The sequence below is a fragment of the Tistrella arctica genome, from assembly GCF_039630945.1.
GTDB lineage: Bacteria > Pseudomonadota > Alphaproteobacteria > Tistrellales > Tistrellaceae > Tistrella > Tistrella bauzanensis.
In genome coordinates this window covers 1-56,546 of record NZ_JBBKTV010000005.1, presented here as the reverse complement: position 1 = coordinate 56,546, position 56,546 = coordinate 1, and the positions used below count along the sequence as shown (strand labels likewise).

Genomic DNA, 56,546 nt, shown 5'->3' with positions numbered 1-56,546 from the left:
CGACACCCAGACGATTTCACAGGCCGCGAACATTCTGGTGATCGCCGCCCAGTCGGTGATCCTGATCGCGCTGGCGATGATCTATATCCTGATCACCGACCGCACGGCCTTCTGGTTGAGCACCGGCTTCATCGCCATCGCGGTGTTTCTGGTCGTCCGGCGGCTGATCGATCTGCGCAACAAATATCCGATGGCGATGGGCAAGGAGAACCTTGTCTTCCAGAGCATGCGCGATGTGCTTGACGGCTTCAAAGAGGTCAAGCTTTCCGCGGCGCGTCGTGATGCGCTTCTTGAAGATATGGTTGTGGTCTCGGAACTGGCCCGTGATGCCAAGGCCGATCTTCAGGTCAAATCAGGCAACGAGTTCGTCTTCGGCCAGACGATGATCTTCCTGTTGCTGGGCGTCGTGGTGTTTCTGGTGCCCAGCATCGGCGATACCAAACCCGAGGCGGTGGTGCAGACCGCCACGGCGATCCTGTTCATCGTGGGGCCGCTGGGCATGGTGATCCAGGCGGTGCCGGTTCTGGCCATGGCCAATGCCGCCGCCGACAATCTGTCGCGCATGGACCAGACGCTGCGGGAAATCGCGGCGGCATCCGCGACCGCCACCACGACCGCCGTGACACCCCTGACGCAGTTCGACGAGATCCGTTTCGACGGCATCACCTTCGCCTATGCCCCGGTGGGCGGCGTGGCATTCGGGGTGGGGCCGTTCGATCTGACGGTGCGCCAGGGCGAGACGATCTTCATCACCGGCGGCAATGGATCAGGCAAATCGACCCTGGTGCGGCTGCTGGTGGGCCTGTACTACCCCGACCGAGGCATGTTGCGGCTGAACGGGCAGGTGGTCGACCGCCATTTCTATGACAGCTATCGCTCGCTGTTTTCGGTCATCTACGCCGATTATCACCTGTTCCGGCGGCTCTATGGCATCACCCCCCCCTCGGCCGAGGAGTTCCAGGCGTTGGTGACGCTGATGGAAATGGGCGGCAAGGTGGCCCTGGACAAGGACGTGTTCGACACCATCGATCTGTCGAGCGGCCAGCGTAAACGCCTGGCATTGATGGTGTCGATGATCGAGGACAGGCCGATCCTGGTGCTGGATGAATGGGCGGCCGATCAGGATCCCCAGTTCCGGCGCAAGTTTTATCGGGAATTGCTGCCGCTGTTGAAGGCGCGCGGCAAGACGGTGATCGCCATCACCCATGACGACCGCTATTTCGACGTGGCCGACCGCCGCATCGCGATGGAAGAGGGCCGGGTCGTGGCGATCGTCGAACGTGAAGCCGCCACGGGCGGGGAGGATGTGGAATGACGGTCGCGGATATGGCGGGCAGCGACGAGCCGGGGTTCTTCGGCCGGATCGGCGCCTGGTTCTGGCGCCATATATGGTCGATCACGATCACCGTGCTGGTGCTGCTGGCGGCGATCATCCTGCTGTGGCCAATGGTCTTCATCACCGTGCCGGCGGGCCATGCCGGCGTGGTCTGGTACCGGTTCGGCGGCACGAATGTCGACGAGACCCGCGGCGAGGGCCTGCAGTTCATCTGGCCCTGGGACCGTCTGGAAATCTACGATGTCCGCTTCCAGACCGTGACCCAGACTTATGATGCCATCACCGCCGATGGTCTGACCGTCGGCACCACGATTTCGTTCCGCTTTCGGCTGGACGAGAAGTATGTCGGCATCCTGCACAAGAATGTCGGCCCGGATTACCTGTACAAGATCATCATCCCCGAGGTCGGGTCGGTGACCCGCGCGCGGATTTCGCAGTATACCGCCGAAGATTTCTATTCGAACCTGCGCACCATCGTACAGACCGAGATCTATGAGGGCGTGAAGACCAATTTCCTGCGGGGCAGTTCCTATAGCGCCGAGGGCGTTGACCTGATCGAGCTGGAGGATGTTCTGATCAAGGCCATTCACCTGCCCGATCGGGTGGCGCAGGCGATCGAGCGCAAGGTCGAACAGTATCAGCGGCAGTTGGAATATGATTTCCGTCTGGCCAGCGAGCAGAAGGAAGCCGAGCGCAAGCGGATCGAAGGCGAAGGCATCCGGATGCTGTTCGATCAGGTGGGCGATGCCCAGATCCCGGATTACCTGACCTGGCTCGGCATCAATGCCACCGTTCAACTGGCCCAGTCGCGCAACGGCAAGATGGTGATCATCGGTAACAAGGACAGTGGCGGCATGCCGCTGATTCTGGGCGGGATCGACAGTGGCGGATCGCAGGCGGTGTCGACGCTGGAGCGCGATCGCGCCGGCAATCCGCTGATTGCCGGCGACAACAACGTCGGCACGGTTGCGATCGACCCGCTGGGCACCGGCATCAACGGCCATGATGCCGCCGATGCGACCGGTGTGACCATCGACACGGCCGGTACCGCCGGCCCGCCATCGAGTGGTGACGGCACCGCTCCGCGTACCCATGGTGGGCGCATGGACACGGGCGAGAGCGAAGCGATCATCGAGGGGCGCGTGCCCGCGGCCGCGGCGGCCAATCCTCAGCGCGGCACGATACTGACGCCATCAGCCGCCGCGGCCCATGGCTTCGTGCCGGAGGCCGCCTATCCGCAGACCAGCAACAGCGGCATGATGGCCCAGCCGGGCATGGCGGCCGCGGCCATGGCCGGCCAGCCCGGCACCAGTGCTGCAGGCGGCGGCATGATGCCGCCGGGTTATGCCGAACATGGCCAGGCGCAGCCCGGCTATGGCCAGCCGGCCTATGGCGCGGCCGGCAGCCAGCAGCCGCCATCGGACCAGATGGGTCGCAGCATACTGCCCGGCCAGCCGATCACGGTCGATCAGGTGGCACGCTGGCTGGGCTGGGCCGAGGGTGGCGAGCTTGCCGGCGGCAATGGCCGGCAGGGCTTCGGCGCTTATGGCGTGGTTCCGGAAACCGCACCACGGACCGGCGCCGTCGGCGTCGCCGGCAGCGGCGGCTGATCACCTAAGGTCGTCGGGCAGGCCCGCCATCAGGCGGGCCACCACCGCAGCCGGATCACTGCCCAGATAGAAATGTCCGCCCGGGAATATGGCGCTGTCGAAGCGGGCGGTGGTGAAGCCCTGCCAGCCGGCAAGCGTTTCCGGCGCGGCATGTCTGTCGTCGATGCCGCCCATCGCCAGGATCGGGCAGGGCAGGGCCGACAGTTCGGCCGGCTTGGGTTCGTATTCGGCGACCATCCGGAAATCGGCCCGGAGTGTGGGCAGGAACACGGCCATCAGCGCCGGATCGGCCATCAGCGCCGCCGGAATGCCGTCATAGCGTTCCGACAGCGCCCGGGCGAAATCGTCGTCATCCATGCCCAGCAGGTCTTTCAGCGTGCTGCGGCTGCCGGGCGGTGTGCGTCCGGATACGGCAAGCAGGCGCGGGCCCTGTGACGGCGCGGTCTGGATCAGCCGGCGCGCCAGTTCATAGGCCAGCATCGCCCCCATGCTGTGGCCGAACAGCACCGTCGGCTTCGGGGTCAGAAGGCCGATCGCATCGGCGAGTGCGGCAACCACAGGCTGGACCCGATCGAGCGCCGGTTCACGAAACCGGCTTTCGCGCCCGGGCAGTTGTGCCACCAGCAATTCGACATCGCTGCCGGTCAGGGCATCCCAGGGACGGAAGCTCGACGCGCCGCCGCCGGCATGGGGAATGCAGATCAGCCGCCAGCGCGCCAGATCCCGGCCCGCGGGTCCGGTCAGCCAGCGCTGGCCGGCTGGCTGCACCCAACGATTGGCGGTTGCGTGCATGATCTGTCGCTCCCTCTATGCGCTGTGTCTGGCCACGCTATACCGCAGCACTGTCGGTCTGTCACCCGACGGTTGCGGTGTCGGTGTATCCTGTGGGCGAGGGGGCGGCCCTGTCGAACAGTCACAGCGACACGCGCCCCCGGCACATCGACCCTGTTGACCGGAGCACGCGCCGTATGCCCCATGATCTGCCGCTGATCACCACCATCGTTGCCGGCATCGGCCTTGCCTTCATCCTGGGCGCGATTGCGCATCGGCTGCGGGTGTCGCCGCTGGTCGGGTATCTGCTGGCGGGGGTTGTGATCGGGCCGGCGACGCCGGGCTATGTCGCCGACACCACCCTGGTGCCGCAACTGGCGGAGATCGGCGTGATCCTGCTGATGTTCGGCGTCGGGTTGCATTTTTCGGTCAAGGATCTGCTGGCGGTGCGGGCGATCGCCTTGCCCGGCGCCATCGCCCAGATGGGGCTGGCGACGACCATGGGCGTCGGGCTTGCCGTGGCACTCGGCTGGGGTGTCGGCGCCGGCCTGGTCTTCGGGCTGGCCCTGTCGGTGGCAAGCACGGTTGTGCTGCTGCGCGCGCTTCAGGATCGCCGGCTGGTCGAGACCGAGCGCGGCCGCATCGCCGTCGGCTGGCTGATCGTCGAGGATCTGGCGATGGTGCTGGTGCTGGTGCTGCTGCCGGCCTTTGCCGGCCTGCTCACCGAAGATCGTGGCGGGGCCGGCCTGCCTCTTGCGGATCTGGCCGCGACGGTGGCGGTAACGCTGGGCAAGGTCGCGGTGTTCGTCGCGGTGATGCTGCTGGCGGGACGGCGGATCGTACCGTGGATCCTGCACCAGATCGCCCATTCAGGATCGCGCGAACTGTTCCGGCTGTGCGTGCTGGCCCTGGCACTCGGCGTCGCCTATGCGGCATCGGAGCTGTTCGGCGCCTCATTCGCGCTGGGGGCGTTCTTTGCCGGGCTGGTGTTGAGCGAGTCGACGCTAAGCCACCGCGCGGCGGAAGAGACCCTGCCATTGCGCGATGCCTTCGCCGTGCTGTTCTTCGTCTCGGTCGGCATGCTGTTCGACCCCGCGATCATCGTCGACGACCCCGTGCCGGTGATCGGCGCGCTGGCAATCATCGTGTTCGGCAAGTCGATCGTGGCCTATCTGATCGTGCGGGCCTTCGGCCACAGCCGTGTGACCGCGTTGACGATTTCGGCCAGCCTGGCCCAGATCGGCGAGTTCTCGTTCATCCTGGTGGCATTGGGCGTGGCGGAAGGATTGATGCCGCCCGAGGGGCGCGATGTCGTGTTGGCGGGCGCGATCCTGTCGATTCTGATCAACCCGCTGCTGTTCCGGGCGATCGACGTCTGGACCGCGCGGACCGCGCCGGTGCTGCCGCCGCGCAGCATCGAGGATGCCCGCGACCTGCCGCCGGCCCCGACCCGGTTGTCGGGCCATGCCGTGGTTGTGGGCTATGGCCGGATCGGCCGGCGGATCTGTGCCGCCCTGGAAGCCGCCGGCGTGCCGTTCCTGGTGATCGAGGATCTGCCCGGGCGCACGGCCGATCTGGCGAGGCGGGGGATCGAGACTGTGCACGGCAATGCGGCAGCATCCGACATCCTGGCGGCAGCCAATATCGCCGGGGCCAGCCGGCTGTTCGTGATGATCTCGCGCAGTTTCGAGGCCGGGCAGGTGGTTGCCCAGGCGCTGGCCGCCAATCCGGGACTGTCGGTGGTGGCGCGGGCGGGCGATGACGACCATGCCGCCTATCTGCGCCGCCACGGCCCGGTCGAGGTGGTGAGCGATGCCGACGAGATCGCCCGCGGCATGCTCGACCGGTCGTTCAGGGTGTTGCCGGTGACTGAAGCCGGGCCGGTGTCATCGGCGTGATCCGCCAGTGCGGCGGCGGCAGGCCTGCCGGGCAGAGCAGTCCGGCTGCGAGATGCACGCCGTCATACTCCTGATGCATCAGGTGCCAGGCGAGGCCCTGGGCGAGCGGCGGGTCGCGGGCCTCGATATCCGGCAGCAGGTCCGGGCCGGGCCAGCCGGCAGGGAAACGGATGCTGAAGCCCGACAAGGCCTGTGACAGCCCGGCACCGGTGGTCTTGATCACGCTTTCCTTCAGCGTCCACAAGGTCAGGAAACGGCGGGCGCGGTCGGCGGCATCCGGCAGTGCCTCAAGGGCTGCCGCCTCATCCTCGGCGAAGAAACCACGGGCGATGCGGGCGTCGTAATCGCCCAGCCGGTCCGCCGCCTCGACATCCACGCCCAGATCGATCACGGCGGTTTCGGGGTCGGCGGTGACGGCGATCGCGACCATGCCCGCGGTGTGCGACAGATTGAAACGCAGCGCCGGGCGCCCGTCGACCGTCAGCGGCATCTGCGACGGCGCCAGATCGGGCTTGCCACGTGCGCCGGCGGTGAAGCGCAGGTCCATGGGCGCAAGCCCCAGCCGCCGGCCCAGCCATGCGCGGAGCAGGGCATGGGCGGCGATATAGATCCGGCGATGGCGGGCGAAGTGGAAGCGGGCGGCCCGCGCCCGCTCCTCGTCGTCCAGCCAGCCGGCCAAGACCGCCTCGCCATCGTCATCCAGCGCCGCCACACCCATCACGACCAGATCGATGACGGGTGCGGCGATGACGGGTGCGGCGATGACCGAGGCGGGCAGACCTCGGCCCTGATCAATGCTGGACATGACCCTGCGCACCTTCACGGGCCAGGTCGGCGTCGCTTGGGGCATCGATGATCGGCTTCATGTCGCGGCGGCTGATATAGGTATAGACGGTCGGGATCACGAACAGGGTGAAGAAGGTGCCGACCAGCAGACCACCCACGATCACCCAGCCGATATCCTGGCGGGATTCGGCACCGGCGCCGGTGGCGAGCGCCAGCGGCACCGTGCCCAGCACCATGGCGCCGGTGGTCATCAGGATCGGCCGCAGGCGCTGGACGGCGGCTTCGACGACGGCATCGCTGCGCGACAATCCCTCGCGCCGGATCTGGTTCGAGAACTCGACGATCAGGATGCCGTGTTTGGTGATCAGCCCGATCAGGGTGACCACACCGACCTGACTGTAGATGTTGAAGGTGCCGCCCGACAGATACAGCGCCAGCAGGCCGCCGGTGATCGACAGGGGCACGGTCAGCATGATGATGAACGGATCGCGCCAGCTTTCGAACTGCGCCGCCAGCACCAGAAAGATGAAGCCGAGCGCCAGCACGAAGGTGATGACAAGGCTGGAGGCGCTGTCGCGGAACTCGCGGCTCTGGCCCGACAGGTCGGTGGTGGCGCGGCCGCCCAGTTCGTCCCGCGCGATATCGTTCAGATAAGCCAGGGCCTCGCCCAGCGCATAGCCGGGCGCGAGATTGGCGTCGAGGGTGACCGCGCGCAACTGGTTGAAGTGGTTCAGCGCCTGCGGCGCCACGGTTTCGGTCACCGTCACCAGATTGGACAACTGCACCATCTCGCCGGCGGCCGAACGGACATAGATATTGGTCAGGTCCGACGGCGTCGCGCGATAGCGGTCGTCCAGGCGGACGATCACGTCGTACTGATCGCCATCCAGCTTGAAGCGGGTGATCTGGCGGCCGCCAAGGGCGGTCTCCAGCGTCCGGCCGATGACATCGACGCCGATGCCCAGATCGGCCGCCTTGGCGCGGTCGACCGAGACCGATAGCTGCGGGCGGTTCAGCTTCAGATTGGTCTCGATGTTCTGAAGGCCGGGGTTCTCGCGCGCCTTGGCGACGATCCGGTCGACCAGTTCCCCCAGTTCCTGATAGGGCATCGACGACTGAACCACGAATTGGACCGGCTTTTCGCCGATTTCCTGACCGAGCGGTGCGGGCGGGATCGGGAAGGCGAGCACGCCCGGCAGGCCACCGAACATGGCGGGCCCCACCGATTCGGCGATCGCGGCGGCGCTGCGGCTTCGCTCGTCCCAGGTCTGCAGCTTCACGAAGCTGATGCCCTGGGATTTCAGCGGGAAGCCCGCGACCACGAAATAGGTCTCGGCTTCCGGAATGCCGGCATAGATGCCTTCCAGCCCGCGGGCATAGCGCTCCGTATAGTCGAGCGTGGCGCCCTCGGGGCCGACCAGGAAGCCGATCAGGAAGCCCTGATCCTCGTAAGGCGCCAGTTCCTCGGGCAAGGCTTTCAGCAGAAAGAAACTGCCGCTGGCGACGCCCAGCCCGATCAGCAGGATCAGCGGCCGCACTTTTAGCGCGCCGCGCAATGTGGCGCGATAGCCGCGGGTCAGCGCGTTCAGCGCGCCTTCGATGACGCGATAGAACAGGCCGTGGCTGGTCTGATGCTTCAGCAGCAGGCCGCACATCATCGGCGTCAGGGTCAGCGCGATGAAGCCGGAAATCAGCACGGCGCCGGCCAGCGTCAGGGCGAATTCGGTGAACAGCCGGCCGGTGGTGCCGGTCTGGAAGGCGATCGGCAGATACACGGCCGCCAGTGTGATCGTCATCGCGATCACCGCGAAGGCGATTTCGCGACTGCCCTTGAAGGCCGCCCGCATCGGCGACATGCCGGCCTCGATGTGGCGGAAGATGTTCTCCAGCATCACGATCGCGTCGTCGACCACCAGGCCGATGGCCAGCACCAGCGACAGCAGGGTCAGCGTGTTGATGGTGAAGCCCAGCAGATACATGATGAAGAAGGCGCCGATCAGCGACACCGGAATGGTGACCAGCGGCACCAGCGTGGCGCGGAACGACCTGAGAAACAGGAAGATGATCGCGACCACCAGCACCACGGCTTCGATGATGGTGGAATAGACGTTGTCGATCGATGCCTGAATGAAGACCGAGCTGTCATAGGCAATGTCGACCTTCATGCCCTCGGGCAGGTTGTCGACGATCAGCGGGATGCGCTCGCGGACGGCGGCCGACACGTCGAGCGGGTTGGCGGTGGCCTGCTTGACCACACCCATCGCGACCGCCGGCTGGCCGTTGAACCGGGCGGCGGAATCCTCGCTTTCGGCACCGATGAAGGCCTGACCCACATCCGACAACAGCACCTGATGGCCCTGGCGTTCGGCCAGCACGATGTTGTTGAACTGTTCGGGGCGTGCCAGATCGGTTTCCGACAGCACGGTGAATTCGCGCTCGGCGCTCTCGATCGTGCCGGCCGGGATCTCGACATTCTGGGCGGCCAGTGCCGCCTCGATCTCCTGAAGGGTCAGGCCATAGCCGGCCACCCGGATCGGATCCAGGGCGATGCGCATGGAATAGCGGCGCTCGCCAAAGATCATCACCTGCGAGACGCCGGTCAGGATCTGGAGCTGGTCCTTCACATAGCGGTCGGCATAGTCCGACAGTTCCAGCGGCGAATGCCGGTCGGACGAGAATGCCAGATAGATGATCGGCTGGGCGTCGGCCTCGACCTTCTCGATGATCGGCTCGTCGATCTCGTCGGGCAACTGGCCACGCACCCGGGCCACGCGGTCGCGGACATCGGCCGCCGCGTCGCTGGGGTCGCGGTCGAGCTTGAAGCGCAGGGTGATCTGGCTCTGCTGCTGGCGGCTGACCGAGGTGATGTAGTCGATTCCCTCGATGCCCGACAGGCTGTCTTCCAGCACCTGGGTGATCTGGCTTTCCATGATCTGAGCGCTGGCGCCCGGATACACGGTTTCCACATTCACCACCGGCGGGTCGATATTGGGATATTCGCGCACCGACAAGCGGTCGTAGGCGACCAGACCCAGCAGCAGGACGACGAAACTCAGCACGGTCGCGAAGACCGGACGCTGGATGCAGATATCTGATAGCTTCACGGGTGCGTCCTCGTCTGCGCGTCAGCCGCCGGCCGCGGCATTGCCGCCGGCCGGGGTGGCACCATCATCCGCCGGTGCCGCCGGCGTGGCGCCGCCCGCGGGCGCGGCATCCTGGCGCGCGAACGGGTCGGAGCCGCCGGGCAGCGGCGTCACCGGCATACCGGGGCCGATCTTGATCTGGCCGGCGCTGATCACCAGGTCGCCATTCTCAAGACCCTCGGTGACGCCGACCTCGCCCACCCGGCGCGCGCCGATGGTGACCGGCTGCGGCACGGCCTTGCCGTCGACGATCTTGTAGACGAACGGCCCGTTGCGATCGGGCACGATCGCCTGTTCGGGAATGATCACCGCGTTACCGATCTCGTTCAGGACCGCGCTGATGCGGGCGAACATGCCGGGCTTCAGGCGGGTATCGGGATTGGGGATCTCGGCATGGATCGCAAGACTGCGACCGCCCGCATCGAGCCGCGGGTCGATGGCGGTGATGGTGGCGGTGAAGCGTTCCGCCGGGAAGGCATCGACTTCGACGATGACCGTCTCTCCCGGCTTGACCACGCCGGCGAAGCGCTCAGGCAGCCGGAAGCTGACCCGGATCGGGTCCAGCCGGTCGAGGGTGGTGAGGGTCTGGCCCGCCGAGATATAGGCGCCAAGGTCGACGGTGCGGAAGCCGGCGACGCCGCTGAACGGCGCGGTGATGGTGGTCTTGTCGAGCCGCACCTGGGCGGACGCAACCTGGGCCTGTGACAGTTGAAGGGCGGCCACCGCCTCGTCGAGTGCACGGCCGGTGCCGGCACCGCGCCTGGCCAGATCGCGCGCTCGCTCGGCATTGCGGCGGTTCGATTCGATCGAGGCCCGGGCTTCGGCCAGTTCGGCGCGCGCGATCGCGTCGTCGAGCTTGAACAACACGTCGCCTTCGCTGACCCGCGCGCCGTCCTTGACCGAAATGGCCGACAGCCTGCCGGCAACTTCCGACGCCACGTCGATCGACTGCACCGCTTCCAGTGTGCCGGCGACCATGATGGTTTCGGCAAAGGGCTCGGCCCGCGCCTTGACCGCTTCGACCGGCATGCCGCCGCCGGCACCCTGGGCCAGAGCATTGCCGCCGCATAGCGCGGTGCCGGCCAGCAGCACGACGGCCGACAAGGCATGACGGATCGCCAGACGCTGCGTGCGGATCGTGGAGCGGCGGTTTCTGTCGGCGGGGGACTGCTGAGCGATCATGCGGTTCTGGTCCTGGCTCGTTGAAATCCCGCCGCCGAACCGTCTGACGGAACGGCGGCCGGTTCGTGGTCACGGGCAGCGCGAAGCGGGCTGATGTATTGTTCATCCGGACAGCGAAATAGCGTCCGCGGCGGCACGGATCGCCTCTTTCATCCGGCTGGCGAGTGATTATGTTAGAAGACGAGCGCGACGTCGCCCGGAAATCAGGGGCCGACCGACCGGCCGGTTCCATGACGTATCCGATTTGTTCGCGAGCGTCGCATGCAAGCCACAGAGGGGAGACCCTGCCCATGCCCATGGCGGCGATGAGCATTACCGATGCGGCGGCCGACCGGCTGCGCAGCCTGATGGCCGACAAGGATGGTGTGGTCGGGATCCGCGTCGGCGTGAAGACCGCCGGCTGCTCCGGCCTTGCCTATACCATGGAGATGGCCGAGCAGGTGAATAAGCACGACGAGGTGGTCGAGGACAAGGGTGTGCGCATCCTGATCGAGCCCAAGGCCGTGTTGTTCCTGATCGGCTCCGAGATGGATTGGGAAGAGGACAAGCTTCAGGCCGGTTTCGTCTTCCGGAATCCGAACGAGAAGGGCCGCTGCGGCTGTGGCGAGTCGTTTCACGTCTGACCGCCACACCGCCGGCCATGCCTCGATGCTGGTCCGCCGCCTGCAAAGCGCGCTCCCTGGCCTGGGCGCGCTTTGTCGTATCGGATATCCGCTGCGGTTGCATCCTTACGCCGATATTGACTATAAGTTGATTGGCGATGGGCGTTGCCATCTCCCACGGGGAGTGGACGGTGCCGGTGGCGGGGGATTTGAGAGTTCGCGCTTGCCCCCGACCGCGGAATGCGGTTCAAGAAACGCGAGCGAGCGCGCCGCCGCGACCGGGAGACCGGGCGGCAGCCACGAGGGACGAGAGAAAAAACGCCATGCCCAAGATCACCTTCATCGAGCGTGACGGCAACCGCCGTGAGGTCGAGGCGCCCGTGGGCCTTTCGATCCTTGAGATCGCGCATCGCAACAGCATCGACATCGAAGGCGCGTGCGAGGGGTCGCTGGCCTGTTCCACCTGCCATGTGATCGTTGCGGCTGAGGATTTCGAACGCTTGCCCGAGGCCGCCGAGGAAGAGGAAGACATGCTCGACCTCGCCTGGGGCCTGACCAAGACCTCGCGTCTCGGCTGCCAGATCATCATCACCGAAGAGCTGGACGGCCTGACCGTCGCGCTGCCGACCGAAGTGCACAACGCGCTGATCGACTGATCGGCCGCCAATGGCGCTGCCGGCGGGGTTCCGCCAGCCGCCATTGGCTGTGGCACGGTTCGGGCCGGGACGGCTGATCGGGCCGGACCGACTGATGATGAAGCGCCGTCGGCCGGTATCGGCTGGCGGCGTTTTGTCGTGGTGATGGCCCCTCGTCTGGCCAAGCCGCGGCGGGTCGGGTAACGTGACGCCGGATTTTCACCTGCCCCTGGCTTCCGAGGAGACGCCCGCATGCTCGACGATCTGGCACCCGGACATGGCCTGTTTGCCGAAGACGGCCTGGTGGCGGCGCTGCGGTCTCGCAGCCGTGCCGGATGGGAGGCCTATATCGCCCATGACTTCGTGCGTGGCCTGGGGCGTGGCGATCTGCCGCGCGCGGCGTTCCGGCATTATCTGATCCAGGATTACCTGTTCCTGATCCAGTTCGCGCGCGCCTATGCGCTCGCGGCTTTCAAGGCCGAGACGCTCGACGACATGCGGGCTGCCGCCGAAACCCTGCGCGGCCTGACCGACACCGAGATGAAGCTGCATGTCCGTACCTGTGCGGCCTGGGGCCTGACCGAAGCTGACATGGCGGCCACGCCCGAAGACCTGCCGACGGTTGCCTATACCCGTTTCGTGATCGATACCGGCCTGAAGGGCGATCTGCTGGACCTGCTGGTGGCCTTGAGCCCCTGCGTGGTCGGCTATGGCGAGATCGGCCACCGGTTGAAGGCGGAAGCGGCCGGGCTGCCCGTGGGCGACCCCTATCGCGACTGGATCGATGCCTATGCCGGTGACGACTATGCCGGCATCGTGCGGGTGGCCTCAGACCAGATCGACCGGGTCTGGCGGCAGCGCGGCGGCGAGGCCCGCCTGCCGGCGCTGACTGGTCTGTTCGCGGCCGCGACCCGGCTGGAAGCCGCTTTCTGGCAGATGGGGCTGGATGCCGGCCGGTCCGCCACCGATATCTGATCTCTGGTTCCGGCCCTCCATCATCGAAGGACGCTCGTCTCATGAACAGCCTCGGTCTCGACAAGCCCGCCGCCGCGACGCGGGTGGTGGTCGCCATGTCGGGTGGCGTCGACAGCTCTGTGACGGCGGCGATGCTGAAGGCCGAAGGTTATGACGTCGTCGGCGTCACCTTGCAGCTTTATGATCATGGCATGGCGGTGGAGAAGGCCGGGGCATGCTGCGCCGGTCGTGACATCCGCGACGCCCGCGCGGTCGCCGACCGGCTGGGCATCCCGCATTACGTGCTGGATTACGAGGCGCGCTTCCGCGCGGCGGTGATTGATGATTTTGCCGCAAGCTACCTGGCCGGCGACACGCCGGTGCCCTGCATACGCTGCAATGAGCGGGTGAAGTTCCGGGATCTGCTCGATACCGCGCTCGATCTGGATGCCGATCTGCTGGTGACCGGCCATTATGCCCGCAACGGCATCGGCGCCGATGGCGGACCGGCCCTGCTGCGCGGCCGCGATCCGGCCCGCGACCAGAGCTATTTCCTGTTCGCGCTGACCAAGGAGCGGCTGGGCCGGTTGCGGTTTCCGCTGGGCGATATGGAAAAGCCCAAGGTGCGGGCGATGGCCGCGGAATTCGGGCTGGTCGTGGCGTCCAAGCCCGACAGCCAGGATATCTGCTTCGTGCCCTCCGGCCGCTATGCCGAAACCGTCCGCAAGCTGGCACCGATGGCCGATGCGCCCGGCGAGATCATCCATGCCAAGACCGGCGAGGTGCTGGGCGGGCATGAGGGCGTGTATCGCTACACCATCGGTCAGCGGCGCGGGCTGAAGCTGGACCGTGGCGGCCCCGAGCCGCTCTATGTGCTGAAGCTGGATGCCGTGCGCCGGCGGGTGATCGTGGGGCCGGGGCATCTGCTGGGGCGCCGGACAGTGTCGGTTGATCGGGTTCACTGGCTGGGCGAGGGGGCGGCACCGCCGGCTGGCGGCCTGCGTATCGATGCCCGCATCCGCTCCACCGGCGATCCGGTGCCGGCCACATTGCGGCTGATCGATCCGCCGGCCGCCGATGCGGAGGATGGCCGACTGCCGCGTGCGGAGGTGGTGTTCGATGATCCGCAGCGCGCGGTGGCCAGCGGACAGGCCTGCGTGTTCTATGACGGCGACCGGGTGCTGGGCGGCGGCTGGATCACAGACATGGCGGCGGCCTGACCCGAACCGCGCCAAAGCGACCTGGTGGTCGACAGCCGTTGCCCGAGGCGTGATCGGCGGGGCCGGTGGTGGGGCGGCGGCCTGCTATAAGGCGGTGAGCAATGCGCGCTCTGTCCGCCGCTTCCTTTGCCGCATCGGGATACCCGCCCCCATGAAGAAATTATTCGCCCTTCTGATCCTGCTGGCCGTGCCTCTGGTGCTGGCGGCCTGTACCAGCATGTCCCCCGACGAATGCAAGGTCGCCGACTGGAACCGTACCGGCTATACCGATGGTGCCGCCGGTGAGGACCAGCGGAGTTCGCTTGCGGCCTATGCCAGCGATTGCGCGGAGGCGGGGGTGCGGCCCGATACCATCGCCTATCGGGCCGGCTGGGATGCCGGCATCGCCACCTATTGCACGGCGGCCACGGGCTGGCGCGAGGGGGTCGAGGGGCGGACGTGGAAAGAGGATGCCTGCCGTGGGCAGCGCGGCGACAGCGCCTTCTCACAGGCGCTGAACGACGGTTTGAAGGTCAACAAGACCAACCGCGAGATCCAGAGCATGGACACGAAGATCCAGGATCTGGAACAGAAGCTGCAGAAGACCCAGAAAGACATCGAGCGCCGCAGCCTGCGCGACCAGATCCGCGCGCTCGACCGCCAGCAGGCGAGCCTGCGCGACGTGCTGCGCCGCCAGGAATCGCTGCGGCCGTAAGGCCAGCAGATGATCCTTATCAAAGGGGCGCATGACGTATCTGTCATGCGCCCCTCTCGTCGTTTGGTCATGCGGCCGGTGGCCGCCGCGGCTTCAGCCGCCGGAGCAGTGGCCACAGGATGAAGCCGAGTGTCGCCAGCGCGATCACCGCCGACAGCGGATGGCTGATCAGCGACATCGGGTCGCCACGCCCGATCAGCAGCGCGCGTCGCACCCCCTGTTCGGCCATCGGCCCCAGAATCAGGCCCAGCACGATCGGCGCCAGCGGCACGTCCAGCTTTTCAAGCAGATAACCGGCAAGCCCCGCCCCGAACATCAGCCACAGATCGACCAGCCGGCCATTGATGACATAGACGCCGACCGCCATCAGCACCAGGATCGTCGGCACCAGCATCACCCCCGGCAGGCGTTGAACCTGCGCGAAGACGCGTGTTGCCGCGGCGCCGCCGACCGCCAGGATCAGCAGCGAGGTCACCAGCATCTGCACCATGAAACCGCCGACCAGATCGGGTGCCTGGCTGAACAGCTGCGGGCCGGGCTGAAGGCCGTGGATCAGCAGCGCGCCCAGCACCAGCGCCGCCACCACATTGCCCGGAATGCCCAGGGTCAGGGCCGGGATCATCGATGCGGCATTGTCGGCATTGTTGCCGCATTCGGCCGCGGCGACGCCGGCGGGGTTGCCCTTGCCGAAGCTGTCGGGATCGGGCGCGCGGTTCTTCGCGGCGTTATACGACAGGAAGGCCGCGATATTGCCGCCGGCACCGGGCAGGATACCGACCCCGATGCCGATCAATGACGAGCGGATCCAGGTGGGCACCAGCGACACGACATCCGCCCGGGTCAGCCGGACGCGTCCCAGGCGCAGCGCGCTGGCGGGCAGCCCTTTCAGATCGGCGGCTTCCGCCAGTTGCAGTACCGGCGGCAGGGCATAGAGGCCGACCAGGATCACGATCAGATCCAGCCCACCCAGCAACCAGGGCTGATCGAAGGTGAAGCGTGGCGTGCCCGACAACTGGTCGAGCCCGACGGTGCCGAGCAGCAGCCCAAGCACTGAGGCGATCAGCCCTTTCAGCGGATCGCGGCCGACCATGACCCCGATCGACGCCATGCCGAACATCGCCACCCAGAAATATTCCGCCGGCCCGAAATAGAGCGTGCCGCGGGCGAGCAGCGGCCCCAGCGTCATCAGCGCCAGCGCCGAGGCGGTGCCGCCGATCGCCGACGACCAGCAGGCGATCTTGAGCGCCTTGGCGGCCTCGCCCCTCTGGGCCATCGGATAGCCGTCGAAGGTGGTGGCGATGGCCGCGGGCGTGCCGGGGATGCGCAGCAGGATCGCCGGAATGGCCCCGCCATACATCGAGCCGTTATAGATGCCGGCGACCATGCCGAGCGCCACCAGCGGGTCCATGGAATAGGTGAGCGGCAGCAGCAGGGCAATCGCCATCACCGGGTTCAGGCCGGGCAGGGCGCCGATGAAGACGCCGAGCAGCGAGGCGCCGAGCATGGCTGACATCGTGTCGGGCGCGAACACCCCCGACAGGATCTGAAGGATGATATCCATGGGGAACGGGTGTCCAGGGGCTGGCCGGCCTCAGCCGGGACGGAACCAGATTTCGGGCGGCAGCGGCTTGTTCAGCACCAGCGTGAACACCAGCCAGACGGTGCCGATGAAGATGATGGCGCCCAGGCCCAGCAGGGCCGGTCGGCGCAGGCCGAGTGCCGCCGGCATCGCCGCCACCGCCACCGCCGATGCGGTGTAGAAGCCGAGCGCCGGTATCAGCGCCAGATAGATCGCGGCCATCACCGCGGTGCCGGCCAGACGGACGGCGTGGACGGCGAGCGGCCGGGCGCGGTTGCCGGACTGTCTGAGCGCGCGCGCCACAAGGGCCAGCCCCAGCACTGCCAGCACCGCGCCCAGCACCAGCGGATAGCTGCCCGAGGCGCCACGATAGCCGGTGGCTTCATGGGCCGCGAACCCGCCGAGGGCGGCGAGGACGAGGCCGAGAACGACGTCCTGCCGCCGCTCCATCTCAGTTCCCCAGGCCCAGAGCCTTGGCCGCCCGGGCGAGGCCGTCATATTCCTCGGCAAGCCGCCGCGCCAGCGCGTCGCCGGTGATGACATTCGGCGTCTCGCCGCGCGTGGCCAGGAACTCCACATACTCAGGCGTATTCACGGCCGCACGGATCGCGGTGGTCAGCGTCTCCACCTGCGCCGGGTCCATGTCTTTGGGGCCCAGAATCGCCCGCCAGAGCAGGGTTTCCTCAGACCCGAGCCCAAGCTCGGCCAGGCCTGCCGCATCGGGCAGGGCCGCGACGGGGGCGGCCGAGGTGACGATCAGGCATTTGGCCTCGCCCGACTGCACATAGGGGATGACCGGCGAGATCGAGCCGCCATAGATGTCGATATGGCCGCCCAGGAAATTCTGCAGGGTTTCACCGGCACCACCGAAGGGGATGGCCACCGCCTTGACGCCCTTGGCCTGAAAGATTCGTTCGGCGGCAAGCTGCATGGTGCCGCCGATACCGTCATTGCCATAGGTGTATTTGTCGGGGTTGGCCTTGAGTTCATCAAGGAAGGCCTGGCCGGTGGCGGCGGGAAAATCGGCTTTCACGCACAGCGTATAGGCCGTTTCGGAGGTCGAGGCGATGGGTGTGAAGCTGTTGATGTCATAGGCGACCTTCTGGACCTGCGGCACGGTGGTCAGCGGGCTGTTCCAGGTGGAGAACAGCGTGTAGCCGTCGGATTTTGCCCGCATGAACTGGGTGGCGCCCACCGATCCGCCGCCGCCGGCGACGTTGAGGATCGCGATGCTGGTGCCGAGCCGGTCTTCAAGAATGGTGGCGAGCTTGCGGGCGGCGGTGTCGGTGCCGCCACCGGCGGGCGCCGGTACGATCATCTCGATCGGCCGCTCCGGATAGGCCGCCAGCGCCGCTGACGGGGCCAGAAGGCCGATGATGGCCGCATGGATCACGAGCGTCTTCATGATGTCCCTCCCTGGACGTGTTGTTATGGGGTGCGCCCGCATCTGCCCTGGGGATGGGCGGGTGCGGCGGCGCCGTGTCAGCCGATCCGGCTGCGATAGCGGAAGTTGCGGGCGTTGCCGCGGGCGATCCGCCATTCAATGGCGGTGCCGTCGATGGTGAAGGCGGTGCGTTCGATTTCGGCCACGGGGTCGCCTTCGGTGATACCGAGCAGGGCGGCGGTGCCGGCATCCGCCGTGGCGAAGCTCACATCGTCGATCGCGCGGGCCACGAAGATTCCGAACCGGTCGTAATAGACCGGATAGAGCAGGGGCCCGAGGTCGTGGGCGGCGATCGTCTCCAGCCCGGGAAAGCGGCTGGCCGGCACATAGATCTCTTCGGCCAGGATCGGCCGGCCCGACAGCGATCGCAGGCGGTCGATGCGGATGGTGTCTGCGGTACCAAGGATCGCTGCCACCGGCCCGGGTGCGGTGACCCGGATCCGGGCGATCAACTGGCTTTTCGGGATGCTCTGCCCGTCCTCGCCCGGTGTCTGCATCTGGAAGAAGCGGAACAGGGTGGCATCGAAGGCGGGTTTGCGCAGATAGGTGCCCGATCCCTGCCGCCGCTCCAGCAATCCCTCATCGACCAGATGCTGCACCGCCTTGCGCACCGTGCCCACCGACAGATGGTGGTCGCGGGCAAGCGCATTCTCGGATGGCAGCACGGCATCGGGGCCCCATTCCCCGGCAGCGATGCGGGCGGCCAGGGCATCGCGCAGACGCAGATAGGCGGGCAGCCGTTCATCGGACGGCGGGTGTGGTTGCAGCATCGGCTCGGTCTCCCTCTCTCTTCCTGCCTAAACCCTTTGACCGCTCGGGTCAACCAGTTCTATATAGAACCATATAAGGGAGGCGGCATGATAGCTTTCGACGCGCATGTTCATGTTTATGACCGGGTGGCGGCGGCCGGCCCGGTGCGGTATCTGCCCAGCCGCCCGGCGCCGCTCCCGGATTGGCTCGGTTTGCTGGCGGCACATGATCTGATCGGCGGGGTGATCGTCCAGGTCAGTTTTCTGGGCACCGACAATCACATTCTGCTCGACACGCTGGAACGGCTCGACCGGCGCCGTTTCGCCGGGGTGGCGGTGGTCGATCTCGACAGCCAGCCGGCAGATCTGCGGGCGCTGGCGGCGGGGGGCATCCGGGGCCTGCGGTGGAATCTGGTCTCCGGCGCACCGGTTCCGGACCCGGCCGACCGGGCGGTGAGGGCGTTTCTCGGCCGGATGCGCGATGCCGGCCTGCATCTTGAGATCCAGCTTGAAAGCCGTCGCATTGCGCCGGTGCTGGTGCCGCTGGCCGCGGCGGCCGGCACGCTGGTCATCGATCATCTGGGGCTGGTCGAAGCGCCCGACCCCGATGATGAACCCTGGTTCCGCGCCCTGGCGGCGCTGCCGGAGGGCCATGGCATTCACGTCAAGGCGAGTGCCCCCTATCGCAGCCGGGTGCCGGTCGCGGCCCATCTGGCATGGCTGGCGGCGCGGCTGGGCCCCGACCGCCTGATCTGGGGCAGCGACTGGCCCCATACCCGGCACGAGCACAGGGCGGCCTATCGCGGCCTGCTCGATCAGACGGCGGCACGCGCCGATGACCGCGCCGCCATGGCGGCCCTCTATGGCCTGGAACGGCCCCTGCAACCACGCCCGGCGGCACCCGCGGCCTCACCCGCAATCGATCCGGCGAACACCAACACTTGACAACCCGCCTGCCGATCCGCTATTTCACGCCCACCTGATCGGCGGCACTCCAGACGACGGAGCGACGCCACCGTGAGGCGGGGTAGCTCAGTGGTAGAGCAGGGGACTCATAAGCCCTTGGTCGGGGGTTCAAATCCCTCCCTCGCTACCATCGACACAGTGCTTCCGACACTGTGGGCAGAAGGCTCGACTGATTTTCCCATCAGTCGGGCCTTTTCCTTTTCGTCTTCCACGAATTGAGCCAGTCCGAGAGCTTCCGCCGCGGGGCCGAAAACTGCTAGGCGGTACTGACCGCGGGCCGGCTCTGGATGGATTTCGATCCTGGTGATCAGCGAGCGGATCACCGCCGCTGCCTCTGCCCGGGACTGCGGATCGCCTGCCAGTGCGTCCGCCAGATCCTGGACAGCCTGTGCATAAGCCTCGGGCGCGGCTGGGTGCAGTGTGATGGTGGCGCGCTGGGCTTGGAGCGCGTCGATTTCCGCTTCGATCGCATCGCGTTCCGCTTGCAGGCGATTGGTGTCCAGGATCAGAGCTTTCGATGCGGCGCCGGCTTTGATCGCCTCAATGATCTGCCGCATCTGGAAATCGATCGATCCGAGCCGCGTGGCCAGCTTGTCGGCGCGGCCGGACTGCGCTTTTTCGAGGCGCGCAAGCTCTTCGTGATATTCCTTGATCGCCGCGGCGCGGGCGGCCGGGTCGATCAGAAATGCCTTGAGGCTGCCGAGGGTGCGGCTCTCCAGTTCGGCAAGGCGGACAGTGCGCGCGTTGGTGCATGTGCCCCGATCGTGGCGGCCATTGCACTGCATCCGGTCCTTGTATTTCACCGCATAAGGGCTGTCGCATACCCCGCAGCGGATCAGGCCGGACAGCAAGTGCGCCGGCCGGCGGCGGTGGGCCAGGGGCTGGCGGGAGACGGCCTTGCGGCGGGCTTCGACGGCTCGCCACATGTCGTCGCTGATAATGCGCAGCTTGGGCACCTCCTTCACTTCCCATTTGGCGGCATCCTGGACCCGCGGACGGCGCTGTCCGCTGTCGGGGTCCTTAATAAAGGTCTGTCGGGCGTAGATCAGCCGCCCGCGGTAGATCGGATTGTGCAGGATGCCGGTCAGCCGGGCGGCATTGCCCATGACCGTTGATACGGTCCATGTCCGTCCGGAGGGGCCAGTGACGCCCTCGCGATTGAGTGCGGACACAATCGAGCGCGGCCCTTGGCCACGGGCATACTCTCTGTAGATGCGGCGGATGATGTCGGCTTCTTCGGGGACGATTTGTCGCCCCCCCCGAATGGGCCGTCCGCGATCGTCAAAGGTGGTGTCGATCCGGTAGCCATAGGCGAGGCCGGCGGCGATGCGGCCCTCGGCGGTGATGCCGCGATGACCGCGGCGCACCTTGTCGGCGAGGTCGCGCAGAAACAGCGCATTCATCGTGCCCTTCAGGCCGATGTGTAGCTCGCTGATCTCGCCTTCAGATACGGTGATCAACCGGACACCGGCAAACCGGAGGCGTTTGAACAGGCCTGCAATGTCTTCCTGGTCACGGCTCAGGCGATCGAGGCTTTCGGCGATGACGGTGTCCCAAGGGGCGCCGTCGCGCGCCTCTGTCATCATCTGCGTGAGCTGGTTGCGCCCCCGGGTGCTGGCGCCGGAGACGGCATAGTCCGCGTAGACCTGGACGATGGCGCCGCCGCCGGCCGTGACATGGTCGGTGCACAGCTTGACCTGATCGTCGATTGACCGCTCTTGTTGGCGGTCTGAGCTGTATCGGGCGTAGATGGCGGCACGCATGGCGGGGGTTGGCCTTCCTGTTCCTGTCGTTCCTTATGGTGCTTCCTGGCCATCGCCCGGGCAACTATGCGGGCCAGGTCAATCGCGCTGTCCCGAATGACCTGATCTGATGGGACGGGGGGTGGATTGGTGATCATGCTGCATCACTCCGCGGCTGCGATTGTGGGTGTGCTCGCGGCAAGGTGCATGAGGTTCGCCCGGGCGAGTGCGCAGGCGACCTGTGGGCAGACCGAATTGCCGATCAACCGGCCTTGGTCGGTCTTGCTGACCGGTGTGCCGTCTGCCTGGCGATCCAGGACGTAGTCCGGGGGGAAGCCTTGAGCGGCGGCGCGTTCTGCGACGGTGAGCATGCGCATGCCGATATCGATCACTGGCATGCCGCGCACGGTGACGAGGGCCTGCCGGGGTTTGGTGGTCACAGTCTGGACAGGCGCTCGTGGGTCTTGGCCGACAGCAGTTCCATAATATGTCGCGAGGAAAGCGCTGACCTGGTCCGACCTGTCGACCTGACCCGACATCTCGGCGCGGACGAGCGCTTGTTTGTTGCATCTCGTGACGGTGCGGGCCGGCGAGGTCACTTCACTGCCGATCGACATGCCGTTGTGCTGCGAGATGTAGGCGGCGGCAAGGTACTGCTGGGTGCCTCTCGTGGTGGTGACGCCCAGAGGCTTGGCGATCGACGCACCGACGGTGTTTTTGTTGTGCTGGGCGATCCATGCCGCAATGAGTGCCTGTTCCCCGCGGTTTGCGGTGGTCTCCGTCGGCATCGGTTCATCAGGCCGGCGGCTGCGGCGGCGGCCAGCGTGGGTGATCGGCATGACCAGCGGGGCCATGACTCTCCTTCCCTTCCGCTTGCGGGCGCCGAGAGCGGGGACGATGTATGGATCTTCCGCTTCGAGCACGTAACGGCGCAGCCCGGCGGCAATCCGGGCCAGGGTGGCGGGCTTCAGGGGGCGGCGGCAGCCCTGGCGGCGCGCCTCGTCGGGGTCCAGGAAGAGGCTTGGGGTCGGAAGCGACCAGTCAATGATGTCGGCTGCAACTGGCCATGGCTTCATCCGTCCGTCACGGACGCCTTCGCTCGCAGGATTTCCATGAGTTGGTTCGGGCCATCTGATCGGGAGCCCGTCCCGTCGGGCTATCAGGAACAGCCTGGTGCGAATGGTTGGTGCGCCATAGTCGCATGCCCGTAGTTGCCGCCATTCGACGGCATATCCCAGCGTTCGCAAGCTTTGGATGAACCGCCGCCATGTGCGGCCTTTCCGTCGACTGCATGGCACAAGCTGCTGTTCAGAGATCGGGGTTCGCGTCCCTGGCGCGGCGATCGTACCGTCTGCCCGGGTGACGCGGGCGGACGACTTGTCCCGCTTCGCGACCAGTGGGCACCAGTCCGCGATTTCGGCGACGTTTTCCAGCATGATGACATCAGGGGCCACTGCCGCCGCCCATCTGAGGACCACCCACGCCAGAGACCGCACGCGTGGTGATGTGGGTCTGCTGCCCTTCGCGCGACTGAAATGGCGGCAGTCTGGGCTTGCCCATAGCAGGGCGACCGGTTTTCCCTCGGTGATATCGCGGGGGTCGATCTCTCGAACGTCGGCGCGCAGGTGAATCGTTGTTGGGTGATTTTTAAGATGAACGCCGCAGGCGACGGTATCGTGATTTGCGGCATAGTCCGGGTCTCTGCCTAACGCCCACTGCAAGCCAAGCGATGTCCCACCTGCACCCGCGAAAAGGTCGATGATGCGTCGCCGGTTCGCTGTGGATTTAAAGTCGAACTTGCTTTGTGCCGGCTGGATCATCATCGGGGCATTCTCCGCGGGCGCCGGCGCACCGCCGGCGGCCGATCGGGGACAGTGTCCTCAAGGCGCGGCGCCCATGCCGTCGCGCGATCCGCGAGGAAAGACGCGGTCAAAGGGTCGGTGCCCGCGCCGCTGAGGACGGCGCGGATGACAAAGCTGTCAATGTCCATGGGGTCAATCCTCGACGGGAGGCAAGGCGGAAAAGAGGTCGGGTGCCGGCCAGAAGTTGCAGTGGATGCGCTCGATCTTGACGGCATTGCGGAGCCCCCGGACGGGGGTGTCGCAGGACCACCACCCGGCATCCGAGAGGGCGTCGTCGTAGAGCGGGCATGGGGACATTGAGAGGATGATGCGCGCCTGCGCGCGAGTGACGCGCTCGATCAGCTCCACGTGTTCGGTGGGCGTCATGTCGACCGCATACAGGACTTCGTGCGTGCCCAGGGTCTCTCTTGGATATGGCGGATCGACATAGAGGGTGGCGGTCTGTCTGCCCCCGAACATCGCGAGCATTTCAAAGGCGTGCCGTTGGTGAACGTGAACGTTCATGAGCCGTTCGGCCGTCGCCCGCAGGCGATCCTGCACGCCCCGCCATGTCGCTGTGAGCCAGGACCGTCCCAAGTCGAGGCGCCAATTGGCGGTCCGGATCTGCTTACCTCCGATCGCCTGCCAACTGGCGACAAGGAGCCGCCGCGCGCGTTCGACGGGGGCTATGTCGTCCGCGTCCGGGGTGCTCCAGATCTCACGGGCGGCTTCGAATTCGGCTTGCGCGTAGGGGGTCAGGGCGATTGCCTTGCACAGCTCATCAAGCTGTTGTCGGTCCCGCATCACGCGATAGAGGTTGGTAATTAATCCGTTAGCGTCGTTGATGTGCTCGACGGACCGGCCTGGTTCGCGGGCTAGGGTCACGGCGGCTGTGCCTGCGAACACCTCGACCCATATCCCTGTATCGCGGGGGCACAGGGCGGCGACCTGGTGGGCCATGCGGGCTTTGCTGCCCATCTGCCGGTGGGCGGTGCGGATGACGGTCATCCCCCGTCTCCCTGAGGGAGCCGCTTCACCATGTCGACCACCTTTTGGGCTTGCGTGAACGTATCTGCCTTGATTAATCCGCCGGCGACGTGGGCCACATAGGCGGTCTCGACGGTGATTTCCCTGCACCCATGCGCAGCGATTATTGCGCCTTCGGGAATGCTTTCCTTGTGGCAGCACAGGGCGTCGAGGGGGTCCGGTCCCGGGCACATGTAGTCCTCGTAGCCTTCAAGCCACCAGTATGTGGCTGCCCCCGCCTGGCTCGCATCGATCGGCGCGTCTGCCGGCTCCGAGATGGCGTCCAGGGTGGCTCGTGCTGCGTGCATCGCGGCCATCAGCCGCGCCCATCGTGGATCGGCCACGATGTGACGGCTGGCAAAGACCGGGTTTCCATCCGGATGGATGTCGTGGAGGGCGCCCACAAGTTCGTGCAAGGCCTGTCCCGCGTCATGCACGGGTTGGGCGTCTGTGGCTTTGACAATGATCGTCATGGCGTCGCCTCTCAGTTGATCGGCATGCTGAGGGCACGCTTGTACAGCTCAAGCAATTCGTCCTGTTCCGCGACATCATGCGGCTCCATCTTGCGGATCTTCAGGATCTGCCGCATGACGGCGGTGTCGAAGCCGCCGCCCTTGGCTTCGGCGAATATCTCGCGGATGTCGGCGGCGATGCCGGCCTTCTCTTCTTCCAGCCGCTCGATCCGGTCGATATACGAGCGCAGGACGTCGCCCGCGATGCCGCCGGTTTCGATCGTCTCGGACGGGATTTCGTTTTCAATGTTCATCGTCTGTTCCTTTTTGTGGCCGGCAAAGGCCGGCGATGTAGGCGCGGGCGCGCTCGATCGGCCCGTGCAAAGCCGTTGTGAGATGGTCAGCGAGGGTGGTGGCGGTGGCGCGGGCCTCCGCGACGTCGTGGACCCGGATCTCGATCCGGATGCGGGTGATCCACTGCCCGTCTTCCTTGGCGGCTTCGGTTCTGGTGCCGCCGGTGACGGGATAGATTTCCCTCACCCCCGCCGGCGGATGGAACGCTGCCGGCGCAGACGGTCGCGGACGGCGGCGGACAGGTCGGCGAGGATGGCGGGATGTGCCGTGTGCAGCTCATGTGCGACTGCTGCGGCCATGCGTTCCGCCGACAGTTGGTCGGCGGCGGGGATGGTGACGGTGGCGATGATCGATGTGTCACCCGCCCGGTCGGTGCGGTGCTGGACCATCAGTCGGCCGGATTTGTGGACGATCTCAGTTGAGCCGCATCCGTGGGTGTCAGGCTGGTGCATCTGCATCGTCACCTCCCGTCGTCGGGCGGCGGATGTGATGGATCGGGTCGGGCTGGGTGATGTAGCACGCGGCCCGCAGGGTGCGACTGCCCGGGCGGGGCAGGTAGCCTATGGCGCCTTTGACGGCGATCTCGTCTCCGGTGCGGAGTTCGGCGGCCGTGACCATGTGGGCCGGGTCACGGATGATCACGTCATGCTCGGCGGTGTCACCGGCCCGCACCCGCAGAAACATCGAGCGGCCGCGCGGGCCAGTGGTCAGGGCCGGCCCCTCGCATATGGTGCCGCGCAACAGGATGATGGCGTAGCTCACAGCGCGGCCCCTCCCTTGGCATGCTGCCGGCCGGCCGGCGTCAGTCGCCAGCGGCGGTGATAGCCGTCGGTTTCGACCAGCCTTGCAATGCCGGCAGTGGACAGTGCGGACCACTGCCGGTCCTGCCATGACTGGCGCGAGGCGGTATAGGCGCCGTCGGGATCGGCCTGAACGGCGGTGAGGATCTGGACGCGGCGGGTGATGTCGCTGGGCGGGATGATGTCAGTGGACATGGCGGGCGGCCCCCTCCGGGTCGAGAGTGGCGCGCGCCTGCGCCCAGACATCCTCGAAGCGGGGTGCATTGCGCCATGCGGTGTCGGGGCCAGGCCGCATCAGCCGATCGTGCTGGTGCCAGCGCCCTAGTGGACCGCGCCAGATCCGGCGCAAGGACCACATCGACCGTGTCCGGCCCCTGTAGACGAGGGTCCACACGACGGGCGACAGGATCTCGATCCGGTGGCGTCGGTCGGGGGCGATGAAATTCACCCGTCCGGCATTCAGGGTGCGGGTGCGAATGATCGGCACGCCGATCACGTCGTCACGGAGTGTGTCTTCCTGGTAGTGACCGGCGAGGATGATGCATACAAAACGGCACGGGTGGTCGTGGTAAAGCGCCGGCTCGTCGCTGCCGACGAAGGCGTGCAGGTATATGCGCCGTCCGCCGGGCAGGCGGCAGACCAGTGCGCGGATCAGATAGGGTCGGCCGTCGGCGCGGGTGATGGATTCCGCCGGCAGGTTGGCCGCGAAGCAGTGCAGGGCGGATTGCATGGCACTGGCTGCGCGGGAACGGATGTCCGTAAAGATGGCCATCTATTCGCCTCCCCGCGCCCCGGTCAGCGCCGGATGGCCCACATCGACTGACAGGGTGGTCCACTCGATGTCGCCGCAGTTGCTGATGCGGGCGATTTCGGCGGCGGTGAAGGGGTTGGTGTCGTCGGTGCGGGGGGTGGGGACGTCAGTGCAGGGGGGGGTGACATAGACCACGGCTGCCTGCCGGGTGATGACGGTGCGCTCAATTGTCAGGCGCTGGCGGCGAGGGGGATGGCGTCTGGGGGTCATGCCGCACCGCCTTCCGCGGCGAGCGCGGTGAGGGCGGCATTGCCGAGGCGGTGGCCGGCATAGGTGGCGGCGAGGCTGGCGAGCGTGCCGCGGGCGACGTCCGGATGGACGGTGCCGCCGGGGCGCCTGCGCAAGGAGGCGGAGGCGATCCAATAGGACCGGGCGGCCATCCCGATGGGCGGGCGGCGCAGGGCCGGCGGGGGGGCGGACGGAATGGGAACGGGGATCGGCGAAAGCATGTCGGCGTTCCTCTCATGTGGTGATGAGGGGAACGCTAATGGGGAAAATAATCCGCGTCAATATGGAATGCGGAAAAAAATCCGCACCTATGCGTCAGATGTGCCCACAATCCGATGAATGGCGGCGACTTCGTCCGTGCTGTAGGCGGTGACGGCGTCAGGATGGAGGGCGCGCAGCGTAATCGTTTCCGCGCTCTGTCCGACATACTGGCGGATCAGCCCGCGCAGCGGGGCGCCATCGTCCTGGCGGATCAGCACCACGGCATAACAGCCCGGTGTGATCGGCCGGTTCGGGTTCACGTGGACCAGCTCTCCGGCGAGGTAGCGGGGCTGCATGCTGTCGCCCCTGACATAGACCGCGTAGCCGTTCGGCGCGCCGTCCAGGGCTTCAGGGCGGGCTGTCCATTCGCGCGGCCGGCCGTCGAAAATAAAGCCGTCGGACAGACCGGCCGCGCCGTGCACCGGCAAATCACGGGTGCGGGATGGTGATGATCCCCGGCCGGATGTCATGTCGATAGGGGCTGCCATTTCGAACGGTGGAGGTGCGGGCGTTGCCGTGGGCTGGTCCGCCGTTGGTGCGCCTGACAAGAGCCATTCGACGCTCACGCCCAATGCCTGGGCCAAGCGCTCGATTCGATCGGTCCGCGGCACCGATCCGCGACGAATCGACCGGATCGCGTCCGGCTGTAGCCCTGCGCGCAGGCTCGCGGCCCGGTCGCTGAGTTTCAGGACGGCAAGGCGCTCTTCAATCCGTTGGACAATCTCTTGTGCTTTCATGCGGATAATGTGCCGCGCGTCCCCGCGGTAAGTCATGAGGATAGTTTTCCTTGCAGTGCGGATTATTTTCCGCACAATATGACCCTATGAAGCCGATCGAGATCCTGTCTGCGACCGCTCGGGCCTATGAGGCTGCCTGCGGTCGCTCGCTGGCGCGGGTGAGTACTCTGGTAAGTAATGCGGGTCATGTCCTGCCGGCCATCGTGGCTGGCGACCGTGATTGCACCACCAGTACTTACGTGCGCTTCATGTCTTACTTCGCCAGTCATTGGCCGGATGAGGCTAGGTGGCCCCCTTGTGCTGGTGATCGCTGTGAGTGGAGTGCGATGCATGCCGATAATGATAGCGGCCACATGCGGGGCCGTCCGGCTCAATTGGGGACCGGGCAATGACCAAGCTTCGGAATGCTGAGGAATTTGAGGGTGTTCTGTTCCGCCAATTGAGGCACATACCGCCCGCGTTGTTGGAGCGGATTACCGGTCTCAGTCGTGGGCATCTCGCGCATTGCGCCGACCCGGACAATCGCAAACAGCTGAGCGTGCCGGCCATGGTCGGCGTTGAAGTAGCTGCCATGCTGGCGGGCGAAGAGCCGGGCTTGTTGGCCTGGTGCCGTGCCGAGGTAGCCGCGCGTGCCGAGATGTTCGGCGGTGACCGGCGGGGTGATCTGCCGCCCTTGGTGCTGTTCGCAGCGCTCGTCGCCGAGGTCGGCGATGTGTCGCGTGTGCTGACGGACAGGCTCTCTGATGGGCGGCTGTGTGCCGCAGATCTGCGGGCGCTGCTACCAGAGGTACGGGACGTGGGGCGTCAGTCAGGCGCCCTCGAACGGCGAATTATCGCTGAGATCACCCGATTGGAGCCGGACAATGGCTGAGGGTTATAGCGTGACCGGACCGGTCGGGCGGGCGGTCCGGTATCTGGGCGGGCGCGCGGCGATGATCGGCGAGCGGCTGACCCTTGATGGCCGGCCGGCGACGGCCCGGCAGATCGTTGAGGCTGCCCGTGATGCCGGATCGGGCTGCATACCCTATCCCGGTGTGCAGTGGCCGGCCGTGACCTTGCAGGTGCGCCATGGGCACGGGTGATCGGCGACTATCATTCCCGGCGCGGGTTCGGGAGGTCAAGGGGCGGGTGGCCCTGTCCTCGGTGGTGTCCCGGTGGGTCAAGCTGTCTGCTGCCGGTTTTGCCGGTGAGATGAGTCGGCTGTGTCCATTCCACATGGAGAGCACGCCCAGCTTCACCGTCAATGACCGTAAGGGGTTCTATCACTGCTTCGGCTGCGGCGCGCATGGCGACGTGGTCGACTTTGTCGCGGCCTATATGGGTATCCCACCGGTGGAGGCGCTGAACCTGCTGGAGCGCGACCACAGCCTTGATGGTGTGTCGGCGCCTGCGCCGGCGGCGGCACCGCCGCCGGTGGACGTGGAAGCGGAACGCGCGCGGGCGCGCGATTGGGCGCGGGCGATGTGGGATCAGGCGCAGCCGGGGCAGGGCACTCTGGCGGATGTCTATCTGCGGTCGCGGGCGATCGCGCTGGACCCTTGGCCATCGTCTTTGCGGTTCCTGCCGCGCGTCCAACATAAGACTAAGTCGGGGGTCAAGACCTGGTGGCCCGCGATGATCGCGGCGGTGCAGGACATCGAGGGGCGCGTGATCGGCGTCCATCGTACGTTTCTGGCCCCGGATGGCCTGGGCAAGGCGCCGGTCGATCGGCCTAAGATGATGCTCGGCGACCACATGGGCGGCGCCATTCGGCTGGCCCCGGCCAGCGCCCGGTTGGGCGTCGGCGAGGGCATCGAATCAGCGGCATCAGTGATGGTGTCATGCGCGCGCACCGGCAACCCGCTGCCGGTCTGGGCAGCGGGGTCACTGGGCAATATTGCAGGGGGCGGTTCACGAGACGCGCCCGTCCGGGCGCACCCCTTGAACCCCGATTGCCGCCTGCCGACCGATGTGCCCGACATGGCGCGGCCGGGGGTGCTTCTGCCGGCAGATGTGCGGTCGGTGGTTGTCTTGGCGGATGCTGATGCTAAGGATCAGGCCGCTAACCGCCAGCAGATCCGCCGGGCGGCGGCCCGGTGGCGCGAGGAAGGGCGGGAGGTCCGCGTTGCCTGGCCTGATCCGGGGATGGACTTCAACGACATGCTCATGGCGGCGGAAGCTGCCACGGCGGCACGACGTGCCGTTGAAGCGGGTCAGGGCTGATGTCATGCGGCGACGATATGCATCTGCATGCGCAGCCCGACCGCGCCGAGGGCGCGTTCAAGCTGGTCGATGCGCGACCGGTGCCGAAGGTCGAGAAGGCGGCGGGCCAGGCTTTCATCCACGCCGATGCGGCGTGCCAGCTCGGATTTTTTGATGCCTTGCGTCCGCATGGCTTCATAGAGCGCCAGTTTCGCGGCGACGATCGGCGGCAGGTCGACGACCACCTGACCACGGCGGGGCGCCGATGGGGCGGGGATCGGCTCGCCGCGCTCGATCGCCACTTCCAGCCCCGCCGCCAGCGCATCCACCACGTTGTGGAGCGCTTCGGCGGCGGTATCCCCCCAAGTGGTAACCCCGGGGATATCCGGGGCCTGGGCGGTGACGGCGCTGCCGTCGTCTTCGGGGGTGAGGTCGATGGGGTATGCGTAGCGCATGGCGGTGTTCCTTAAGCGATGTCGTCGAGGGTGAGGCCAAGGTCTTTGAGCATGCGGTTCAGGGTGCCCTTCGGGATGTCTCGTTTTGCGTCCTGAAGGGTGGTGAAGGCGGTGCCCCAATAGATCCGGCCGTGTGAGCCGGCGCCGTGGGATGGGTCGTGGCGGAAGTCTGTCCCCCGTTCCCTGGCCAGCTTGCGCAGCCGGCGCATCAGATCCTTTCCCGTCATCCTCTCCCCTTCTCTTTTCGGGCATTTGTGCCCGTCCGTCAAGATGAATATCGGGCATTTAGGCCCGGTCGTCAATCAGAAAATCGGGCATTTATGCCCGTATACTTACACGCGGGGATATGAAATGGGGGACGTCGTTGACATCTCCAAACGGGTTCGGGATGCCGGCCCGCCGCCGGACGGGCCGGAAGGTCCGAAGGGCGGGCGGAAAGAGGCGGGGCCATGCCCTGTGGTGGCGCTGGGTATGTGTGATGGGACGTTCTTTTATTTGTCCCCGGGGAAGCAGCTTCGGGCTTTGAAGGAACGTGATCACTCCAAAAACGGCATAACGGGACTTTTTGAAGACCAGATCACGTGGCTGTGGGATCGGTTCCCCCGCTTTGATAAAGAGGGGGAAGAAATCGTTGGATGGCAAGCTGGCGCGGCGGCGGAATATCTTATCGAGCGGGCGGCCAAAGCTGGGGTTGTCGACCCTGAAGGGCTGCGGCGTGGTGTCGGAACGTGGATCGATGATGATACCGGCGGGATCATCGTGCATTGCGGCGACAAAGTTTTCCGGTCCGGGCGGTTCCAGGGATTGGGGAGGTATGGCGGCAAAATCTACACGGCGAAGCCCCGGATGCCGGCGCCGGCCAAGCATCCGGCGGCAGCCGTGGATGTGCACCGGTTGCGCGAGCTTTTCGGCCGCTGGTCGTGGCGCCGGCCGGAGATTGATCCGGATCTGCTGATCGGGCTGGTGGCGTCGGCGCTTATGGTCGGCGCTCTGGACTGGCGGCCATCAGGATGGATCACCGGCGGTGCTGGGTCCGGCAAGACCACGCTACAGGGGTTGGTCGACGATATCGTGGGCGATTGGATGCTTAAGCTGTCGAGCACCAGCCCGGCCGGTGTGCGTGACGTGCTGTCGGGCGATGCCCGGCCCGTCAGCCTCGACGAGTTTGAACCCGCCGCGCAGGGGGATCGGGAGGCTGAGGTGTTGACCCTGGTGCGGATCGGCTCGACGCGGGATGCCGGCGGCATCGCCCGTTCGTCGCCAGATCTCAAGGGCCGGGTGATCAGCTTCCAGGCCCAATTTCTCATGTCGTCGATCCTGATCCCAAGCATGGGGGATGCCAGTTGGGACCGTATCACCGTGCTTGAGCTTGATCCCCTCACCCCCGACGCGCTGGCTGCCCGGCGCGAGATCGAGGCTGCCATCACGAGCTTCAGGGCGTTCGGGCCGGCCCTGCATAGACGGCTGATCGACAGGTGGGGCGAGTTTCGCGGGCAGTTCGACGCCTGGCGGCTGGCGCTTGGCAGCATCGGGCATTCGTCGCGCGCGGCGGACCAGCTCGGTACCCTGCTGACGGTGTCATCGATGCTGCTGTACGACCAGCCGCCGGATGAGGCGGTGGTCGCGGAAGCCCTCTCGCATCTGCAGCCGGCGGTGCTCGCAGAAGCGTCGGATCGCGCCGACAATCCCACGCGCTGCATCGAGCGCTTGTTGACCAGCCCGGCAGGTCAGTGGGCCGGCGGCTCGCAACTGACAGTCGGGGAGCTGGTGCATCGGGCGGCGTTCGCCGACCCGGGCGAGGCAGACCCGGCCCGGCAGGATCTGCGCAGGATCGGCGTCGACGTGGTGGTGATCGACGGCGCCAAGTCGCTGATCGTGTCGACGCGGCATGAGGGCATCGCGCGAATCTATGCGGGCACGCAATGGCGCGCCAGTCCAGAGGGCGCAGGCGTCTGGTCGCAGGCGCTGGGTCGCCTGCCCGGCGCCAAGCGCGGCCGCACCCACCGCTTCAAGGGCGTGCCGCCGACCAAGTCCGTGGTGATCCCCCTCGCCACGCTCGACATCGACACCTGAGGTATGCTCTGATGCTGACCATTCACAGTTGGCCGGTCTCCCCCGGCCCCCTCTATGAGCGAGGAAAGCCCGCAAGGTGCGCGGGGAGATGTTCGCGAGATGTTCGCGGGCGCCGTTACTGCGGTAACGGTCTGGTAACGCCCTTGGTAACGGCGATTGCCAATTCATTTCAAAGGGTTATGCCGAGATGTAACCGCGTTACCGCCAAATGCCATACCTATATATATGTGTGTGCGCGTGCTTGTGCGCGCGCATGTAGATGTTGTGGTTACACTGGTAACACCGGTTACATGTATTCTTATGTATATGGTTTTGTTCAGTATTTTGCCGTTACCGGGAGGCGTTACCATGCAGATGAGCGGTAACGCCGGCGCGGGACGGGTGGATATCGACGTTGAAAACCTGTTGGTCTGGGTCTATCGGGACCAAAAGGCGGATCTGGTGACCGGCCGCATGGACGATGGGCGCGTCATGGGCTGGCGCGGTTCGAGCCTAGGCCGCATTGAGGCGGTCGCGAACCTCGGATGCCGGGTCGATGGGCGCGGCGCGGGTTGGGGTGCGGCTGGTGAGCTGCACCGCGATGCGGCGGCGACCCATGAGGTGGTCGAGACGCTGGACCTTGGCACCCAGCGGGTGGTGATCCGGCACGCCAGGGCTGGCACCCGGCCCGACTGGACCGCGGGTGGGTTGCGCTGCCGCCCGGTGTGGCGCCGGACGGCAACCGGTGAAGTGCGTCCGCGGGTGATCTACACCGCGACCCGCAAGCCAAGCTACTGCCCGATCGAGATTGAGCCGGCGCCGGCGATCCTGCACGACGCCCGGATGGAGTGGGTCACCTGGCGCGGCGCGCTCGATCGGATCGCCCGTGACTTGCGGGCCGTTGACGCGCTTCTCACCCGGCACCGGATCACCGGGCCGGCGGCTGATGCAACACCGTGGCTGGCGCCTTGAGCGGGTCAAACCGTTAACCGCTATTGACCCCGGCGAAAAAGGGGTTTACAGCTATTCGAATGATCGAAGTGTGACCGATTGGGGCGGGGCCGTGTGGCTGCCGCCCCAATCGCGTTTCAGGGGCCATTGAACGGCCGCGCGCTCCACCTCATGGGGAACGCTGATACTGCTGACAGGCTACCCAAGGGGCGCCCCGGCCCCCCTGGCCTTCGTCGCCCCCTGACCACCCCCCCCTGCCCCGTCAGCCTGACCCACCCCCTCGCGGGTCCTCCCGGCGATCCCCCGGTATACGGGTCGGCGGAGCGTATGGGTTCGGGCGGCTGGGGTTCAGAAATTAGGTAAAAGTAGGTTAAATCAGCATGTTGGACCCTTCCAATGAGCTGATTTCCCGTGCCGATTACGCGCGGCGGCGGGGGGTCAGCCCCGCAGCCGTGACCAAGCGGCTGCGGGCCAATGACATGGCCCCTGCCTGCGAAGGCAAGCTGGTGCGGTGGCGGGTGGCAGATCAGATCTGGGCGGCTGGCCGGTCCCGGGTCAAATCGGCGCCGTCGGCCCCTTCATCCTTGGAGGCTCAAGAGCAAGGGCGCGGGACTTCATCTGCGCCATATCGGGGGGAAGGGGGTGCGACGCGTCCGCCTGTGGTGACCCTTGAGGGGGCGCGGCGGGCGGTGGAAATCCTGCGCGCGGAGAAGTTGGCCATTGAGGTGGGCCAGATGCGCGGCGAGTTGGTGTCGGCTAAGGCGGTGGAGATGGCCGTGAGTACCGCGCTTCGGATCGTGCGGGACCGGCTGATGTCCTTGCCCGTTCGTGCCGTCGGCCTGGTGCGGGAGGCGGAAGACGAGCGGGCGGGCGTGCTGGTGATGGCCGAAGAAATCCGGGAGGTTCTGAGCGGCCTGTCGGGGGATGTGGCGCGCGAGCTGGCGAAGGCGATGGGCGGCGAAGATGTACCTGAAAACACTTGAGGGGTATGTCGATGCCATCGTGCTGGTGGGTGGTGCTCTGGCGCAGGCCCTGGCGCCAGATCCGGACTATCTGGTTAGCAAGTGGGCGGCTGATTACCGGATCGTGGCCGGTGCATCAAGTCTGCCGGGGAAGTGGTCAAATGATGTCGCCCCTTATGGGGTGGAGATATCAGACCTGATGTCGCCTTCGGCGACAGACCAATATGTGGCAGTTATGAAATGCGCACAGGCGGGCATTTCAGAGATTGCAATCAATGCGATGTTGTCGTGGATCGATCGGGCACCGGGGCCGATCCAATACCTTCAGGCGTCCGACGACGCTGCGGATGGTTTCTTGAAAGAGAAGCTTGCGCCGGCGATGGAGGCCTCGAAACGAGTTAGCAGAAAGATCGCATCCGCGACCGGAAAAGACCACCGGTCGACCGATCGGCGGAAGGTCTTCCCCGGGGGCTTTCTTTTGCTGTCGACTGCCAGCTCGGCGAACAGCTTCCGGCAGCACTCCATCCGGTATCAGATCCGCGACGACGTGGACCAGTACCCGGAGGATGTCGACGGGCAGGGCGACGCGCTCAAGCTGGCGGACAGCCGGACCATCGCGTATCCGCTGACCAAAAAGGTGATGGATATCTCGTCGCCGACCGTCGGCGGCTCGTCGCGGATCGAGGCCAAGTTCAGGGCTGGCGATCAGCGGTACTTCCGCGTGCCGTGCTCGCACTGTGGCCACTTTCAGCGGCTGATCTGGGATCGCCTGACCTGGCAAGATGGGCAGCCGGGAACGGCCACATATCGGTGTATCAGCTGCGAAAAGCTGATCCCGCACACCGCGAAGCGGCAGATGTTGCGGCGGGGCGTGTGGGTGCCTGAAGCACCCGGGGCGCCCTATAAGAGCTATCATATCTCGTCGCTCTACAGCCCCTTCGTTTCATGGGCGGATATGGCTGCCGAATTCCTGGCGGTCAAAGATAACCCATTGGAGTTGATGGCTTTCATCAACACCAAGTTAGGCGAGGTCTGGGTTACCTCCGGTGAGGCGCCCGACTGGCAAAAGCTTCGTGACCGCGCCGAGGAATACGAGCCGGGCACAGTGCCGTGCGGGGCGGTGGTGCTGACGGCCGGCGCCGACGTTCAGCAGGACCGGATCGAGGTGTCGGTCTGGGGCTGGGGGCGGGATCGGCGGCGGTGGCTGGTGGATCATGTCGTCCTGGTCGGCGATACCGCCGACGAGGGGGTGTGGGCGGATCTTGATGCGCTGCTGGCGCGGCAGTGGCCCACCTGGGCCGGTTCGACGTTGGCTATCGACCTGCTGGCGATCGATAGCGGGTATCGCACACAGATCGTCTATGAGTGGGCGCGGCGGCATGCGTCGGTGATGGCGATCAAGGGCGCCCGGGCCAGCATGGCCCCGCCGGTGGGTGTGCCGACCGATCAGGATGTCACCTGGCGTGGCAAGCGGATCAAGGCGGGCGTGAAGCTCTGGCCGGTCGGGACATGGGCCCTGAAAGCGGAGCTTTACGCGCGCCTGTCGCTGGCGCCGATGACCATCGGCGGCTATCCGACCGGTTACGTGCATATGCCGCTGCTGGGCGACGAGTACTTTCGCCAGCTGACCGGCGAGCGGCTGGTCACGCCCACGCGGGGGAAGCGGCGGGGTCAGGCACATTGGGTGCCGGTCCATGGTCGCGTCGAGGCGCTGGACTGCGCCGTCTATGCCCGGGCGGCGGCGATGCGGCTGGGGGTCGACCGGCTCGACGAGGTCCAGTGGTCGGCTCTGGAGGTCAAAGCCGGCCTTGTCGTCGACGCGGAGCCGGCTAAAGGGCAGGCGGACCTTTTCGGAGGCGGCGGGCTGCCCAAGGCGGCGCCGGCCGTGCCCCCGAAGGCGGCGGTGCCCGCTGCGGCGCGCGGGTCGAGGGGCGGGCGCGCCAAGCGCCGGCCCGGCGCCATGAAGTCGAAATACATGTCATAAGCAAGCTTACTTTTGGTGTGAGGTGGAGCATGGCCACGGCTGATGAGCTGCGGGCGCAGCTGGAGAGCCTGCGCGCGCAGCGGGCGACCGGCGTTGCGCAGGTGCGGCATGGGGACCGGTCCGTGACCTACCGGACCGGCCCCGAAATCGACGCGGCGATCCGGCAGATCGAGACCGATCTTGCCGCGGCGGAACGCCGCATCCGGCGGCGGGTGCCGCTCTACTATGGGCGGGGCCTCTGATGGCTGTGGTCGTCTCCGGTCGGCGGCAGGGGGCCAGCCCGGCCCTGGCTCGGCGTTCTGCGGCGCACGTCACGCAGATGCGGCTGGACGGGGCGCATGCGCATCGGCGGCTGGCGGACTGGGGGCCGCGGATCGAGACGATCACGTCTCAGATCGTGTCGGGCGGCTATACCGTGCTCGCCCGCGCGCGGGATCTGGCCGTCAACAATGGCTACGCGGCGCAGGGAATCGAAGTGTTCGCCTCGGATCTGATCGGCGATGGGATCAAGCCGTCATTCCTCGGTGATGACGAGGACTTGCGAAAGAAAAAGGCAGCAGCTTACGCCGAGTGGGTCGACGAAGCCGATGCAGATGGGCACCTCGACTTCTACGGGCAGCAAGATCTGGTGGCCCGCGAGGTCTTCGAGGCGGGGGAATGTTTCGTTCGTCTGCGCCCGCGCCTTCTGTCGGATGGTCTGTCTGTTCCGTTGCAGCTTCAAGTACTCCAATCGGAGATGTTACCATTGCGCCTTAATCGGCGCTTGGAAAGCGGCAATGAAATCAAGGCTGGTATTGAGGTTAATGGTATAGGTCGGCCGGTGGCCTACCACTTTCTCAAGTCGCATCCCGGAGATCACCATGTTCAGGGCTCGACTGAGCTTGATACGGTGCGTGTACCGGCTGAGTTTATCTGTCATGTCTTCCGCAAACGCTCTGCCGGTCAGATGCGGGGACTTACACATCTGGCGCCGGCCATGGTGCCGATGTTTGTCCTGGACCGCTATGACGATGCGGAGCTTGAGCGCAAGAGGACGGCGTCGCTCTTCGGGGGGTTCATCAAATCGCCTGCCGGGGAGGCGGGAAGCCCGCTTGAGCAGCGTGCGGACGATGGTGATCTGTCCGAGGACTACGGCCCGACCGGTGATATCTCTCTGGAGCCCGGTGTTCTGCACCGGCTACTTGACGGGGAAGACATCGTGTTCTCGGAGCCGGCAGACGTCGGCACGAATTATGAGGCATTCCAGTATCGATCACTTCTTCGCATCTCTTCGGCGCTCGGGCTGCCTTATTGGGCGGTGACCGGTGATTTGCGCGAGACGAGTTATGCGTCGATGCGCGCCGGGATGCTCCAGTATCGGCGGCAGATGTCGCGCCTGCAGCATGGTGTGATTGCGTACCAGCTGTGCCGGCGGGTCGTGCGCATGTTCATGGATCAGGCGGTCCTGTCGGGGCGGCTGATCATCCCCGGATATGCACAGACGTGGCGAGAGCACGTGCGGGCCTCCTACATCCCGCCCAGGTGGGAGTGGGTCGACCCCGAGAAGGACATCAATGCGTTGAAGGCTGCGATCGATGCGCGGATCACCTCGCGACGCAAAGTGGTCGAAGCCACGGGATACGACGTCGAAGAAATCGATGCCGAAATTGCCGAAGACGAAGCACGTCTTCGCGGCAATTCGTCGCGTCAGAATGACGGGGGTAAAGATGCGTGAATATAAATTCCAGATGTCCGCGTCCGGCGCGGAAATCTTCCTGTATGACGAGGTCTACTCCTACGGGGTTTCGTCTCTCGTCAAACAAATCGCTGCGCTGAGTGAAGATGCGAAGATCACTCTGCGCATCAATTCGCCCGGTGGTGATGTCTATGCCGGTATCGCGTTGTACAACTCGTTGCTGCGCCGTCGGGACAACGTGACCGTGATCGTCGATGGTCTGGCGGCTTCCTCTGCCAGCTATATCGCGATGGCTGCCGGGCGGATCATCATGCCTGCGAATGCATACATGATGATTCACAACCCCTTCGCGTACATGGTCGGCGATGCTGATGATCTGGCCGCATACTCGGAGGTGCTGCGCAAGCTCACCAGCAGCATCTGCCGCGGCTACGCTGCGCGCACGGGGCTGACCGATGAGGCGGTCGCGGCGCTGCTGGACGCGGAGACGTGGATGACCGCGGATGAGGCAGTTGCGGCTGGCTTTGCCGACGAGGTCGAGGCCGAGGTTCGCATCGCGGCCAGCGCGTCGATGGCGCGGGTGGTGTCGAGCTATGCCAGGGCACCCCGGGTGCTGATGCAGGCTCTGGGGCCGGCCGATGATGCGGGGGATCATGATGCCGATGTGGCGCCCGTCGACCCTTCGGGCACCGCGCCCGCGGCCCCGTCGGAGGCGGATGAAGCTGAGGGCGACCCCGATGATGGCGAAGCGGGTGATGACGGCGGTGAACTTGCCGTCAGTGGCCAGGGCGGCGCCGATCCCCTCGCGGGTGAGCTGGCGCGCGCGGAGCGGATCGCACAGGCCTGCATGCAGGCCGGGCACCCGGAGCTGATCGGCGGATATCTGCTGGGCGGGCTGACAATGGCGCAGATCAGCGCCGAGTTGGCCATGAAGCGGAAGGAAGACCAGGCCGAAATCGCGAACATCTGCCATGCAATGGGGCGCCCCGAGGCGATCATCGGCTATTTCCGGTCGTTCACCCCCCTGGAGATGGTGCGTGCCGAACTGGCGGCGCACCGTGCTGAGCAGTCCGGTGGTGATATCGACAATCGGCATACCGGGGTTCAGGCGCCGCATTCGGCAGACGAGCGGCGGCGGATGGATGGCGAAAAGCCGCGGATCGATGCGCGGAAGATCATCGCAGGGCATAACGCCCGTGCGTCTAAGTGGAGGCGGTGACTATGGCCTATCGGACTTTTGTGGAGCCGGTGCGCGCCGGGGCTTTCCTGCGGTCGCAGGGCCCGGGGGATATCAGCCGGGACAATGCAGTTCTTGCGTCGGGCGCCGGGGCGTGTCCGACGGGGACCGTGCTCGGGCGTGTGATGGCGACGGGCAAGTATGTGCCCCTCGACCCGGCGGCGGCGACCGGCGCGGAGGTAGCATCTGCGATCCTTTTCCGGGATGTCGACGCGACGTCGTCGGACGTGCCCTGCGGCGTGGTCGCCCGTCTCGCTGAGGTCAAGGCGGATCTTCTGGTTTGGCCGGCGGGTATCAGCCCGGAGGATAAGGCGGCGGCCATCGGGCAGCTCGCAGTGAACTTCATCATCCTTCGGTGATTCGATCTGAAGATGTGGAACGGCGGGCTTGATGCCCGCCTTCTTTTTGAGGTGCCGCATGGAAAATTTCTTGCTGGTCATGGACAACGAGACGTTCTCGAACGTCTCCATGACCGAGAAGGTGAACAGCGTCGACTATGTGCCTGGCAATGCGGGGCAGCGTGTCTTTGAGGGGCTTTTCGAGGGGATCGCCACGGATTACGCGATGGTCGAGATCGATGATCAGGGCGAACTTGATATCATTGCATCGACGGCTGAAGGCGGGGTGTCTGAGGAGACGGGCGAAGAGCAGCGGGTCCGGAAGCTCGTTGAAATCCCGTCGATCGAGACGAAAAAGAAGATCTTGCCCAATCAGATCGCGAACGTCCCCGCATTCGGGGGGGGGATGCCGGATCTGCTGTCCTCCATGGAAGACGTCGTCGCCAGTCGCATGGCGAAGGATATGGCGCGACATCAGCTCACCCGGGAAAACCTCCGTCTCGGTGCCCTCCAGGGTAAGGTCTTGGACAAGGGCGGCGGCGTCATCGCTGACCTTTTTGAGCTTTTCGGGGTGTCTGCGCCGGCCGACATGGAATACGCCTATGGCACGGATGGCGCCGACATTCAGCTGTATGCGCAGTCGGTGTGGCGCGAAATGAAGGGTGCGCTGCGGGGCAGTGCGGTCCCGCCTTCTGCCCGGATCCATTGCTTCTGTGGGTCTGATTTTTTCGACGCGGTCGTTGTCGGCGCGCGGGATGCCGCGCGGGGATGGGAAAAGGCCGAGAAGGTCATGGGCGAAAGTCATGCCTATCGGGCCTTCATGCATGCGGGAGTTCTGTTCGAGGATTATCAGGGCAGTACGAACAGTTCCGTCGGGATCGGCCCGAAGGAGGCTCGCTTCTTCTGGACGGGTTTCCCGGGTATGTATGTGGAGTGGGGAGCCCCCATCAAGTCATTCGGCATCACGAATACTATCGGGCTGCCGATGTACGCCCGTATGAAGTGGGACAGGGACTATGGGGACTGGGCGGAACTGCGCATGCAACAGCGGCCGCTGCCGATCTGCCGCCGTCCCGGCACCCTGATCCGCGGCTTCATCCCGTGATCATGGACCCCTTCGCGGCGATGACCCGCGTCCTGGCTTCCGACTCATCCATGTCCCGCCCGGCCACGTTCGTCTCCGCGGCCGGCGGGGGCGTGGAGATCCCCGTCCGGGTGATCATCTCGGAGGGGGAGCCGATCAGCATGATCGGCGGCGGGCGGATGGTCTCGCCGTCGGTCGTGATCGAAGTGGTCGCGGCCGATCTGGTCGGGATCGAGCCGGGGCCCGGCGACGTGTTCCGGGTCGCGGGCGGCGACGGTGGCGGCCCGGTGGTCGAGCATGTGGTCCGCGGGGATCCGCGTCGCGCCGTCGGCGGTGCGGTCTGGGTCTGCGAGGCGCCCCCGCGATGAGCCTGCGGCGGGCGGCGATCAAGGCCTCGATCACCGGCGGGTTCGGGCCGGCGGTGGCTGCCGCCGGCGCCCAGATGGAAGCGGCATTGACCGGGTCGGTCAGGGCCGGGGCGGTGAGCCTGCGCGATGCGCTGAGGTCTCAGATGGCCAGTAACCTGGCCGGCAAGGCTGCTGGCATGTCGAAGGTGATTGTGGCGCAGGTCTGGCCTGGCGCGGGCAAGGCCAGCATGGCACCCGCCGGCATGGTCTATATCCGGGAGCCGAAGATGCGGCCGATCATCGCGGCTCATGAGGCGGGGGCGACCATCCGCAGTCCCGTCGGGTGGTGGCTGGCGATCCCATTGCCGACGGCAGGGCATTTCGGCGGGTCTAAGCGGATCACGCCGGCCCAGTGGGAACAGCGGACCGGCGGTCGGCTGCAGATGGTCTATCAGAGCCGCCGCAGGGCATATCTGGTTGCCGATGCCCGGGTCGATACGCGCGGGCGGGCGCAGACCCGCAAGGGGCGGCATGCAGGCCAAGTACAAGGCACTGTGGTGCCGATTTTCGTCCTCGTTCCTGCGGCACGGCTGCCGCGCCGGCTTGATTGGCGCAGCCCGGCGGAAGCTGAAGTCCGGGCCTTACCAGGCCGCATTCAGGCGTCTCTGACTAAGGGGGGGTGATCCACCATGGCGATCGCTCGCGAAACCGCGATGGTGGCCTTGTCGGCTGCCATTGAGGGGGCTGTCGTGCCCCTCGGCGCCAGTTATGAGCGGGGCGCCGCGTGGCCGGAACGCGTGCCGCCGGGCGGCCGGGTGATCCTCCGCGACGGCGAGCCGGGGGAGCCGATTGTGACGATGAGCCCCGCGCGGTGGTCGTGGGACTATCGAGCGGAAGTCGAGATCTGGGCGGAAGGGGGCGACCGCTTCACCCGCGCGGCATTGCTGCTTGAGGCGATCGCCGATGCGCTTGCCGCCGATCCAACGCTCGGCGGCACGGTCTCGCATGCGGAGGCGGGCGCCTACGACCCGACCGATCAGGCGCCAACCGGCGCCGCAGCGACACGGGCGGTGAGCCTGCCTGTGGTGCTGACTTACACATCAACATCATCTCTGGGGTAAGGATTTATCTTATGGCGCGCGGATTGGGCATCAACTCGCGCCTCATTGGCGGCTTCGAGGCCACCTATGGGGGCGCTGCCACATCGTGGCGGCAGATCAGCTTTGCCGAGGCGTCCCTTGGCGAGCAGCAGGATCAGCAGCAGGACACCTTGCTTGGGCAAGGGCGGCAACCAACAGAGCCTGAAAAGGGCCTGATCACACTGCGGGGATCGGTCGTCGTGCCGGTGATGTCCGCCGACGTCGGGTGGTGGCTGAAAGGGCTTCTCGGGCAGCCGCAGACCGATGGCGATGCACCTGGGCCGTTCACTCACGTCTACCGTGGGGGCAACAGTGGGTCGTTGCCCTCGGTATCTCTTGAGTTGGGCTTCCCCGATGCGGGGCGGTTCTATCTGAACGCGGGGCTGATTGTGAATCAGATGCAGTTCACCCTTCAGCGCGGTCAGTCGCCCCGGATCACCTTCGAATTGATGGGACAATCCGAGACGCCTGGCGCGGCGACAGCGGACGAGACGCCTGGCGCGGTCAGCGATCAGGTGAAATTCGAACGTTTCCATGCTTCGGCTACGGTCGGTGGCCAGTCTGCCGAGCTGCTGGAAGCGCAGCTTACCTACGGCAATGGGGCCGAGGCTTACGATCCGATCCGGTCCGATCCAAGGCCGGCGGGCATGGATATCGGGCGGGCTGCGGTGTCTGGCTCGGTACGCGTCCGGCTCAAGGATGCGACATGGGATGCGCTGGCCGGTGCGGCGCCGTCGGCGCTGACCTTGGGGTGGTCGAGCGGTGGCACGTCGCTGACTTTCGCGATCCCCCGTGCTCACTTTGCAAAAGTTGGCAAAGAGGTCCGGGGGGCGGCTGGTGTGGACGTCACTTATCAGTGGATGGGCAGTCGCGACGCGGTCTCGCTGTCAGCCCTGACCACGACGTTGATCAATAATGAAGAGGGTTACTGATGCCGCTCATCTTGAGGAAGGGCGCTGTCGCGCCCGCATCTGTCACGATCCGCATCCCTCCGGATATCGAGATCCATTGCCGGCCCCTCGACACTCCCTTGTGGTGTCAGGCGGAGGCCATGGCGCGTGAAGTGGGTGCGGCATCGGCGGCCACTGCCGAGGTGCCGGACGGCGCCAGGATGCTGGGGCTGGGTGAATATCACCTGATTGCGGCTCTGGCCGATCTGTCATGGAGCGGGTGGAGCGGCATTATTGGCGAGGATGACAAGCCGATCCCCTTTGAGCGCGATCTGATCCGTCCTCTGGTGGACGGGTGGTGGGATATCGCGATGCTCTGGTATCGCAAGTACACCGCCACCCGGTCGGGTGAGGTGGCGGAAAAAAACGGCTTCGGGAGCGTGGCCGCTGGCACGGATGCGACGGCCCCGAATATTGCGGCCAGTGCCGCGACACTGACAGCCCCTGTTCCAGAGGCCTCCCCGGACTGACCGGGGAGCGCTGCCCTTATGACGTTCACGCACCCCGCAGCCGCGCGGGGTGGGAAGCGTGGGACATCGCGGCCCGGCTGTATGCGCAGCCGGCGCCGGCCAGCATTACGGACGGTCTGAGCCTGGCCGCTCACCTCGGATATGACGCCGAGGGGGTGGCCGATCTTCTGCCCGCGGCGATCGCGGGCATTGAAGCCGGTCTGGATGACCGGCGCCAACGGAAGGATGCCACCTGATGGCAACGGCGCCGCGATCTATCGCAATTCGAATTGGCCTGGAAGGGCGCGCCCAGATCCAGGCCGAATTGCAGCAGATCGAGGCGGCTGGGACTAAGACCATGACCGACCTTGCCGCGTCGGTGCTGGCGCCGACCAAGCGGCTGGGTGACATGGAGCGGGCCGCGGAAGCCGCGGCAGATGCGGCCCGCTCCATCAAGCCGGTGCCGGCTGCGCAGGGATCGGTGGGCAAGGCGGCATCGTCGCCTACCGGGGCGGCGGGTGCGCCCGCGACGCCTGCGCAACCGGCCGTGGCTGCCGTGTCGCGGGATGTGGCTGCGGCATCGCGTGATGCGTCGACGGCCGGTGCATCTGCGGCGGCGGCTGTCCGGTCAGTCGGTGACGCGGCCAACGAGAGCCGGGCGGACATTGAGCGGCTCAAGCGGTCGCTTGAGGCGGTGCCCGCGACGGCGCGGGCTGTCGCTGCGAGCGCTGCGGCGGTTTCCACGGTTGTTCCGGGGCGGGTGCCGGGCGCGTCTGGAACCGCGGTTGACGCGGCAACGGCTGCGCAACCGGCCGTGGCCGCAGTGGCGCGGGATGTGGCGGCAGCATCGCGGGACGCGTCGACGGCCGGTGCATCTGCGGCGGCGGCTGTTCGGTCAGTCGGTGACGCGGCCAACGAGAGCCGGGCGGACATTGAGCGGCTCAAGCGGTCGCTTGAGGCGGTGCCCGCGACGGCGCGGGCTGTCGCTGCGAGCGCTGCGGCGGTTTCCACGCTTGTTCCGGGGCGGGTATCGGGCACGTCGGGCACGACGGGTGCGGCTCTGGCGGACCCTGCGACGCTGATGCGTGGGGCGCGGGCGGCTGGTTCGGCTGCCGGCGCGTCGTCGACGGATCTGGCGACTGAATTGTCGGCCGCGGTTGTGGCTGGCAAACAGGCTGTTGAAGCCTTCAGCCGGATCGGTGCTTCGGCTAAGGCTGCCCGTGGCGAGTTGGCTGGGCTAGCCCGACAGATCGAGCGCGTTGTGCCATTGCTGGCGATGATGTCTGCGCCGCAGGTCGCTGCCGGGCCGTCCGTTGCTGTTCAGCCGGTGCGGGCGGCACCGGCGCGGCCGGTGGTATCGGCGGTGACGTCCGCGCCGGCTGTCGGATCGGCGGCATCGACAGCACCGGTGGTGCGCGGGCTGGGGGACGTCGATCGGGCTGCCGTGGCGGCGCGGTCGGCGGTAGCCGGGTTGTGGGCGGAACTGCGCGGTGGCGCGGGGGTGCTTCTGACCGTCGAGGGACTGCGGCGTGGCCTTGTTGCTGCATCGACGGCGGCCATGGACCTGGAGCGCGTCAAGACCATCCTGACGCAGGCGACCGGCTCGGCGGCCGGCGCGGCGGCGGAATACCAGTTTGTGCGAGATGAAGCGTACCGCCTTGGCCTTTCATTGGGTCAGGCGAGCTTGCAGTACGGCAAGTTTGCGGCGGCGGCCAAGGGCACGAAGCTGGAAGGGTTGGGCGCGCGCGAGGTCTTTACCGGCGTTGCCGAAGCGGCGGCGGTGATGGGCCTTAATGCTGATCAGGTCGGTGGTACTTTCACCGCCTTCGAGCAAATCTTGAGCAAGGGCAAGGTTCAGGCCGAAGAGCTGCGCGGCCAGCTGGCGGAACGGTTGCCGGGGGCATTCGGGATTGCGGCGCGCGCTATGGGGGTGTCGACCGCAGAACTCAACAAGATGATGGAGCAAGGTAAGCTTATCTCTGACGAGTTCTTGCCGCGGATGGCCGCAGAGCTGAGCGATACCTATGCCAAGGCGCTGCCTGCCGCCCTGAAATCGGCGCGCTCTGAACTGAACCGTCTGTCGAGTGCGTTGGACGAACAGAAGGCGGCGTTCGGCAAAGGCTTCCTGGGGTCGTTGACCGGCGGCCTGGACGGGATGTGGCAGACGGCATCGGCGGAAGAAGCCCTGAAGCGTGCCGAAGAGATCGGCGAGGATATCGGCGCTGTGGCTGCCCGGATGGCGCAGGTGGCTGCCTGGGCGGTGGATCATATCGACCTGTTGGCTGCTGCTGCGGGTACGCGTCTGGTCATTGCCCTGGGCCGGGCTGCGGTCGCTTTCACCGTGGACGCGGCAGCGGCGCTGCGCTCGGCGGCGGCGCAGCGCGCGGCTGCGGCGGCGGTGGCAGCGCAGGCGGCGGCTGCGGCGGCAGCAACTGCGACCACGGCGACGGCGACCGCAGCCGCCGCCGCGAACACGGTTGCGACCGTGGAGGGGGCTGCGGCCGATCGGGTGGCGACGCTGGCTGCCGGTCAGCGGTCGGCGGCAGCGCTGGGGCTGGCTGCGGCGTTGCGGGGCAAGGCCGTGGCGTCGACGTCTGCCGCTGCGGCTGCGCTGTCGTCTGCCCGGGCCAATGTGGCGGCTGCCCAATCGGCGATCACGGCCGCGGGGGCCACGGCGACGTTCGGTGCCCGTCTGGGCGCCGGCGCGGCAGCCGGCGGGATGTTCGCGGGCGGCTTGGCGGCTCTGGGTGGGCCGATCGGGCTGCTGGTGATGGGCCTGACGGTGGCGGTGCCCCTGATCTACAGCCTGTCGACGGCAGAGGACCGGGCGACCGATGCGGCCCGGGCGCATGCCGACCAGATCGAGCGGATGACAGATGTTAACCGCCAGTTGATTGGCGCATCGAAAGACAAACAGCGGGAGCTATTGAAGGAGCAGGAAATCATTGCCGCCAAGGCGCGGGCGGAGATGGAGATCCAGCAAGGTCAGCTCGACATGATGCGGGCGGCGCAGGCTGCCGCGCTGGCGCCGCGGCAGGCTGAGATCGCGCAGCGGCGGGACCAGTCCTCGCGCCTGTGGATGCGCGGGCAGGTGACGGACGAGATGGCGGCGATCGACATGCCGCTCCCGTTCAAGCCCGAAGACATTGCCGGTCAGGAAAAGCGGGTCGGCGATCTTGTCCAGACCTATCAGACGCTTGCGGATGCAATCCGGTCGATCCGCGACCTGATCGACGGCCCGGCCGGTGGCGGTGGGGTTGGCGACGGCGGCAAGGACAGCGAGATCAAAGCGGGGCGCGAAGCGATCGAGGCCCTGATCCGAGACCGTGAGGCTGCGGCCAAGCGGCTGCGGATGATCGACCTTCTGGGCATGGACACCGACCCGGCGCGGGAGGCGGATGCACGGCGGCAGTTGGACGCCCGGTTGCGGGCCGAAGAGGTCGTGGCCAAGGCCTCGGCAGACCGTCGGGCGGCAATGGCATCGGCGCTGGATGCGGCGCAGGTTCCGGCCGGGCCGCTGGTCGACCGGGTGGCGGGGGTGATCGGGCAGACCGGCGAGACCGAAAAGGCGCGCGAGGGCGTGGAACTGCGCCGGCAGCAACTGTCAGATCAACGGCAGGAACTGGCGGTGGCGCAGGCGCGCGCGGAGGTGGCCGGGTTGCCGGTCGCACAGCGTGAACGGGAGCTGAAAATCACGCAAATGGTGCTGGATGCGCAGCGCCAGGGTGTGGCGCTGACCAGTGATGAGATTGCACAGCGGCGGCAGATTGAGGCCGACCGCGCGAAGGCTACGGCGAAGGAATGGAGGGGCAATCAGACTGCGGACCTGGAAGACGAGCTGCAATTGGCGCGGGAGCGGCGGGAGGTTGCCGCTCTGAGCGTGCGGGATCGTGAGCGCGAGCTTAAGGTCATTGATCTGATCGCGGCGGCCAGGCGCGAGGGCGTCGACCTGACGGCGGTGGAGATCGCGGGCTTTCGGGCGCGGATCGCCGAGATCGATGCCATCGATCTCGCGACGCAGCGGGTGACGTCTGCACAGGATTTCCTCGCCGATAGCGGGGAGCGGGCGTTCGACCGGATCGGATCGTCGATCACCGACGCTTTCACGCGTGGCGAGGGGGCTGCGATCGACTTCGGGAGCGTCGCGCAGGGGGTAATTTCCGAGGTCTTGCAATCGTTCATCCAACTCGCCGCAATCAATCCGGTGAAAAATGCATTGTTCGGGACGAATAGTCCGGTCCTGTCCGATGTCGGCGGGTTGATCGGCAAGCTGTTGGGTGGCGGCTCGTCGACGGCGACCGGCCCATATGTCGCCACGCCTGACCGGGTGACACCGCCGGTACTGGGCGAGATCTGGCATGACGGTGGTGTGGCCGGCGGATCTGCTGTTTCGACGGCTGTGGCTGTCGAGGTCTTCGAGCGCGGGCGCCGTCGTCTGGTGGATGGTGAGCTGTTCCGGGGGGCGTGGGCTGGCACGGGGCTGGTGCCGGAGCGCGCGGCCGGAACGGGGCTGCGGGCCGGCGAGGTGACCGCGCGCTTGACGCGGGGCGACGAGGTGCTGACGCGCGATGATCCGCGGCACCGGGCGCAGATGGCGCAGCGGGCGGCGGTGGCCACCATTGTGCATGGTGGTGATGCCCGGATGCCGGCGGTGACGTCGGGGGCGGTCGATCGTCCGGCTAACCCCCGGATATCGGCGGTGACCGATCATGCGGCGCGGCCGACGGCGGGGCGTGAAGTGCTCGCGCTGCTGCTGGCGGGCGAAGAGGTGGTGAGACAGGACGACCCGCGACACCGCGATAATCTGACCGCGCGGCCGTTGCTCTATCACACCGGCGGGGTTGCTGGGCATCCGGCCGATGAACGGCCCTGGTCGCTGCCGCCGGCGCCGTCGCGGGTGGCGACCGGTGGTGGGGCGGGTGGCGCTGGGCGGGGTGATGTCGTCGTTCAGGTTATCGACCAGCGCCGCACTGACGGCAAATCGGCTGCCGGCGACGGGGTGCAGGTTCAGCGCGGTAAGGATGGTCAGGGCCGCGAGGTGATCAAGGTCGTGATCGCCGAGGTGCGGCGGGGGATCGAGACCGGGCAGTTCGACCGGGCGATGTCCAGCAGCTACGGGCTGCGTCGGGTCGGTCAATAACCATCAGAGGTTGTTCCTCTGATGTGTTGCAACATCGAAACAGTTGACCGCGTGGGTTGCGTGATAGATGATCCTACCCACGTAGTCAGAGGGGGAAGGAAATGGACGGGCGATTTAATGCGGTCTTGATGGAGGAAGGGGCGAGTGACCCTCTGTGCCTGCCTTTCATTCGTGACGATGATGCAGATTGCGACGATGACTTTTCTTCCCGTCGCAATTATTGGCACGTCACACCTTCTGGTGATGACGATGCGGATGCCGATCTGGGGCGGCAGTATGCCAGCCTGCTGGTGGAGCACCTGCGCACGGGTGGGTCAGCGGCTGGCAGCTTGTCATATGTGATCGAGGATATGGTCAAGGCAGGCCGATGGTCGGCCCTTGAAGAAGCCTTCGCCGATGAACTGGCGGCGAGGCTGGTGCCGATCCCGTAGGCGCGGACGGATATTTGGTGTTCAAGGGGCTGCCGGTGGGCGGCCCTTTCTTTTTGGGGTGATGCGAGATGAGCGATCCGGTCTGGCCTGAAGCGTTGCCGCAGGCGCCGCAGCGGGACGGCTATCAAGAGAGCACGCCGGATGTGCTGCTTGAGAGCAAGCCGGATATCGGACCGGCCAAGACGCGGCCCCTGGCAACGTCGGGCGAGGCGGCCTTGACGGTGCGGTATCGGATGAGCGGCGTGCAGCTCGTCACCTTCAGGGCGTGGTTTTCGACCACCTTGGCGCATGGCGCGCGTCCGTTCGTTTGGCCCGACCCGGTGAGTGGCGAGGTGGCGCGGGTGCGGATCACCAAGCCGGTGCCGGCCTGGGTACCGGCGGCAAATCTGGCGGATCGGTGGGATCTGACCATCAACCTGATGAGGCTGCCGGCATGACCAGTGAGATTGCCCGGGCCGCGGGCCATGCCCCGAACACGGATCAGGTGTGGGTGGTGCTTCTGACGCTCGACCATCCTGATATGCCAGAGGATGTGCGGCCGTTCCGGTTTGCGCAGGCATCTGACGACCTGATCAGCCGGGGCATGCGGTTTCTTCCCTACCCCTTCGCATTCGGTCTGCCCGCATCGGACGGCGAGACGCTGCCGCAATCGCGCCTCACCATCGACAATGTCGACCGGCGGCTGATCACGACGGCGCGGTCGCTTCAGGGGCCGGTGGCGGTGACGATCGAGGTCGTGCTTGCTTCGCAGCCGGACGTGGTTGAACAGCGGTGGGATGGCATGCGGATCGTCCGCCTTGAGACGGACCGGATGCAGATCACCGGCAGCCTGTCATACGAGGATGTGCTGTCGGCGGCATGGCCGGTGGGCGAGTTCACGCCCACCGAATTTCCGGGCCTATTCTGATGGCAGAAAAGGGCGGAAATCTGCCATTTCCTGAGTGGGCGAGTTTTTACGTCGGTATTCCCTTTGTCGTCCACGGGCGGGATCGGGTGCAGGGCGTGGACTGCTGGGGGCTTGTCCGCATGGTCTATGCCGACCGCTATGGCATCGACCTGCCCAGTTGGGCGGATGCCTATGACGATCTGGATGACCGGCGCGGCATCGCGGCCGTGGTGACCGATGAGCGGCGGGTGTGGCGGGTCGCCGACCGGCCGGCCGAAGGGGATGTGATCCTGATGCGGGCTGGTGATCTGCCTCATGTCGGGGTGTGGCTGACGCCCCGGCGGATGCTGCACACCCGCGAGCGGGTGGGCGCGCGGGTCGGCTTCATCGGCGGCGAGTTTTTTGCAGTGGAGGGGGTCTTCCGGCATGTCGGCCGCTGACGAGATCAAGGTGCCTGCCCCGGTTTCAGTGATTGCGCGGCCCCTCCCCTTCCATGCGGGTCATCGTCGTTTGGAGCTGCCTGAGGGGGCGACGCTCGCCGAGATGGTGGCGGCGGCCGGTATCTCAGGGGTGCGGTTGACTGCCACCCATGTCGAGATCGGCGGTCACATGATCCCGCGCGACCGGTGGCATCGGGTGCGTCCGCGTGCCGGCATGATGGTGACGGTGCGGGTGCTACCCTTGGGTGGTGGTGGTGACGGCAATAAAGTGGTGCGGTCACTGCTGATGATTGCCGTCGTCGCCGCAGCGGCATGGCTTGGTGGCCCGCTAGGCGGGTTCATCGCGGGTGAAATTGGAATAGGTGTCGAGGTCGCGACGGCACTTGCTGTGACTGCCATTACGACCGTTGGCAGTCTGCTGGTGAACGCGCTGGTGCCGCCGACGCAGCCGCGTCTGTCGACGGCGACCGGTGATGGCGTAAAGACCTATGGGATCAGCGATCTGCGCAATGTCGCAGACCCGTGGGGGACTATCCCGAAGGTCTACGGCCGCATGCGCGTGTGGCCGAAACGGGCGGCGAAGGTTGTTACGGAAATCGTCGGCGATGACCAGTATCTGCGCGTGCTGCTGTGTGCGGGCTACGGCCCGCTGCTGATCAGCGAAATCAAAATCGGCGAAACCCCGGTCGGGGATTTCGAGGATGTGGAAATCGAAATTCGCGAGGGTCGGGCGGGCGACGCACCCGTCACCCTCTACACGACGGATGTGAATGAAGAGCCATTATCGGTCTTGGTCGCTAAGGATGGCGGGCCGCAGGTCCGAACCGCCGGTTCTGGCGCCGATGAAATCTCGATTGATCTAACCTGGCGCTCGTTGATTGCCCAGAACGACAAGGGCGATCAACTGAGCCGCCGAGTGGACGTGCGGGTGGAATACCGCGCGTCCGGCGCCACAGAGTGGCTGCCGGTCCCTCAGTCTGGTGATCCAAAACCGTCGACGGCGGTAACCACGACCGCGAACCTGCTGTCGCGCCGTGAATGGCGGACGGATCTGCCGATCGCGGGGCCGGTCACCCTGACCGGGCTGGGTGCCGTCGGCGCGGTGCGTCTGCGGGTTTACACCAGGCCGGCGGGCGCTGGTGCCTGGGCATTGCAGCGAGATTTCGCGGCGGATGATGTGCCGGCCGCGATTGCGGTCGCGGGCGTCGACGGCAAGGCGCTGGACATCGCGGCCGTAGCTGTGGCTGCCGACCTGCATGATACGCCGATTGTGGTGGCGCCGACCGCGTGGAGCTATCTGGCCCGCGAGGGGACAGATGGCGTCTGGCAGGTGACCGGCCGGTCGTGGAGCCCCGTGCGCCGGTCGATCCGCTGGCGCGTCCCTGTGCGTGGTCAATATGAGGTGCGGGTCACGCGCCTGACCGACGATACCGACAGCCCGCGGATCTCGGACGAGGTCTATTGGTCGGCCCTGCGGACCGTGACCGATCGTCCGCCGGTGACGCGGTCCGGGCTGGCCCTGATCGCATTGAGGATCAGGGCCACTGAACAATTGAACGGGGTGGTCGACACCCTGAATTGCATTGCGCAGGCAGTGTTGCGCGATTGGGATGCGGCAACAGGCGCGTGGATTGAGCGCGAGACCCGGTCGCCTGCGGCGGCATTCCGAGATGTTTTTCAGGGCGTGGCAACCAAGCGGCCGGTGGCGGATGCTCGCCTCGATCTGGATGCCGTTCAAGAATTAGCCGAATGGTGCGCCGAGATCGATCCTGAGAGCGGCGAGCCACGGTTCCGCTTTGACGCGGTTTATGACAGCCGCTCGACCGGCTGGGATGTTCTGCGCGAGATCGCGGCCTCTGGGCGGGCGGTGCCGTCGGTGCGGGGTGGCCTGTATTCGGTGGTGATCGACCGGCCGCAGCCGGGGCCGGTGGCGCTGATCACGCCGCGCAATGCCTGGGGCTATAGCGCGACGCGGGCGCTGGTGGATCTGCCGCACGCGCTGCGGGTCCGATATCTCAACGCCGATAAGGGCTATGAGCAGGACGAGCTGATCGTCTGCCGCGACGGCTACACCGTTGACCCGGATATTGCTGGGCTGCCGGCAACGCTGATCGAGGATATCGAGGTCACTGGCGTGGTGACCCGTCGGCAAGCCTGGGTGCTGGCCCGGCGTGCCATGGCGGAAGCCACCTTGCGTCCAGAACTGCACAGCGTCTGGCAGGACGTCGAGGCGCTGGGGCATGACCGGGGCGATCAAGTTGCGCTGGCCTATGACGTGCCCCGGATCGGGCTGGTATCGGCGCGGGTGACGGGTGTCGTCACCGATGACGAGGGCCGGGCCGTCGCGGTCGAGCTTGACGAGCCCGTCGCGATGGAGGATGGCGGGCTGTATGCGGTGCGCATCCGCCTGGGCGGGACCACGCGGCAGATCGTGCCGACGGTGGAGACGATGCCCGGCGAGACGCGGCTGTTGAGCTTCGCGGCGCCGGTGCCTGCGGTGGATGCGCCAAGTGCCGACGATCTGGCGGTGTTTGGTGAAGCGGAACGCGAGACGGTACAACTGATCGTCAAATCGATCGAGTATGGCGACAACTTGTCGGTGCGCCTGACCTTGGTGGATGCGGCGCCGGCAATTCACACCGCCGAGGATGCGCCAATCCCGGCTTATGATCCTTTGATCACCCTTGATCCGGAGGTGGTGGCGCCGGGGCAGGTGCTGGGGCTGCGGCTGGCTGAGATCGCGCGGCCGGGCGAGGCGCGGACGAGCATCCGCGCGACGTGGCAGCCGCCGGCGGCCGGGTTCGCCGGCGGCTATGAGGTCTATGGCCGTGAGGGGCTGGGGCTGCGCTGGCGGATGATCGGCGCGACGACGGCGCCGGTCTGGACGGTCACAGAACAGGCGCGGCCGGGCGAGACCTATGAAGTGTTGGTGCTCGCGGTTGGTCCGTCCGGTGCACGCACGCCCTTGCGGGATGCGGCCACGGCGCAGATCACGGCGGCCGGTGATCCGATCTACGCGCGGCCCCCGGTGGCGGTGACGCCCCGGCCGGGGATCGGACAGATCATCGTGGAGATCACGCCCACCGACGATCCGCGGGCCGTGGAATATGAGGTGGTGGTCGGCGTGGTCGACGACGTGACGCAGGGCGACTATGTCGGCCGCGTCCGGGGGACCGTGATCACCATTCCAGAGGTGCCCGCCGGCGAGGGGCGGTATGTCTGGGCGCGTTCGATCGATGCGTTCGGGCGTCCGGGGCCGTGGGCGCCGCGGCCGGTGATCCCCGAAATCCCGACCGAACCGGGGGAAGACCCTGAAGTCCCGGTCCTGCCGGACATCCCGGAAATCCCGACCAGTCCGGGGGCCGAATATCCATGGCCGACGGTGCCAGGGGTGCCGGCGGTGTCGCGCGCCGTGCTTGAGGACGATCTGAGTGCCGACGTTTCCGGCCGTCTGGACCTGATCGACCGGTCGATGGTCGGTGACGCGGCCGGCGGCCTGATGCAGCGGATCGAGACGGCCGCTGTTCGCGCCGGGGAGCGCGCGGCGGCTGCCGATCGGGATATTCGCGAAGCCCTGGAGCGGCTGGCGGTGGCGCAGATCGACGCTGCGCTGCGGGTGGTGGACACGCGCGGCCTGGTGCGGGATGCCGGGATCGAGATCGATCCGGCTGATGGGCGGGTCAAGATCCGGGCTGTCGAAGCGCTCGCGACCGACACCACGCGGCGGCTGTCGGACGTCTCTGTGGTCCTCGACGCGCAGGCGGCGGCGATCGATCTGCGGGCGACCCGCAGTGAGCTTGCTGATGTCGAGGGCGAGACCCTGACCCGGTTCGGAAGCGTTGAAGCGACGCTCGATGCGCAGGCCGGGGCCATCGACCTGCGGGCGACAAAAGGCGAACTGGCTGCGCTCGGCGCCGAGCTGCTGGAGCAGATCCAGCCGGCCGCGCGCTGGGAATACCATGACAGCGCCGAGGGCTGGGCGGCGACGGCTGGCACGCTGACACCGGGGGGCGCCGGCCTGGTGACCCTGACCGGTGCGGCGCCGGCCCGGATGGCGGTTTCGGGATTGGCGATCGACGGGGCGGCAGCATGGATTGTGGCGATCCGGCTGCGGCGCGTGGCCGGCAGTGGCTGGGGTGTTCGGGTCGGCTGGTCGACGGCATCCGGGTCGGATGAGGTGGCGGTGACAGCGCCGGCTGATCCGGCGGCGTGGTCGGTGGTGCAGGCTGTGCTTCGGGGGCGCGCGAGCTGGGACGGGCGGACCGTTCAGGGGTTGGCGGTGTCGGCCGGTGAGGCGGCGGGCGACGGCTTCGAAATCGACTTTGTCGAGGTGGCGCGCAGTGGCGCACAGGCGTTGATCCTGGACGGGCTCGAAGGCCGTCTCGGGTCAACGGAGGCGCGGCTTGACGCAGCCGAAGGCGTCATCGAACTGAAGGCGGATGTCGTGACCGTCGCCGATCATGCGGCGCGGCTGGGCAGCGCCGAAGCCCGTCTGGATGCCGCCGAAGGCGCGATCGACCTGCGGGCGACAGTCTCGGATCTTACGGCGGCACAGACCCGGATCGGGTCGGCCGAAGCCCGGATTGATGCGGCCGAAGCTGCCATCAACCTGAAGGCTGATGAGACCATCGTCACGGCGCAGGGGCAGCAGATCGCCGAGGTATCGGCGGAGCTGGATGCGATCGATGGGCGGATCTCGCTGGTCGTCTCGGACGTCATCGAGCGGGTCGATGGCGTCAGCGATGCCGCGGCGCTTGCGGCGCTGGCCGGCGCGCTGGGGCAGGCGGATGAGGGTGCCGTCCGGCGGACGGATGCGGCCATGGCGCGGCAGGATCTGACCGCGCGGGTCGACGCGGCGACGGGCGCCGTGGCCCGGTCGGTGGAACAGCTTGCGGTTCGGGTCGGCGACACCGCTGCCGAGGTCGCTGTGGAGCGGGTCACGCGCGCGAGCGAGACTGAGGCTCTGGCGAGCGAGGTCACGGGATTGCGTGCCCGGGTAGGCGTCGCGGAGGGTGAGATCGCCACGGCGACTGCGGCAATCGCGAGCGAGAGCACGGCGCGGGCCACGGCGGATCAGGCTATCGCCGAGGATCTGGTGACGCTGACAGCCGATGTGGGCGCGGCTTCGGCGGCGATCATCGCCGAGGCGCAGGCGCGGGTCACGGCTGATACGGCGCTGGCTGGCGAGGTGACCGGGATTTCCGCCCGGGTCGGGGCGGCCGAAGGGCGGCTGGGCGATGCCGAGGCGGCAATCACGTCGGTTTCACAGGCTGTCGCCGATGTTGATGCGGCCAGTGCACGGACCCGGGACCAACTCGTCGCCTATGTCGATGCCGGTGATCAGGTCGGCGCAGGTGAAGCCGACAAGGTGGCTACCGCCCTGCTGGCGTCGGTTGTCGATGGCGCGGATGCCGGTGCCGCGCGGCGGGAGGATGGTGCGGCCATCCGGCGCGATGTGGTCGCTCGCGTTGAGGCCGGCGAGATCGCAGAAGCCGCGCAGCGTGAAGTGCTGGCGGTGCGGCTTGGTGCGACCGAAGCCGGCATCGTGTTGGAACGGATCACCCGTGCGACTGAGGATGCGGCGCTTGCTGCCGATCTTTCGACGCTGGCCGCGCGGGTGGACGGTGCTGAAGCGGATATCACCACGGAGGAACAGGCGCGAGCTGATGCTGATGGTGCGTTGGCCGCGCTGGTCACCACGCTGTCAGCGCGGGCGGATGCCGCTGATGATGCGATCGCGGCAGCCGATGCGGCTGTGGTCATCGAGGCGCTGGCGCGGGCCAGTGAGGATGATGCGCTTGCCGCGCAGATCTCAACGCTGACAGCGGATGTCGGCGCGGCTTCATCGGCGATCACCGCCGAGGCGCAGGCGCGGGTCACGGCTGATACGGCGCTGGCTGGCGAGGTGACCGGGATTTCCGCCCGGGTCGGGGCGGCCGAAGGGCGGCTGGGCGATGCCGAGGCGGCAATCACGTCGGTTTCACAGGCTGTCGCCGATGTTGATGCGGCCAGTGCACGGACCCG

General features: G+C 66.6%; 54 protein-coding genes and 1 tRNA gene (1 of these 55 running past the window's edge). 33 read left to right on the top strand and 22 right to left on the bottom strand.

Annotation, left to right across the window (positions count from 1 at the left end; all coding sequences use genetic code 11):
• Positions 1-1,315 carry the 3' portion of a cyclic peptide export ABC transporter gene (locus tag WG924_RS12160; RefSeq protein ID WP_345933654.1) on the top strand. It extends 341 nt beyond the left edge of the window, so 1,315 of the gene's 1,656 nt are visible here — the last part of the coding sequence; its start codon lies beyond the left edge, outside the window; its stop codon occupies positions 1,313-1,315.
• Complete coding sequence (locus WG924_RS12155) at positions 1,312-2,946, top strand: SPFH domain-containing protein (RefSeq protein ID WP_345933305.1); 1,635 nt, start codon at positions 1,312-1,314, stop codon at positions 2,944-2,946. The genes WG924_RS12160 and WG924_RS12155 overlap by 4 nt, the downstream gene beginning before the upstream one ends.
• Here WG924_RS12155 and WG924_RS12150 read toward each other — a convergent pair whose 3' ends face one another.
• Positions 2,947-3,738: a thioesterase II family protein gene (locus WG924_RS12150; protein WP_345933304.1), complete on the bottom strand. Its 792-nt coding sequence runs from the start codon at positions 3,736-3,738 to the stop codon at positions 2,947-2,949.
• A gap of 176 nt (positions 3,739-3,914) precedes the next feature.
• Here WG924_RS12150 and ybaL point away from each other — a divergent pair, with 176 nt between their 5' ends.
• Positions 3,915-5,615, top strand: coding sequence for a YbaL family putative K(+) efflux transporter (gene ybaL / locus WG924_RS12145; RefSeq protein ID WP_345933303.1), 1,701 nt, complete (start codon positions 3,915-3,917; stop codon positions 5,613-5,615).
• Here the strand turns inward: ybaL and WG924_RS12140 are convergent.
• From WG924_RS12140 to WG924_RS12130, 3 genes are read right to left on the bottom strand one after another with little or no spacing between them, the layout of a single operon-like run.
• On the bottom strand, positions 5,569-6,420 hold the full coding sequence (locus WG924_RS12140) for a 4'-phosphopantetheinyl transferase family protein (RefSeq protein WP_345933302.1): 852 nt from the start codon (positions 6,418-6,420) through the stop codon (positions 5,569-5,571). The two genes, ybaL and WG924_RS12140, sit on opposite strands and share 47 nt — an antisense overlap.
• Positions 6,407-9,505, bottom strand: a complete 3,099-nt coding sequence (locus WG924_RS12135; RefSeq protein WP_345933301.1) for an efflux RND transporter permease subunit — start codon at positions 9,503-9,505, stop codon at positions 6,407-6,409. The genes WG924_RS12140 and WG924_RS12135 overlap by 14 nt, the downstream gene beginning before the upstream one ends.
• Before the next feature lie 21 nt (positions 9,506-9,526).
• Positions 9,527-10,726: an efflux RND transporter periplasmic adaptor subunit gene (locus tag WG924_RS12130; protein WP_345933300.1), complete on the bottom strand. Its 1,200-nt coding sequence runs from the start codon at positions 10,724-10,726 to the stop codon at positions 9,527-9,529.
• A 290-nt stretch (positions 10,727-11,016) separates the two neighbouring features.
• Here WG924_RS12130 and WG924_RS12125 point away from each other — a divergent pair, with 290 nt between their 5' ends.
• The 5 genes from WG924_RS12125 to WG924_RS12105 all read left to right on the top strand — a co-directional run bounded on the left by WG924_RS12125 (position 11,017) and on the right by WG924_RS12105 (position 14,831).
• On the top strand, positions 11,017-11,349 hold the full coding sequence (locus WG924_RS12125) for a HesB/IscA family protein (RefSeq protein ID WP_188576753.1): 333 nt from the start codon (positions 11,017-11,019) through the stop codon (positions 11,347-11,349).
• A gap of 302 nt (positions 11,350-11,651) precedes the next feature.
• The gene (locus WG924_RS12120; RefSeq protein ID WP_188576755.1) at positions 11,652-11,984 is read left to right on the top strand and encodes a ferredoxin family 2Fe-2S iron-sulfur cluster binding protein; all 333 of its coding nucleotides are present in this window, start codon (positions 11,652-11,654) and stop codon (positions 11,982-11,984) included.
• Positions 11,985-12,215: 231 nt separating this feature from the next.
• Positions 12,216-12,938 carry a thiaminase II gene (gene tenA / locus WG924_RS12115; protein WP_345933299.1) on the top strand — a complete coding sequence of 241 codons (723 nt, stop codon included), beginning with the start codon at positions 12,216-12,218 and terminating at the stop codon, positions 12,936-12,938.
• 41 nt (positions 12,939-12,979) lie between these two features.
• On the top strand, positions 12,980-14,137 hold the full coding sequence (gene mnmA, locus WG924_RS12110; protein WP_345933298.1) for a tRNA 2-thiouridine(34) synthase MnmA: 1,158 nt from the start codon (positions 12,980-12,982) through the stop codon (positions 14,135-14,137).
• A gap of 151 nt (positions 14,138-14,288) precedes the next feature.
• Positions 14,289-14,831, top strand: coding sequence for a DUF2799 domain-containing protein (locus tag WG924_RS12105; protein WP_345933297.1), 543 nt, complete (start codon positions 14,289-14,291; stop codon positions 14,829-14,831).
• A 67-nt stretch (positions 14,832-14,898) separates the two neighbouring features.
• Here WG924_RS12105 and WG924_RS12100 read toward each other — a convergent pair whose 3' ends face one another.
• From WG924_RS12100 to WG924_RS12085, 4 genes are all read right to left on the bottom strand, one after another.
• Positions 14,899-16,392 (bottom strand): tripartite tricarboxylate transporter permease, encoded by a 1,494-nt coding sequence (locus WG924_RS12100; protein WP_345933296.1) that lies wholly within the window; start codon positions 16,390-16,392, stop codon positions 14,899-14,901.
• 30 nt (positions 16,393-16,422) lie between these two features.
• A complete protein-coding gene (locus tag WG924_RS12095) occupies positions 16,423-16,860 on the bottom strand; it encodes a tripartite tricarboxylate transporter TctB family protein (protein ID WP_345933295.1) in 438 nt (145 codons plus the stop codon).
• Between the two features lies 1 nt (position 16,861).
• Positions 16,862-17,815, bottom strand: a complete 954-nt coding sequence (locus WG924_RS12090; RefSeq protein ID WP_345933294.1) for a tripartite tricarboxylate transporter substrate binding protein — start codon at positions 17,813-17,815, stop codon at positions 16,862-16,864.
• 77 nt (positions 17,816-17,892) lie between these two features.
• Complete coding sequence (locus WG924_RS12085) at positions 17,893-18,624, bottom strand: GntR family transcriptional regulator (protein WP_345933293.1); 732 nt, start codon at positions 18,622-18,624, stop codon at positions 17,893-17,895.
• Between the two features lie 87 nt (positions 18,625-18,711).
• Here WG924_RS12085 and WG924_RS12080 point away from each other — a divergent pair, with 87 nt between their 5' ends.
• Together WG924_RS12080 and WG924_RS12075 are read left to right on the top strand one after the other, a co-directional pair.
• A complete protein-coding gene (locus WG924_RS12080; protein WP_345933292.1) occupies positions 18,712-19,548 on the top strand; it encodes an amidohydrolase family protein in 837 nt (278 codons plus the stop codon).
• 76 nt (positions 19,549-19,624) lie between these two features.
• Positions 19,625-19,699 (top strand) — tRNA-Met (locus tag WG924_RS12075).
• Here the strand turns inward: WG924_RS12075 and WG924_RS12070 are convergent.
• The 12 genes from WG924_RS12070 to WG924_RS12015 form a co-directional block, all read right to left on the bottom strand.
• A complete protein-coding gene (locus tag WG924_RS12070; RefSeq protein ID WP_345933653.1) occupies positions 19,656-21,332 on the bottom strand; it encodes a recombinase family protein in 1,677 nt (558 codons plus the stop codon). The genes WG924_RS12075 and WG924_RS12070 overlap by 44 nt on opposite strands.
• Before the next feature lie 143 nt (positions 21,333-21,475).
• Positions 21,476-23,134 carry a DNA cytosine methyltransferase gene (locus WG924_RS12065; RefSeq protein ID WP_345933290.1) on the bottom strand — a complete coding sequence of 553 codons (1,659 nt, stop codon included), beginning with the start codon at positions 23,132-23,134 and terminating at the stop codon, positions 21,476-21,478.
• Positions 23,135-23,305: 171 nt separating this feature from the next.
• Positions 23,306-24,160 carry a DNA adenine methylase gene (locus WG924_RS12060; protein ID WP_345933289.1) on the bottom strand — a complete coding sequence of 285 codons (855 nt, stop codon included), beginning with the start codon at positions 24,158-24,160 and terminating at the stop codon, positions 23,306-23,308.
• On the bottom strand, positions 24,157-24,651 hold the full coding sequence (locus tag WG924_RS12055) for a hypothetical protein (protein WP_345933288.1): 495 nt from the start codon (positions 24,649-24,651) through the stop codon (positions 24,157-24,159). The genes WG924_RS12060 and WG924_RS12055 overlap by 4 nt, the downstream gene beginning before the upstream one ends.
• A gap of 11 nt (positions 24,652-24,662) precedes the next feature.
• Complete coding sequence (locus WG924_RS12050) at positions 24,663-24,944, bottom strand: DUF2312 domain-containing protein (protein ID WP_345933287.1); 282 nt, start codon at positions 24,942-24,944, stop codon at positions 24,663-24,665.
• A gap of 222 nt (positions 24,945-25,166) precedes the next feature.
• Entirely contained in the window at positions 25,167-25,436 is a 270-nt protein-coding gene (locus WG924_RS12045; RefSeq protein WP_345933286.1) for a hypothetical protein, read from the bottom strand.
• The gene (locus WG924_RS12040; protein ID WP_345933285.1) at positions 25,423-25,746 is read right to left on the bottom strand and encodes a hypothetical protein; all 324 of its coding nucleotides are present in this window, start codon (positions 25,744-25,746) and stop codon (positions 25,423-25,425) included. The genes WG924_RS12045 and WG924_RS12040 overlap by 14 nt, the downstream gene beginning before the upstream one ends.
• Positions 25,743-25,979, bottom strand: a complete 237-nt coding sequence (locus tag WG924_RS12035; RefSeq protein ID WP_345933284.1) for a hypothetical protein — start codon at positions 25,977-25,979, stop codon at positions 25,743-25,745. Before WG924_RS12035 ends, WG924_RS12040 begins: the two co-directional genes overlap by 4 nt.
• Complete coding sequence (locus WG924_RS12030; RefSeq protein ID WP_345933283.1) at positions 25,969-26,556, bottom strand: hypothetical protein; 588 nt, start codon at positions 26,554-26,556, stop codon at positions 25,969-25,971. The genes WG924_RS12035 and WG924_RS12030 overlap by 11 nt, the downstream gene beginning before the upstream one ends.
• The gene (locus WG924_RS12025) at positions 26,557-26,805 is read right to left on the bottom strand and encodes a hypothetical protein (RefSeq protein WP_345933282.1); all 249 of its coding nucleotides are present in this window, start codon (positions 26,803-26,805) and stop codon (positions 26,557-26,559) included. It abuts the gene before it with no gap.
• A complete protein-coding gene (locus WG924_RS12020; RefSeq protein ID WP_345933281.1) occupies positions 26,802-27,044 on the bottom strand; it encodes a hypothetical protein in 243 nt (80 codons plus the stop codon). The genes WG924_RS12025 and WG924_RS12020 overlap by 4 nt, the downstream gene beginning before the upstream one ends.
• A gap of 87 nt (positions 27,045-27,131) precedes the next feature.
• Positions 27,132-27,857: an XRE family transcriptional regulator gene (locus tag WG924_RS12015; RefSeq protein ID WP_345933280.1), complete on the bottom strand. Its 726-nt coding sequence runs from the start codon at positions 27,855-27,857 to the stop codon at positions 27,132-27,134.
• Positions 27,858-28,209: 352 nt separating this feature from the next.
• On the opposite strand from WG924_RS12015, the gene WG924_RS12010 reads away from it, so the two are divergent.
• Genes WG924_RS12010 through WG924_RS12000 form a run of 3 tightly spaced genes read left to right on the top strand, consistent with a single transcriptional unit; the run spans position 28,210 to position 30,023 of the window.
• On the top strand, positions 28,210-28,692 hold the full coding sequence (locus WG924_RS12010) for a hypothetical protein (RefSeq protein ID WP_345933279.1): 483 nt from the start codon (positions 28,210-28,212) through the stop codon (positions 28,690-28,692).
• Entirely contained in the window at positions 28,685-28,903 is a 219-nt protein-coding gene (locus WG924_RS12005) for a hypothetical protein (RefSeq protein WP_345933278.1), read from the top strand. Before WG924_RS12010 ends, WG924_RS12005 begins: the two co-directional genes overlap by 8 nt.
• On the top strand, positions 28,890-30,023 hold the full coding sequence (locus WG924_RS12000; protein ID WP_345933277.1) for a DUF7146 domain-containing protein: 1,134 nt from the start codon (positions 28,890-28,892) through the stop codon (positions 30,021-30,023). Before WG924_RS12005 ends, WG924_RS12000 begins: the two co-directional genes overlap by 14 nt.
• Before the next feature lie 2 nt (positions 30,024-30,025).
• On the opposite strand, the gene WG924_RS11995 is transcribed toward WG924_RS12000, so the two are convergent.
• Both WG924_RS11995 and WG924_RS11990 read right to left on the bottom strand, forming a co-directional pair.
• Positions 30,026-30,457 carry a type II toxin-antitoxin system HicB family antitoxin gene (locus WG924_RS11995; protein WP_345933276.1) on the bottom strand — a complete coding sequence of 144 codons (432 nt, stop codon included), beginning with the start codon at positions 30,455-30,457 and terminating at the stop codon, positions 30,026-30,028.
• Positions 30,458-30,468: 11 nt separating this feature from the next.
• Entirely contained in the window at positions 30,469-30,684 is a 216-nt protein-coding gene (locus WG924_RS11990) for a type II toxin-antitoxin system HicA family toxin (protein ID WP_345933275.1), read from the bottom strand.
• 295 nt (positions 30,685-30,979) lie between these two features.
• Here WG924_RS11990 and WG924_RS11985 point away from each other — a divergent pair, with 295 nt between their 5' ends.
• The 20 genes from WG924_RS11985 to WG924_RS11890 all read left to right on the top strand — a co-directional run.
• Complete coding sequence (locus WG924_RS11985; protein ID WP_345933274.1) at positions 30,980-32,530, top strand: hypothetical protein; 1,551 nt, start codon at positions 30,980-30,982, stop codon at positions 32,528-32,530.
• A gap of 348 nt (positions 32,531-32,878) precedes the next feature.
• Positions 32,879-33,481 carry a hypothetical protein gene (locus tag WG924_RS11980; protein ID WP_345933273.1) on the top strand — a complete coding sequence of 201 codons (603 nt, stop codon included), beginning with the start codon at positions 32,879-32,881 and terminating at the stop codon, positions 33,479-33,481.
• A 668-nt stretch (positions 33,482-34,149) separates the two neighbouring features.
• Positions 34,150-34,443 (top strand): hypothetical protein, encoded by a 294-nt coding sequence (locus WG924_RS11975; protein ID WP_345933272.1) that lies wholly within the window; start codon positions 34,150-34,152, stop codon positions 34,441-34,443.
• Positions 34,424-36,406, top strand: coding sequence for a phage terminase large subunit family protein (locus WG924_RS11970; RefSeq protein WP_345933271.1), 1,983 nt, complete (start codon positions 34,424-34,426; stop codon positions 36,404-36,406). Before WG924_RS11975 ends, WG924_RS11970 begins: the two co-directional genes overlap by 20 nt.
• Positions 36,407-36,435: 29 nt before the next feature.
• Positions 36,436-36,648 (top strand): phage head-tail joining protein, encoded by a 213-nt coding sequence (locus WG924_RS11965; protein ID WP_345933270.1) that lies wholly within the window; start codon positions 36,436-36,438, stop codon positions 36,646-36,648.
• A complete protein-coding gene (locus WG924_RS11960) occupies positions 36,648-38,120 on the top strand; it encodes a phage portal protein (RefSeq protein ID WP_345933269.1) in 1,473 nt (490 codons plus the stop codon). Before WG924_RS11965 ends, WG924_RS11960 begins: the two co-directional genes overlap by 1 nt.
• Positions 38,113-39,300, top strand: coding sequence for a head maturation protease, ClpP-related (locus WG924_RS11955; RefSeq protein WP_345933268.1), 1,188 nt, complete (start codon positions 38,113-38,115; stop codon positions 39,298-39,300). Before WG924_RS11960 ends, WG924_RS11955 begins: the two co-directional genes overlap by 8 nt.
• 2 nt (positions 39,301-39,302) lie before the next feature.
• Positions 39,303-39,677, top strand: coding sequence for a head decoration protein (locus tag WG924_RS11950; RefSeq protein WP_345933267.1), 375 nt, complete (start codon positions 39,303-39,305; stop codon positions 39,675-39,677).
• A 58-nt stretch (positions 39,678-39,735) separates the two neighbouring features.
• Positions 39,736-40,761 (top strand): major capsid protein, encoded by a 1,026-nt coding sequence (locus WG924_RS11945; protein ID WP_345933266.1) that lies wholly within the window; start codon positions 39,736-39,738, stop codon positions 40,759-40,761.
• A gap of 2 nt (positions 40,762-40,763) precedes the next feature.
• The gene (locus WG924_RS11940) at positions 40,764-41,108 is read left to right on the top strand and encodes a head-tail joining protein (protein ID WP_435369387.1); all 345 of its coding nucleotides are present in this window, start codon (positions 40,764-40,766) and stop codon (positions 41,106-41,108) included.
• Positions 41,105-41,770 (top strand): DUF6441 family protein, encoded by a 666-nt coding sequence (locus WG924_RS11935; RefSeq protein ID WP_345933263.1) that lies wholly within the window; start codon positions 41,105-41,107, stop codon positions 41,768-41,770. The genes WG924_RS11940 and WG924_RS11935 overlap by 4 nt, the downstream gene beginning before the upstream one ends.
• Before the next feature lie 6 nt (positions 41,771-41,776).
• Positions 41,777-42,208 (top strand): acyl-CoA transferase, encoded by a 432-nt coding sequence (locus WG924_RS11930; protein WP_345933262.1) that lies wholly within the window; start codon positions 41,777-41,779, stop codon positions 42,206-42,208.
• An 11-nt stretch (positions 42,209-42,219) separates the two neighbouring features.
• Positions 42,220-43,158, top strand: a complete 939-nt coding sequence (locus WG924_RS11925) for a phage tail tube protein (protein WP_345933261.1) — start codon at positions 42,220-42,222, stop codon at positions 43,156-43,158.
• Complete coding sequence (locus tag WG924_RS11920; protein WP_345933260.1) at positions 43,158-43,646, top strand: hypothetical protein; 489 nt, start codon at positions 43,158-43,160, stop codon at positions 43,644-43,646. Before WG924_RS11925 ends, WG924_RS11920 begins: the two co-directional genes overlap by 1 nt.
• Positions 43,647-43,881: 235 nt before the next feature.
• Positions 43,882-48,765: a tape measure protein gene (locus WG924_RS11915; RefSeq protein WP_345933259.1), complete on the top strand. Its 4,884-nt coding sequence runs from the start codon at positions 43,882-43,884 to the stop codon at positions 48,763-48,765.
• A 101-nt stretch (positions 48,766-48,866) separates the two neighbouring features.
• Positions 48,867-49,196 (top strand): hypothetical protein, encoded by a 330-nt coding sequence (locus tag WG924_RS11910; RefSeq protein WP_345933258.1) that lies wholly within the window; start codon positions 48,867-48,869, stop codon positions 49,194-49,196.
• Between the two features lie 68 nt (positions 49,197-49,264).
• Positions 49,265-49,633: a hypothetical protein gene (locus WG924_RS11905; protein WP_345933257.1), complete on the top strand. Its 369-nt coding sequence runs from the start codon at positions 49,265-49,267 to the stop codon at positions 49,631-49,633.
• Positions 49,630-50,103, top strand: a complete 474-nt coding sequence (locus WG924_RS11900) for a DUF1833 family protein (protein ID WP_345933256.1) — start codon at positions 49,630-49,632, stop codon at positions 50,101-50,103. Before WG924_RS11905 ends, WG924_RS11900 begins: the two co-directional genes overlap by 4 nt.
• Positions 50,055-50,522, top strand: coding sequence for an NlpC/P60 family protein (locus WG924_RS11895; RefSeq protein ID WP_345933255.1), 468 nt, complete (start codon positions 50,055-50,057; stop codon positions 50,520-50,522). Before WG924_RS11900 ends, WG924_RS11895 begins: the two co-directional genes overlap by 49 nt.
• 70 nt (positions 50,523-50,592) lie before the next feature.
• On the top strand, positions 50,593-56,546 hold a 5,954-nt coding region (locus WG924_RS11890), incomplete at its 3' end, for a host specificity factor TipJ family phage tail protein (protein WP_345933254.1).

Bases quoted from the DNA above. Each gene is read 5' to 3' on its own strand.
- WG924_RS12155 (WP_345933305.1), top strand. From the start codon at position 1,312: ATGACGGTCGCGGATATGGCGGGCAGCGACGAGCCGGGGTTCTTCGGC.
- WG924_RS12150 (WP_345933304.1), bottom strand. From the start codon at position 3,738: ATGCACGCAACCGCCAATCGTTGGGTGCAGCCAGCCGGCCAGCGCTGG.
- ybaL (WP_345933303.1), top strand. From the start codon at position 3,915: ATGCCCCATGATCTGCCGCTGATCACCACCATCGTTGCCGGCATCGGC.
- WG924_RS12140 (WP_345933302.1), bottom strand. From the start codon at position 6,420: ATGTCCAGCATTGATCAGGGCCGAGGTCTGCCCGCCTCGGTCATCGCC.
- WG924_RS12130 (WP_345933300.1), bottom strand. From the start codon at position 10,726: ATGATCGCTCAGCAGTCCCCCGCCGACAGAAACCGCCGCTCCACGATC.
- WG924_RS12125 (WP_188576753.1), top strand. From the start codon at position 11,017: ATGCCCATGGCGGCGATGAGCATTACCGATGCGGCGGCCGACCGGCTG.
- WG924_RS12120 (WP_188576755.1), top strand. From the start codon at position 11,652: ATGCCCAAGATCACCTTCATCGAGCGTGACGGCAACCGCCGTGAGGTC.
- tenA (WP_345933299.1), top strand. From the start codon at position 12,216: ATGCTCGACGATCTGGCACCCGGACATGGCCTGTTTGCCGAAGACGGC.
- mnmA (WP_345933298.1), top strand. From the start codon at position 12,980: ATGAACAGCCTCGGTCTCGACAAGCCCGCCGCCGCGACGCGGGTGGTG.
- WG924_RS12105 (WP_345933297.1), top strand. From the start codon at position 14,289: ATGAAGAAATTATTCGCCCTTCTGATCCTGCTGGCCGTGCCTCTGGTG.
- WG924_RS12100 (WP_345933296.1), bottom strand. From the start codon at position 16,392: ATGGATATCATCCTTCAGATCCTGTCGGGGGTGTTCGCGCCCGACACG.
- WG924_RS12095 (WP_345933295.1), bottom strand. From the start codon at position 16,860: ATGGAGCGGCGGCAGGACGTCGTTCTCGGCCTCGTCCTCGCCGCCCTC.
- WG924_RS12090 (WP_345933294.1), bottom strand. From the start codon at position 17,815: ATGAAGACGCTCGTGATCCATGCGGCCATCATCGGCCTTCTGGCCCCG.
- WG924_RS12085 (WP_345933293.1), bottom strand. From the start codon at position 18,624: ATGCTGCAACCACACCCGCCGTCCGATGAACGGCTGCCCGCCTATCTG.
- WG924_RS12080 (WP_345933292.1), top strand. From the start codon at position 18,712: ATGATAGCTTTCGACGCGCATGTTCATGTTTATGACCGGGTGGCGGCG.
- WG924_RS12070 (WP_345933653.1), bottom strand. From the start codon at position 21,332: ATGCGTGCCGCCATCTACGCCCGATACAGCTCAGACCGCCAACAAGAG.
- WG924_RS12065 (WP_345933290.1), bottom strand. From the start codon at position 23,134: ATGATGATCCAGCCGGCACAAAGCAAGTTCGACTTTAAATCCACAGCG.
- WG924_RS12060 (WP_345933289.1), bottom strand. From the start codon at position 24,160: ATGACCGTCATCCGCACCGCCCACCGGCAGATGGGCAGCAAAGCCCGC.
- WG924_RS12055 (WP_345933288.1), bottom strand. From the start codon at position 24,651: ATGACGATCATTGTCAAAGCCACAGACGCCCAACCCGTGCATGACGCG.
- WG924_RS12050 (WP_345933287.1), bottom strand. From the start codon at position 24,944: ATGAACATTGAAAACGAAATCCCGTCCGAGACGATCGAAACCGGCGGC.
- WG924_RS12045 (WP_345933286.1), bottom strand. From the start codon at position 25,436: ATGCACCAGCCTGACACCCACGGATGCGGCTCAACTGAGATCGTCCAC.
- WG924_RS12035 (WP_345933284.1), bottom strand. From the start codon at position 25,979: ATGTCCACTGACATCATCCCGCCCAGCGACATCACCCGCCGCGTCCAG.
- WG924_RS12030 (WP_345933283.1), bottom strand. From the start codon at position 26,556: ATGGCCATCTTTACGGACATCCGTTCCCGCGCAGCCAGTGCCATGCAA.
- WG924_RS12025 (WP_345933282.1), bottom strand. From the start codon at position 26,805: ATGACCCCCAGACGCCATCCCCCTCGCCGCCAGCGCCTGACAATTGAG.
- WG924_RS12020 (WP_345933281.1), bottom strand. From the start codon at position 27,044: ATGCTTTCGCCGATCCCCGTTCCCATTCCGTCCGCCCCCCCGCCGGCC.
- WG924_RS12015 (WP_345933280.1), bottom strand. From the start codon at position 27,857: ATGACTTACCGCGGGGACGCGCGGCACATTATCCGCATGAAAGCACAA.
- WG924_RS12010 (WP_345933279.1), top strand. From the start codon at position 28,210: ATGACCAAGCTTCGGAATGCTGAGGAATTTGAGGGTGTTCTGTTCCGC.
- WG924_RS12005 (WP_345933278.1), top strand. From the start codon at position 28,685: ATGGCTGAGGGTTATAGCGTGACCGGACCGGTCGGGCGGGCGGTCCGG.
- WG924_RS12000 (WP_345933277.1), top strand. From the start codon at position 28,890: ATGGGCACGGGTGATCGGCGACTATCATTCCCGGCGCGGGTTCGGGAG.
- WG924_RS11995 (WP_345933276.1), bottom strand. From the start codon at position 30,457: ATGCGCTACGCATACCCCATCGACCTCACCCCCGAAGACGACGGCAGC.
- WG924_RS11990 (WP_345933275.1), bottom strand. From the start codon at position 30,684: ATGACGGGAAAGGATCTGATGCGCCGGCTGCGCAAGCTGGCCAGGGAA.
- WG924_RS11980 (WP_345933273.1), top strand. From the start codon at position 32,879: ATGCAGATGAGCGGTAACGCCGGCGCGGGACGGGTGGATATCGACGTT.
- WG924_RS11970 (WP_345933271.1), top strand. From the start codon at position 34,424: ATGTACCTGAAAACACTTGAGGGGTATGTCGATGCCATCGTGCTGGTG.
- WG924_RS11965 (WP_345933270.1), top strand. From the start codon at position 36,436: ATGGCCACGGCTGATGAGCTGCGGGCGCAGCTGGAGAGCCTGCGCGCG.
- WG924_RS11960 (WP_345933269.1), top strand. From the start codon at position 36,648: ATGGCTGTGGTCGTCTCCGGTCGGCGGCAGGGGGCCAGCCCGGCCCTG.
- WG924_RS11955 (WP_345933268.1), top strand. From the start codon at position 38,113: ATGCGTGAATATAAATTCCAGATGTCCGCGTCCGGCGCGGAAATCTTC.
- WG924_RS11950 (WP_345933267.1), top strand. From the start codon at position 39,303: ATGGCCTATCGGACTTTTGTGGAGCCGGTGCGCGCCGGGGCTTTCCTG.
- WG924_RS11945 (WP_345933266.1), top strand. From the start codon at position 39,736: ATGGAAAATTTCTTGCTGGTCATGGACAACGAGACGTTCTCGAACGTC.
- WG924_RS11940 (WP_435369387.1), top strand. From the start codon at position 40,764: ATGGACCCCTTCGCGGCGATGACCCGCGTCCTGGCTTCCGACTCATCC.
- WG924_RS11935 (WP_345933263.1), top strand. From the start codon at position 41,105: ATGAGCCTGCGGCGGGCGGCGATCAAGGCCTCGATCACCGGCGGGTTC.
- WG924_RS11930 (WP_345933262.1), top strand. From the start codon at position 41,777: ATGGCGATCGCTCGCGAAACCGCGATGGTGGCCTTGTCGGCTGCCATT.
- WG924_RS11925 (WP_345933261.1), top strand. From the start codon at position 42,220: ATGGCGCGCGGATTGGGCATCAACTCGCGCCTCATTGGCGGCTTCGAG.
- WG924_RS11920 (WP_345933260.1), top strand. From the start codon at position 43,158: ATGCCGCTCATCTTGAGGAAGGGCGCTGTCGCGCCCGCATCTGTCACG.
- WG924_RS11915 (WP_345933259.1), top strand. From the start codon at position 43,882: ATGGCAACGGCGCCGCGATCTATCGCAATTCGAATTGGCCTGGAAGGG.
- WG924_RS11910 (WP_345933258.1), top strand. From the start codon at position 48,867: ATGGACGGGCGATTTAATGCGGTCTTGATGGAGGAAGGGGCGAGTGAC.
- WG924_RS11905 (WP_345933257.1), top strand. From the start codon at position 49,265: ATGAGCGATCCGGTCTGGCCTGAAGCGTTGCCGCAGGCGCCGCAGCGG.
- WG924_RS11900 (WP_345933256.1), top strand. From the start codon at position 49,630: ATGACCAGTGAGATTGCCCGGGCCGCGGGCCATGCCCCGAACACGGAT.
- WG924_RS11895 (WP_345933255.1), top strand. From the start codon at position 50,055: ATGGCCGGTGGGCGAGTTCACGCCCACCGAATTTCCGGGCCTATTCTG.